The following is a 48,300-nucleotide window of genomic DNA, read 5'->3' on the forward strand; positions in this document are numbered from 1 at the left end:
CCTGTCCGTGGTCGTTAAAAACATTTTAACACTCTTTGCCTTGTGCCTGTTGCCTGTTCCCTAAAACACATAAATTAAATCTTATTCTGCATGACTACTTTCTTAAATATGATACTTCGCTAAAAGCACTTGAAATTTTAAATTATGCAAAAATACTATATATTAGGCGTTATTCTCTCATAAAAATAAGCAAATGACGACTTGTGGTCTACTTGTATACGTTTCTGAAAAATACCATTAAAGATAATACAAATGCTTGAAAAACTCTTTGTATTATCTTAAGATGTTTTAGAGAAAATATCCTTAGCAGAATTTTATTACCGAATCTGGGTTAAGATTCGTTCAATGCATTCCACAATATTTCGATGGGATGCAAGGCTATACGACCCGTGCCATCCTTAATTTGATGACGGCAACTAGTACCTGGGGCAGCTATTAGTACGTCTTGCGGCTGCTGGCGCACAGTTGGGAAAAGGACGAGTTCGCCAATTTTCATGGATGTTTCATAATGTTCTTCTTCATAGCCAAAAGAGCCAGCCATTCCGCAGCATCCAGAAGGAATTAACTGTACCTCAAAGTTTTTGGGTAGAGAAAGGAGCTTTTTGGTTGGAATCATTGAAGAAAGCGCCTTTTGATGACAGTGTCCATGAAGTTTTATCAAGCGTTTTTCTTTAGTAAACCAATCTGATGAAATACGTTTTTTGTCGATTTCTTGTGCTAAAAATTCGTCGATAAGATAGGTATTATCAGCAACTAGTTCTGCTTCTGCACGGTATTCTGGTGGTACCAAATCTAAGTATTCATCCCGTAAAGTTAAAATTGCCGAAGGTTCAATACCGATAATGGGACTCTGATCTTCGAGTGCTTTTGCTAATAATTTTACATTTTGAATCGCAATTTTCTGAGCTTCTTTTACCATTCCCTTCGAAAGATAAGTGCGACCACTCTCGATATGCTCAGGAATATGAACCTCGTATCCTAAGGCGGTTAGTAATTTGATGGTAGTTTTGCCAAGTTCTACATCATTATAATTGGTAAACTCATCGCAGAAAAGGTATACCTTTCCTTGTTTTCTGATTTTGCTAGCTTTGAAGTTTAATGGCTTAATACTATTTTTTTGACGTTTAGCCTGTGTTTTCAAGCGCTTTAGTTGCCATTCGCGCAAGGTAATGTCTCCTAAGGTAGGTAGACTACGTTCCTGAGCAAAGCCCAACGTCTTTTTAATAAGTCGACTTGTAAAGGTATTTTGGGCAAAAAAGTTATAAATTTTTGGAAAATTCATTCCCAAAGCTTGCGATTTGGTAAAGTTTCCAATCATTTTTGTACGTAGAGGAATACCATTTTCATCGTAGAAATGCTGTAAGAACTCTGCCTTCATTTTGGCAATATCTACTTGAGATGGGCATTCTGCTTTGCAGCCTTTACAAGACAAGCACAAATCCATAACCTCCTTGATTTCGGGATGATTGAATGGGTTGTTTTGTGTGGAGTTTGTTAAGAATTGTCGAAGAATATTGGCTCTCGCTCGTGTTGTGTCTTTTTCTTGACGAGTGGCCATATAACTTGGACACATGGTGCCGCCAGTTACCTCTGTTTTGCGGCAATCGCCAGAACCCGAACATTTTTCTGCTAAGCGTAGGATACTCTCTTGTTTACTAAAGTCAAAAATCGTTTCAACTTTATTGGGTACTTTTCCTGCTTCATAACGCAAGAATTCGTTCATTGGAGGGGTATCTACAATTTTGTTAGCATTGAAAACTTTTTTCCTATCAAAAATATTTTTGATTTCTCTAAACAAATCGTAAACTTCCTTACCCATCATAAATGGTATGAACTCACCACGCAAACGACCATCGCCGTGCTCGCCGCTCAAAGAACCATCATATTTCTTAACCAAAGCGGCAGTCTCAGCCAATACCGTTCTGAAAAGCTGTTTACCCTCTTCGGTTTTGAGATTAATCATAGGCTCGACATGCAGTTCGCCTGCTCCAGCATGAGCGTAGTATGAAGCATTGAGGCCATGTTTTTCTAATAGTAAACCTAATTCATCTATGTAGGCTGGTAAATGTTCGGGAGCAACTGCGCAGTCTTCGATAAGATTAACAGGCTGAGTGTCGCCCGGAAGGTTTCGGATAAGCCCTAAGCCAGCTTTTCTGACATCCCAAGCGGGCTTGGTATCGGCACCTCTAATAATTGGATAAGCATAACCCAAATGAGCCTCTTTCAAATCCTGAATCATGGCATTACACATTTGAGTGAGTTGCTCTTGTGTGTCTGCCATAAACTCTACCATTAAGATGGCCTGAGGGTCGCCCTCTATAAAAAACCTGTTTTTATGATATTCATGATGTCCTTTGGTAAAATCAAGAATATATTTATCAACCAGTTCGGAAGCCATGGGATGGTGCTTGAGGGCAATAAGATTGGCATGAAGCGATTCGCCAATAGAATTACAATGAATACAAACCAAAGCTGTCTCAGTAGGAGGAAGGGGAAGAAGCTTAAGTTTTGCTTCAGTCACAAACGCCAGTGTTCCTTCCGACCCTGCAAGTAATTTACAAAAGTTGAAAGACAGATGAGAAGCTGGTTGAAAAATCTCATTGTCGCTCAGCATATCTAAAGCGTACCCTGTATTGCGTCGAGTAAGATTTTTATTGGGAAAGGCATTTTCAATGGACTCTTGAATAAGAGGGTTGTTGAGGGCTCGATGTACCTCTCGATAGATGTGCCCTTCAAGGGTGGAGAGTCTTGCTTTTTCATAAAAACTTTTTTTATCCAAAGCCTTAAATTCTGTTTCGGAGCCATCACTCAACAAAACCTTTGCTTCGAGTAGATGAGTTCGGGTATCGCCCCATACTATCGAATGAAGTCCACAAGAGTTATTTCCAATCATTCCCCCAATCATAGCACGGCTCGACGTGGAGGTCTCAGGGCCAAAAAGTAATCCGTAGGGTTTTAAAAAAGCATTCAAATCGTCACGAATAACCCCAGGCTGAACTCTCACCCATCGTTCTTCGGGGTTGACTTCCAATATTTGATTAAAATATTTCGAAATATCAACAATGATTCCTTTTCCTACTACCTGCCCAGCTAAGGAAGTTCCTGCCGAACGAGGAATCAAGGTTACCTGATATTCATTCGCCAGCTGAATGAGTGCTTGGATGTCTGTACTTGTTTTGGGTACAGCTACAGCGATAGGTTTTTCTTGATAAACCGAAGCATCTGTTGAGTAAATCAACTTTTGGGCTTGATGTTCTGCCGAATTATCATAGAATAACTCACCTGCAAAATTGACTTGCAAGTCTTTGAAATTAGAAATCGTAAGCTTTTTTGACATGCTATTGAGCCATTAGGATTAGCAACACTAATCTTTCATGTCATTTGACCATTAATGAAAGAATCGGTTAGTGAGTAGGTAAAACCGACCGTAAATTTAGGATTTGCCTTTGCAATAATGAACAAAGTTTTCAACTTTATTTCCAGTCTTAAACTTATATTACCACTCATGTTGTCAGAAAGTGCTATTGGTCATTTCTTAATTTGATTTCGAAACACTCTCTCGTAATTTTAAATTACCATTTATGAGAAAACTATAAAGGGTGTCTTCATACGTTTATTCATCTTACAGCATATATGAAGTTTCTTCGACAAATTTTTGAAAGCTTTCGCTTTGCGTGGCAAGCTTTACGCACCAACTTACTCAGAACTACCTTGTCGTTGCTTGGTGTAACGGTGGGTATCTTCTCTATTGTAGCAGTGTTCACAGTAGTTGACTCTATGAACATGAATATCAGGAGCCAGATTGACTCATTTGGAAAAGGGGTTGTGTATGTGGGCAAATGGCCTTGGATTATGAGTAATAGTTATCCTTGGTGGAAATACATCAACCGACCCAACATGAAGTATGCCGAGTACCAATATTTGAAGGAAAATTTAGAAAATGCTCAAGCCATTTCGATTATGGATGGCCGAATGACTACCATTAAGCGTAAAAGTAATAGTATGGAGGTGCGTTTGGCTGGGGTAAGTTATGATTATAACCAAATCTCCGACGTACCAGTTGGAGAAGGACGTTATTTTATGCCAAATGAAACAGACAATTCGGCCTTCTCCATTATTCTTGGCGCCAAGGTTAAGGCAGCTTTATTTCCAAATCAAAACGATGTAATTGGCGAAGAAATAAAAGTAAATGGAATCAAATTTAGGGTTATTGGTACCATGCCATTGAAGGGTGAAGACCTGATTAGTTTGGGTGGTTCGCCTGATGATAGAGCGTATATTCCTTACACCACCTATGCCAATGTTTTTCAAAAAGACCAACCTGAGCCTGATATTGCTATTAAGGCTTTTGACTGGGACAATGGGCAAGAAACCCTAGAAGGGGAAGTTACTGGCTTGATGAGAGGTAGACGCGGTTTGAAACCAACTCAAGAAGAAAACTTTTCGATTAATAGATTAGATGGCGCAGTCAAGTTTTTTGACTCTATTTTTGCTCAACTAAATATTGGCGGTTTCTTTATTGCGTTGTTCTCGTTATTGGTTGGTGGCTTTGGGATTGCCAATATCATGTTTGTTTCTGTAAAAGAAAGAACCAATATTATTGGTATTCAAAAATCATTAGGAGCTAAAAATTATTTTATCCTTTTTCAGTTTCTCTTCGAGTCAGTATTATTAAGCTTGATTGGTGGATTGGTAGGGATTGGTATTGTTTGGCTATTATCTTTTGTGCCATTAGGCTCGTTGACCTTGATTTTAAGTTTTAAAAATATTTTCTGGGGCTTATTTACCTCTACCATTATCGGGGTTTTATCTGGAATTATCCCAGCGTGGTCTGCTGCCAGAATGGACCCAGTTATTGCCATTCGTTCAAAATAGTATTCTTTTGAATTTATCTCGTCTGATGTATTGTAAAGCTTCCTAAAGTTTCGCAAATTTGGAAAGGCTATCATATTGGTCTTTTCGAAAAATAAGAACGAAATACGAAGTTTAAAGATGAAGCTTTTTGCATAAAACAAAGCTTCATCTTACTAAACAGCAAGATAATTTTAACATAAAACTTCCAAACAAGTATGGCATTCAACGAACAATTCGACGCCGCAAAAAAAGCAACAAGTGCCTTTTTTAGAAAAGTAGTTATCAGTATAATAAGTATCGGACTCATGGCGGTTGTCGGGTCTTTTTTACTCACTAAAGTTTCTTATTCTGAGGGCGAAAGAGCTGGTGTGGTTTCAAAATTCTCTAAAAAAGGGGTGTTGTTCAAAACCTTTGAGGGCGAGCTCAATGTAGGTGCACAAGGGCAAGTCGGAAATATGGTAAATAATATGTGGGCATTTACAGTCGACAACAACGATGCGAAAATTGTCCAGCAGTTAGAAGATGCGATGCTTACAGGTAAGCGTGTTCGTTTGCATTATGAACAGAGATATATGAAATTTTCGTGGATGGGAGATACAGAGTATTTTGTCACAAGGCTAGATTTTGCTCCCGATGCAAAATAAATTTTTGTACAAAAGCTCATTAAAAGGAAAGAGCATAGCAACAAAAAGCGGTCAGAAATTGTTTTCTGACCGCTTTTTTGGTATCAAGTAACAGAAGATTGTCTGATTTCAGACAACCTCTTTTTTCTAATATTTACTTACAAGCTAAGTGTTGAAAGTACATTATTCATATTACGAACTGCATCAGCTGATTTGCTGAATAAGGCTTGTTCTTCTTCGTTGAGGTTATAATCAATGATTTTTTCCCAACCTGTTTTCCCTAGAACTACTGGTACACCCAAACAAATATCTGATTGTCCATATTCGCCTTCTAGCAACACCGAGCAAGGAATAACACGTTTTTCGTCACGAATAATTGATTCAACCACTGCTGCCGATGCCGCACCAGGGGCATACCAAGCCGAAGTACCCAATAAACCCGTCAGCGTAGCACCACCTACCATTGTATCAGCCGCCACTTTATCAAGCGTCGCGCTGTCCAAGTAGTTGGCTACAGGCGTACCATTCCATGTGGCAAGGCGCTTCAATGGAATCATAGTAGTATCGCCATGACCGCCAATCACAGTAGCATGAAGGTCGTTTGGAGAAACATTCATGGCCAATGACAAATAGCATTTGAAGCGAGCTGAATCCAAAGCACCACCCATACCGATAATACGGTTTTTGGGAAGTCCAGAAGCTTTCAAAGCCAAATAAGTCATGGTATCCATTGGGTTTGATACGATTACAAAAATGGCATCAGGAGAATATTGCAAGATATTATCCACTACCGATTTTACAATGCCAGCGTTCACCCCGATGAGCTCTTCGCGTGTCATTCCTGGTTTACGTGGAAGCCCCGACGTAATCACAACTACGTCTGAATTAGCAGTTTTTGAGTAATCATTCGTAACACCAGTTAAAGTTGTGTCCCAGCCCAATAGCGCAGCTGTTTGGAACATATCTAAGGCTTTTCCTTCTGCAAACCCTTGCTTAATATCCAGCAAAACGACCTCGTCTGCTAATTCTTTACGAGCAATGTTATCGGCAGTAGTAGCACCCACGGCCCCTGCACCTACGACAGTTATTTTAGACATGATGATTTTTGATTAATTGTTTTGTTAAATAGAATGATTCAATCAATGCTTTCATAATGGAGAACAATGCCTTGAATTTTGCTCAAACCTATACATTTTTGCATTGGAAGTCTTTGTAGCAAGACCCTCACAAATGTAAAGCATTTAGGCATTCTGAAAACATAGATTTCTAAAATTATGTAAATTTTTTATAGGAAAGTTGCTAAATGGTATATTTGCCCGATTAAGACCTTAAATTCAGCTAAATCAAGGTGTGATATTAAGCAATATTTTGATTATCAATTGATTTCTGTCATTTTTAAATATGAATCTATACGTTTGTATATCAAAATGAGCAGTTCTTACGTTTTCAGTTTTACTACAGTTCGAAAATTACTAACTTTCGCTAAAAATTAAGGGGTATGTATTTCCTAGATTAGCTATACTATATTAAGCGAAATATAGATAAATTAGTGCCCAAGTTCTGTTAAATAAATAAAAAATATGGCACAAGAAGATTTGGCTTCGAAAGTTTTAAATTCAATATTTTTTAAGAGTGCTACCAAGAAGGCCAACAAATATGCCATGGGTAGCTTGGCGCTGTTGGAATTATTAAGAGAGGTACTTTCCAAAGCAAAAGAGGTTGCTGACAAAGAAAATAAAGGGGTTGGTCAGGTCCTAACCGACAAGCTTACTACTTTGTCGAGGATGGTAAAAGCGTATGTATCGGGACAATACCGTATAGTACCTTGGCCAACAATTCTCAAAATTGTAGCAGTTTTGATTTACTTTGTTTCGCCACTAGACGTAATTCCAGATATTTTGCCCATTATTGGCCTGACAGACGACCTTGCGATTGTATTATGGTTGTTTAGAGCATTGCAAGAGGATATCGAAAATTTTGAGGCATGGGAGCGAAATCAGCTCTTTCAAGACCTCAATCGTGAGTAGATAAACTAAAACTTATCAAGGGCTTAATTCCCAAAATATCGGGTAATTAAAGTCCATAATCCAAAATCATTAAGTATATTTACAAAAATTTTTAACTCAATACGGAAATGGAACTGACTTCAATCTTATTATTCTTGAACGGTTTAGGCGGCGGCGAATTATTGTTGATTGGCTTAGCTATGTTGTTATTCTTTGGTGGAAAAAAATTGCCTGAATTAATGAAAGGATTGGGTAAAGGTATCAAAGAATTCAAAGACGCTCAAAAAGACGTTCAAGATCAAATTACAAAAGGTTTGGACGATACAAAATAGCATTGGCTATTTTTGGAAAGCTTTAGCTCAAGTAGCGCTTTTCAAAATGCCGAAAATAGCGGTTAACTAGCTGTTTTCTTGTACTTATTACCTTACAAAATTGCATAGTCGAGACTGCATTGCTCTCTTGACTATGCTCTTGTTTTTTATAGTTATTACCATTATTTTACTTTCTGTTACCTTGAAAAACTATACATCACTACAGAGTATTCAAGCTGATTTATATGCAGGAACGCTTACCTGTCGCCAACTCGTTGAATTTTATCTTCAAAATATTACTGAAAAAAATAACCAGCTGAATGCGTTTTTGAAAGTGTTTGATCAAGAAGCCTTAACCAAGGCTGATATCATTGATCAAAAAATCAAAGCAGGAACCGCTGGGAAATTGGCAGGTATGGTAATAGGTATAAAAGACCTTTTATGCTACAAAGACCATCCATCAGCAGCAGGAAGTAAAATTTTAGAAGGTTTTGAATCTCAGTTTACCTCCACGGCTGTTCAGAGAGTGATAGAGGCAGATGCCATCATCATTGGTTCACAAAACTGTGATGAATTTGGGATGGGTTCTACCAACGAAAATTCAGCTTACGGAGCCTGTCTTAATGCTCTTGGCGAAAATCGTGTGGCGGGTGGTTCTTCTGGTGGTTCGGCGGTTGCGGTACAAGCTGATATGTGTCTCGCCTCTCTAGGTACTGATACAGGTGGGTCGGTACGAATGCCTGCTGGTTTTTGTGGTTTGGTTGGGTTGAAGCCAACTTACACAAGGGTCTCAAGATGGGGGCTGATTGCCTATGCTTCGTCTTTTGATTGCATAGGGCCAATCACAAAATCAGTGGAGGACGCTGCCATTTTATTAGAAATTATTGCTGGTAAAGACGAACAAGATAGTACAGTTTCGACTCTAGCGGTACCTGAATATTCGAAATTGAGCGCCTCAAGCACAAACCTAAAAATTGGTTATTTGAAAGATGCAGTGGATAGCCCTGGGCTTCAGCCAGAGGTTAGGGAAGCTACTTTGGCCAAATTAGAAGCTTTGAAAGCAGCAGGACACACCGTAGAAGCGGTAGAGTTTCCTCTAATAAAATATTTTTTGCCAACCTATTACATTTTGACTACGGCAGAGGCAAGCTCAAACTTGTCTCGATTTGATGGCGTCAAATACGGTCATCGTTCTAATCAAGCTACAGACTTGATGTCGATGTACAAAAAATCTCGAGCTGAGGGCTTTGGGAAAGAAGTAAAGAAACGAATCATGTTGGGAACTTTTGTTTTGAGTGCATCCTATTATGATGCCTATTATACAAAAGCTCAAAAAGTAAGAAGACTTATCAAAGATTATACTGACCAGTTGTTAGCTCAGTATGACTTTTTGGTATGTCCAACTACCCCAACTACTGCCTACAAAATTGGAGAAAAAACAGAAGATCCTATTCAAATGTATTTGGGTGATTTGTTTACCGTTCAAGCCAATGTTGTGGGCTTACCAGCCATATCTATTCCGAATGGTGTTGATGCAGAAGGTATGCCAATTGGATTTCAGATTATGGCAGGTGCTTTCCAAGAGGAGGCATTGTTAAGTTTTGCTAAAAGCCTTTATTAAGGACATATTTCTTAAGCGCAACACTACTCAAAAAGAGTATGTTATAACTCAACTTTAAGTCTAACATAAGTCTATAACTAGATTGATGTTAGACTTTTTGTTTCTTGAGATAGTTTGGTCTACACAATTTTCTATAACCCCACAGATACATACAGTGACAAGTTTAGAAATTCCTCTAAAATTGAAGTATTCTTAATGTTTCTTGTAATAATTCAATACTTTGTTTTTGAGGTACAATAAAAGTGTGGTTTACTTAGTTAAAAATCAGTAACTTTGTTTAATATCCAAAGATATAGATAGGTGAAAAGACTGGATAATTACGCTGCCAAAAGAAATTCAACATAGAAAAGTGTTTTAGATACTCCTCATTTTGTCCAAAAGTAGTGAGAAAATTAACACGCCAAAGAAATATATTCCTTAAATCTTTATTAATGAATTAGATGATATTGACTACATTCCGTTCGATTTTGGCAGGTTCTCTGTTGTTGGTTGGAGTCTCCAGCCAAGCACAAGTATCGGCAGCCTCATCGAATACCGAAAATCAAAGTACAGTAGACACGCTTTCGGCAAAGCCAGTCTATCCTCAGGCTACAACTCCGCCTGCAATTGTTGAACCAACGTGGTTGATAGACCCCAACATCGTAAAGCCTCGTTTGGAAGCTCTTCAAAAAGAAATTCCACTTACTTACAATAGCATTACACATCAGTTTGTAGAGTATTTTGCTTTTCGTAAACCTTCGTTTACAAAAACTATGCTCGAACGAAAAGATATGTATTTCCCACTTTATGAGAAATATCTTAAAAAATACGGATTGCCCGATGAGCTTAAGTACTTGTCCTTGATAGAGTCTGGACTAAATCCTAGGGCGATGTCACGCGTGGGTGCTGGTGGTTTATGGCAATTTATGCCAAAAACTGCGAGATTAGATTTTGGACTAAAGATAGATGACTATGTAGACGAGCGTTTTGATCCTGAAAAGGCTACAGAGGCAGCCTGCCGCTATATGCGTCAATTGTATAATATTTTTGGAGATTGGCATTTGGTTTTGGCAGCTTACAACACCGGGCCAGGTAATGTGCGCCGTGCCATCAGAAGATGTAATGGTGGACAAACTTTTTGGGATATTTATAACTGCCTACCAAAAGAAACTCGTGGATATGTACCGCAATATATTGGTATATTATATATGATGAATCACGCAGACTCACATGATATTGTTCCCGAAAATTATGAATTGGCAATTGAACACGATACGATTCAGATTAACTCTTACTTGGATTTAGATAAATTAGCCACCATGGCAAATATCAATTTGGAAAGTATCCAAAAGTTAAATCCTCATATACTTACTCATATTTTACCTAACAATACTCGCAATTTTTCGCTTAGGCTTCCCAAAAACGAATTAGCTTATTTCAAATCTAATCGTTCTATGATTATGGACTCGGCTTCCAAAATACCCAATAACCTGATTACAGTAGGGGTAGAGCTAGCTAATCAGTCGCAAACACAGGAAGACTCGGTTCCAATAGCTACGATACCCAACAAGGCTAAAGAACAACTCATAGAAGACGATGTTGAAGATGTAATCAAACGTAAACCAAAGAAAATTACCTATAAAGTTCGTAAAGGTGATAATCTATTTGCGATTGCAGACAAATACAATGTAGAGGTTTATGATTTGAAAATTTGGAATAAACTTCGTAAATCAGGAATTCAGACAGGTCAAACTTTGGTGATTTTCAAAGAGAATGCTGTTACAAGCTCAGAGAAATACGCTAGTTCTAATACGAAGGATAGAGAGAATATTCGAAAAGGGAAAATCAAGTTTCATACTGTAGAAGAAGGCGATACCCTCTGGAATATTTCTCAGCGCTATGGAGGTATTTCGGTAGAAAAATTGAAAAAAATGAATGGGATAAAAGGAAATATTGTGAAAGCAGGGATGAAGCTAAGGGTATCCTAAAAAGATTATTTTCCCCAAAAGTATTTTACAAAAGTCCGTATCTAAGCAAATTTGGCTTATGCGGACTTTTTCTGTATTTTTGAAAGATGTAAATACTCAGGGCTTATTCAACCTTATTGCTTTATTGGTACAAAAAATGCTCCTTCGTACGCAATAAACTGGTATGATTTTGTATAGTATTATTAGAGATTTGGTTAAAGATTCAGCAAACTTGAGTAGTTCATTTCACAATTCTGCATAAAATAACCCTATTGAGTTGAATAGGAGTATTTCTTTGGCTATACATCAAACTTTATTATTCAAACAATTAGAATTATGATTGCCTATATAGATGGTAAGCTCGCTCACAAAGATCCTGCTTTTGTTATTATTGATGTTCAAGGAGTAGGATACGAAATCAAGATATCTCTACAAACTTACAGCGCACTTCAAGATGGCACAGAACGCTGTAAACTCTATACATACCTCAATATTCGAGAAGATGCTCATGTTTTGTATGGTTTTAAAGAGTTTGATGAAAAAACATTATTCTTAGATTTGATTAGTGTATCGGGTATAGGTCCCAATACTGCGCTAATCATGCTGTCGTCCTTATCATCAGGCGAAATACGACAGGCATTAGTAAATGAAGACGTCAAAACGATTCAAAGTATCAAAGGAATAGGCGCCAAAACCGCACAAAGAGCCATTATTGAGTTGAAGGATAAATTGAAGAAAGAAGCACTTATAGGAGGAACCCAAACCACCTTATTGGTTCCTTCGGGCAATAAAGTTCGTGCAGAGGCATTGGCAGCTTTAGTAACATTGGGTATTCCTAAAAACGTCGCCGAGAAGAGTTTGGATACTATCATCAAGAAAGAGGGCGAGGGCTTATCGGTTGAGCAACTTATTAAGCTTGCCCTTCGATAATTTGATAGACAATTTAGCCACAATTATAGCATGGGCTTCTAAAAAAATCCCATGCGCCAAAATATAAGAGCTTGTTGGACGTTTTGGCTTTGTTGTGCCATTTTCAATTCACCAAGATTATTGACATTTAAGCAATCAACTGTGCATAGGAAAAAGTTTTACATACTTTCTGGAAGTTTAGTTTTATCGGTATTCGCTTCGTTGGCATGGGAGTTCCCATTGCGAAGTCCAAAGTCTCTTTGGACAGTGAGTTCATTTGTGAATGTTGTAGTACCTCAAGATACGGTACAAAAATCAGGGCGTCGTCCGAAATATAAAATTAAAGACCGATATACCAATAGATTCACAGATCGATCTCCTTCCTCTCCATTTATCATCAAGGATACTAAGTCTACTTCTACCGAGTTCAAGTTGGATTCGGCAGGACGTGTTACAGTTTATGAAAAACTAACAGGTTCGGATGCCCATTATCGTCCTCCTCAACAAATGAGCTTTGAGGAATATCAGAAAGTACAACAAAATCGCTTTGTGAGAGATTATTGGAAAAAATATGCCGCCTCTCAAGATGGGAAAGACGAAACTAGAGGGAGGGGTATTTTACCAAAAATAGAATTACCACCAGCAATTGACCGAATTTTTGGAGGAAGTGAAATCGATTTTAAACCCAATGGTAACATCCTCCTCGATATCGGATACATTGGACAGTTTATTGATAACCCTGCCATTCCTGTTCAACAACGCTACATTGGAAACCTGAATTTTAATGAACAAGCACAAATTAATTTTCAAGGTAAAATCGGAAATAAGTTTAATCTGAATACCAATTTTGATACTAAAGCAAGTTTTAATTTTCAAAATCAACTTAAACTTAACTGGCGTTCAAATGAAGAAGATATACTACAAAACATCGAAGTTGGAAATACATCTTGGACACTCAATAGTCAGCTAATTCCAGGCGTTCAAAATCTTTTTGGTCTCAAGACTTTAATGCGTTTTGGTAAAGTGGACGTTACGCTTGTGGCTGCTCAACAGCGCTCCAAACAAGATTGTATTACCTTGAGAGGTGGGTCTCAGGGTAAAACCTTTGAAATTCGTGCTGATAATTACGATGAAAACCGTCACTTTTTCCTCTCTACCTTTTTCCGTAACAAGTATGAAAGCTCATTGAAAAGCGTCTCGGTTATGTCTTCGGGCGTTTCGACTAGCTCTTTGAATGGCACAGGCTCTTCAACTGATATTACTCAAAGCTCTCGTTCAAATACTAGTACCGAAACTGCCTATATCGCCTCGGGTATTACTATTACTCGTTTGGAAGTATATGTTACTAACCGTTCTCAGAATACCGAAACACTACGTAATATTGTAGGTTTTTCGGACTTAGGTGAGGGAGCGCCCACCAACCCTTACAATCCAAACAACGGGGTGACTGCCGCCTCTGGTGCCACTGGAAGCACCCCTGTGAACAATAAAAATAATACCCTTTATACCAAATACCTCGACCCTAATACGGCGAATGCAGAAATTAGAAAAGCAGACCAAACAACAAGTTTGTTGACCTCTGATGGACTAGATAAAGGCACTGACTTTGACGTGTTGAGAGGAGCAAAGAAGCTAACAGAAAGAGAATATCGCTTTAGTCCAGAGCTGGGATATATTTCTTTGGTAACTCCCCTACGAAATGATGAAGTGCTTGCGGTGGCCTATGAGTATACCATGAATGGACAAAAATACAAAGTAGGAGAGTTGACAGAAGACTATCAGAATCGCCAAGATAATGAGGTGCTGGTTTTGAAGTTGTTGAAGTCATCTACCATTCGTAACGTATTGAATCACCCGATGTGGAACTTGATGATGAAAAACGTTTATTCTTTAAATGGTTCTCAAATCTCCAAAACAGGCTTCCAATTACGGGTAATTTATAAAGACGATAATACTGGTATTGATAATCCTAGTTTGCTAGAAGGTCGTAATGTCAAAGATATTCCTTTGGTGCAGGTGCTGGGCTTAGATAAATTGAACCAAAATGGCGACCGACAAGTAGATGGTAATTTTGACTTTATTGAAGGCGTAACCATCGATAGTAAAAATGGGAAGATTATCTTTCCCGTATTGGAGCCATTTGGCGGTACTCTCCGAAAGAAATTTGATTCGGACGAGTCACAGTTTGTAGATAAATATGTTTTTGACAAACTATACACATCTACATTAGCGGATGCACAACAAATAGCTAGCAAAAATAAATTTTTCTTAAAAGGTAGTTATCAATCGTCTCTTGGAGGTGATGTAACATTACCATTGGGTGTTGATGGAAATTCGGTTCAAGTAACAGCTGGGGGAGTTTCTCTTACACCTGGTGTAGATTTTATCGTAGAACCACAGGTAGGTCGTGTCAAAATTCTGAACAGTGGTATCTCAAACTCGGGTCGTGAAATCAGAATTTGTTATGAGAAACCCGACCTTTTCAATAACCAAATTAGAACTTTACTAGGAACGCATATAGACTATACCCTCGGAAAGGATATTCACCTTGGTGGAACACTTCAACATTTGTCAGAAACACCTCCAGCGTTTTTGACAAGGGTACAAATTGGCAATGAACCTATCAACAATACCATGTTTGGGTTGGATGCGGCTATTCAAAAAAAATCGTTATTGCTGACACGATTGGTGGATGCACTTCCTCTAATCTCTACAAAAGAAACCTCTGCGATTGATTTTCAAGGCGAATTTGCCAGATTAATACCCGGAGTGAATAGCGCAGTAAACAGCAATGCCTTTATCGATGACTTTGAATCTGCTCGAAATATTTTTAGTCTCAATACTCAAGCAAACGCTTGGCGACCTGGCTCCGTTCCCAAAACGCTGGTTCCAATTATTTCACCAAACTCTACCGAAAGTAATTTTAATAGAGCCAAAATCTCTGCTTATACCGTAGATTATAGTTTGTATGGAACGAGTAGTCTAGAGACTGGCGATTTGGGAATCAATTCTCAGGATGTTGCCAATTATGCTTACGAACGGGTGGTTTCTTCACAAGCCTTATTTCCCAATCGTTCTATTGCCAACAATATCAATATACCTGTGGGTATTTTGGATGTTTCGTACTTTCCTAATGAAAGAGGTTTATATAACTATAATCCGAGGTTAGACCAGTTTATTGCCAATCCCAAAAAGAACTTCGGTGCGATCACTAGGGCAATTTCTTCTGATACAGATTTTGATAATGCCAATATCGAAACTTTAGAATTTTGGATGATGGACCCATTTGCCGATGTGGATGCAGGAGCTACTCCTAGTTCTGGAAATAGAACAGGTATTGTTAGAGCCACGGGCGAATTTGAAAAAGATAAAGAGGCTAGTTTGATTAGGAATCGAACAGGGGGTAAACTTGTATTCAACCTTGGCGATATTTCGGAGGATTTTATTCCAGATAGTCGTTACAACTTTGAAAATGGTATTCCTGTGGGTCAAAAAATCACACAAGGGGCATTGGCCAATGTAGATTCTACCGTCTGGGGATTAGCGCCTACCAGACAATTTGTAACAAATGCCTTCGACTTGCAAAATGGTCGAGAACAGCAGGATGTTGGCTTGGATGGTTTACCAAATAATCCGACTAGTTTTGATAATGTCTGGAATGAAAAAGCAAAGTTTGCAGATTATGTCAGAACAATACAAGGACTTAATATTGATGCCAACACAAAAGCTGAAGTAGAAGAAGACCCTTCTGGAGATGATTTTATCCATTATCTTAATGAACGCTTTAGTAATACCTCTAGTTTGGTAAAGCGATACAAAAGTTATATGGGTTTGGAAAATAACTCACCTCCATCGTCCACAAGTACAGCATCGGGATATACTGAAGCAAGTAATCAACAACCAGATCGAGAGGACTTAAACAATGATAATACGATTACAGACACTGATGCCTATTACGAGTATGAGCTCGAGATGAAAAAAGAAAAAATGGCAGTTGGTCAAAATTACATCGTAGACCAAATAACCGAAGGTGGTGTCAATTGGTATTTGTTTAGAATTCCAATCAAAAATTATACTAACAAAGTCGGGAATATCAACGGATTCAAATCTATGCGCTTTATCCGAATGTTCATGACCGATTGGGAAGCTCCTGTGGTATTCCGTTTTGCATCATTTCAGCTTTCGGGATATCAATATCGTACCTACACAGGGGATTTGAATCCGAGAGGATTACAAGAAGTGCCAGAGCCTTATGATGCCAATTTTAGAGTATCGACAGTAAATATCGATGAAAATGGCCCTGCCAATAAATCTGGCAAGACTGTTCCTTATACAGTACCTCCTGGGTTTCAGCGCGACCGAGATGTAACTACTGTCAACAACGTAGCCTTAAATGAGCAATCGATGTCCCTATGTGTGGATGGTTTGAGAGACGGTGATTCAAGAGCAGTTTTCAAAAATACTGTTTTTGACTTTTTGAATTATAAAAATTTGAAAATGTTTATTCATACCGAAACCGATGATGCTAACACTAGAAGCGGAGACATTTCGGCATTTGTAAGAATTGGTACAGATCAGACAGATAACTACTATGAAGTAGAAACTCGTGGCTTAACGATTACACCAAAAGGAAAAAGTTCATATTTGGATACAGAGGTTTGGCCTGCCGAAAATGAAATCGATATACCATTTGATGCGCTTCGTGCCGCAAAACTACAAAGAGATAAGGCTCAGGTGGCATTGACAACACCTTATTTGGTGGATAGTGTTGTAGGAAATAATGGACAACTGTACAGAATACGAGTGGTGGGTCGACCAGATTTGAGCGCCGTCATGTCTCTTATGATTGGGGTTCGTAATCCAAAAACCCCAGATGAACTACCCAAATCTTTCTGTATCTGGGTAGATGAGCTTCGTTCAAATGGTTTTGACCAAACTGCTGGAAACGCTGCTGTTGGGAAGCTGGGCATTAGGTTGGCTGATTTTGCCAATGTGACTTTAAATGCATCCTACAAGGGCTATGGCTTTGGAGGTGTTCAATCTAAAATCTCCGAACGCTCGCGCGAAACTTCTTATGCTTATGGTATTGCGGCCACGGTAAATTTAGATAAACTTTTTCCTGACAAATGGGGGCTTCGAATTCCTCTTTATATCAGTTATGATAAAAGTAACTCGACGCCTCATTTTAATCCTCTAGATCCAGACATTCCGCTTGAGCAGTCCTTAAATAATATTTCGGACCCTGCTAAAAGAGCTATGCTTCAAAAAATTGTAGAGGATAATTCAGAACGCCGAGCAATTAATTTAACTAACGTTCGAAAAATTAAAACAGCAGGAGGAAAAGCCCATTTATGGGATATCGAGAATATTGCAATTTCTTATTCCTTTGCCGAACTAACTCGTAGTAATACTTTGATTGATGCATACCGTCAGGTATCGCACCGAGGTGGTATCATGTATGCTTATGCAGGTACATCCAAGCCTATTGAGCCATTTAAAGGGATAAAATCCAATTATCCTTTATTAAGATGGATCAAAGAAATTAATATTTCTCCTTTGCCAAGTTCTATTACAGTCCGCGCCGATATGGATCGCAATTTCGTAAAAACCCAATTGCGAAACGCTGATTTGACCACCGATGGGGTTGCCCCAATGTTTGAAAAATATTGGATGTTTAATCGCCAATATAATGTAGGTTGGAACTTGACCAAATCTGTGATTATCAACTATGCCGCCAATGCCCGAGCCATTATCGACGAGCCACAGGGTGATATCGATACACAAGCCAAAAAAGATTCGGTTTGGAGAAGTCTAAAAAGCTTAGGGCGTACCAAAAATTTTGAACAAAACTTTGGTGCTGTTTGGCGATTACCATTGAATAAATCTCCTTTGACAGACTGGATGTCGGCAGATTATAGTCATAAGTTTGGTTATCAATATGTGGCAAGCTCATACGATAGTCGTGACTCGTTGGATGTTCCTTTAGGCAATTTGATAAAAAACACCAGAGAGCGAGGCATTAATGGAAAGATAGATTTTGTGGCTTTGTATAATAGAGTAAGGGCTTTACGATTGGCCAACCAGCCACGAGTAGAGCGCAAAAATGTAGCAAGAAGCCCCGGCGATGATGAAGATATTATAAAGCCTCAGCCTACTTTTGTTAGAAGTGTAACTCGTCTGCTCATGGCCATACGAGGTATCAACTTTAAATACACCATAAATGAATCTACCACTTTACCGGGCTTTATGCCTGGTTCGGGGATTCTGGGGATGAGTTCGGCAGATGGTTCAGCTCCAGGCTTTGGTTTTGTGACTGGTAGTCAAGATTATGATATACTTACAAGAGCTGCCTCTAATGGATGGTTATCCAAGAGTATAGTTCAGAATGTACCTTTTGTTCAAACAAAAACACAAAACTTTACCTACGGAAGTTCAATAGAGCCTTTTAGAGATTTTAGAATACAGTTGGAAGGAAAATGGAGCAGAACAGATAATTATCAAGAGTTTTATCGTCCTACCGAAATGGGAGGGGCATACAAACATCAAAGTCCAGTGCGTTCGGGTAATTATCAAATGACATTTTTGTCATTCTTAACTGCATTTGACAGTAATGCTCCCGACGAAACTTCGGCGATTTTTAATCGATTTAAGGCATACAGAAATATCATCAAAGAAAGATTGGAGGCTTCGAGGGTTTTCAATGGAAATGAGTCGTATGATATCAATTCGCAAGATGTGTTGATTCCAGCATTTTTTGCAGCTTATAGTGGTATTTCACCCAACAAGGTTAGCTTCTCTCCATTCGTGAATATCCCGCTACCAAACTGGCAGTTGGATTATAATGGTTTGAGCAATGTAGGTTGGTTCAAACAACGTTTTTCGAATATCTCGATTACGCATAGATATAGCTCGACTTATTCGGTAGGGAATTTTGTATCATCTTTAGAATACGACAATCCATTTGAATTGAAAATCGATAATATGCTATATCCACTTTCTAGTAGAGTAAATGAGCAAGGGTTTTTGATTCCTGTGTATGTGATGAGTACCATTAAATTTGAAGAAAAATTTGCCCCATTCGTAGGATTTAATGCAACCACTAAGAACAAAATATCTCTTAGATTGGAGTACGCTCAGGACAGAAGTGTAGGGCTAAATTTATCCAACTCTCAAGTGGCCGAATTAAGCAACAAAGACTTTACGTTCGGTATGGGCTTTACCAAGGCAAATATGCTTGTCCCTTTTAAAGTAAATGGTCGAAAAGTAAGATTACCTAACGACATGAAGTTTCAGATGAATTTGACGGTAAGAGATACCAGAACAATTCAACGTAAATTAGATGCAGAAACTGTAGTAACCAATGGCTTTGTGAACTTTCAGTTTAGACCACAAGTAAGCTACAACGTAAATAAAAAGCTAAACGTAAGTATGTATTTCGATAAGATGTTTAATAATCCTTGGGTTTCAACTTTATACTATCGTTCGACAATTGCCGCTGGGTTCCAAGTACGCTTCAGCTTATCAGATTAGCCTTAATAACTTGTTAATCAGAGGTATATTTCAAGGATAAGGAGTTGTGTTGCATAACATACAGGTAAGCTTGATTAAATCATTGTTTGAAAGATTGTCATTTTGATGTTTTTCCAGTAAATTGCGTCATAATTCTTCAACAAAATTATCAAATTTCAAACTGTAAACGCATAAGAGATGAATTTCCCAGAAGAACTTCGCTATACGAGAGAGCATGAATGGATTAAGGTAGATGGTGACGTTGCCATCGTTGGTATTACTGATTTCGCGCAAAGCGAGTTGGGTGATATAGTTTATGTTGAAATCGAGACATTAGGTCAGACTTTAGCTGAAGGTGACATATTTGGAACAGTCGAAGCAGTAAAAACTGTATCTGATTTGTTCTTGCCAATCGCTGGAGAAATCGTTGAGGTAAATGAAACTGTGACTGACTCACCAGAAATTATCAATTCTGATGCTTACGGTGAAGGTTGGTTAGTAAAAATCAAACCATCAAATATTGCCGAAGTAGAAGGATTGATGGATTTTGATACTTACAAAAGATTTTGTGGACTTTAATTTAGATTACTATTTTGTATAAAGCCCTGTTTTTCAGGGCTTTTTTTTGACCATATATCGAAGTACGATGCGAGTAAATAGCACAATGAAAATTCTGATTCGTTCCGCAAAAATTATCCAAAAAGGTGCTGATCTAAATGGACAGGTAAGAGATATTTTTATCGAAAACGGTGTGATTCGTCAAATTGGCGAGGGCCTGTCTGCCGAGGCCGATGAAATTATTGAAGGTGAAAATTTATGTGTTTCTTTGGGGTGGTTTGACATGCGTGTACACGCCAAAGACCCCGGCTACGAACATAAAGAAAGTTTATATTCACTAGAAAAAGCAGCACTAGCAGGTGGTTTTTCTGAAATAGCGTTGTTGCCTAATACCAAGCCAACCGTTCAAACACGTGAAAGTGTCCACTATCTTCGTAAATCTGGTGATATTATCAAATTTCATCCCTTGGCCGCAGTAACTCTCAAATGCGAAGGAAAAGATTTTACCGAAATGATCGACCTACATCATGCAGGTGCGGTAGGTTTTACAGATGGCGAACATCCTATTCAAAATCCAGATATTTTCCTCAAAACGCTTCAATACCTTTCGCCAATCGGTAGTCTTCTGATTAACAGACCTGAGGATACCAATCTCACTCATTTTGGACAAATGCACGAAGGGGCAGTGAGTACCCTTCTTGGGATGAAAGGAATGCCACAAATGGCCGAGGAAATTATGGTCATGCGCGATTTGAAATTACTAGAGTATGTTGTAAATACACCGTTTGCCGAGGTAGATACAACATTACCTCTACTACATTTTTCTTGTATTTCGAGTGCCGAATCGGTTGATTTGATTCGTCAGGCAAAAGCCAAAGGATTACCAATTTCTGCCGATGTAGCTGCTCATCAACTCTGTTTTACAGAGGATGATGTAATGGGTTTTGATACAAATTTCAAGGTAAATCCTCCTTTGCGTACCAAGGCCGACGTGGAGGCCTTATGGGCAGGTTTAGCTGATGGAACTATCGATACGATTGTTTCAGATCATAATCCACACGATGACGAATCCAAAAATCTAGAGTTTGATATGGCAGATTTTGGAATTATTGGCCTCGAAACCCTCTTTGGCGCGGTGAATACTTATAATCATACCCTTTCTTTAGAGGAATTGATTGATAAAATAACACTACAACCCCGTAAAATATTGAGATTGCCAGTTCCTCAGTTGGTCGAAGGAACCAAAGCTAATTTAACGGTATTTACTACGGATGAGGAATGGACTTATACCGAAATTTTATCAAATTCTAGAAATACGCCATTCTTGGGGAAAACTTTTAAAGGTAAAGCTTTAGTAGTAATTGCCTAGTTATATCGTCCTAAAGGATGATTTCAAGGATATAGAATCGCTTATTTTAAAGTTTATAGAAATATTTTTTCATTGATTCGCTTATCGATCTATGTTTAATAAAACATTCTGGAAAAACGCTCTTAAGTTTGGTGTAATAGCAGGATTTGTGTGTCTTGTATATTGCTTTGTTTTAGATTTGCTCGGGATAATTCCTATATCTGGGAAATTGTTCCCAAGCAATATCTTTATATTGATTGCTTCTATATTCGCGGTAAAGGCATATCGTAAAAATAATCCTGACGAAACGCTTCACTTTTGGGAGGGCTTGTCTGTATGTTTTATAACAGCGCTTACGGCATCTGTGCTTGTTGGGGGAGGATTGTATCTTTTTTATTCTACCGAGCATGGACAAATGCTTTTATCTCAATTTGTTGTAGAGGCAGTAAAAGAATATTCAATGGCCAAGCAGCAGATTGTTAAAGAAACCAACCCCGAATATTATAACAGCTTGATTGCTGGAATAAAGGCGATAGATCGAACCTCGATTGCATTTACGGAGGTAAAACAGCGCCCTCTTATTGCTATTTTACCATCCATCATGATTTCTTTGTATTATCGTAGACAGTATGTTAAATAGCATCAGCAAATCGCTAGTTTGCTATTAAACCAAAGTCTAAACTTTCACAAATCAATCATGGAAAATCAAACTACTACTACAAAAGTGGCTCTTAAATGGGGCGTTATTATTGGTATATTAAGTGTTATTTATAGTACACTTATCATGGTAATGGGGCTTCTAGGCAATCCAGCGCTAGGGTGGGTAGCCTACGTCGTTATAGCTGTTGGTGCATTTTTGGCGATGAAATCGTTCCGAAAAGAGAACAATGACTTTATGACTTATGGTCAAGGTCTTGGGATTGGCGCCATGACGTCTGCAGTTTCAGGAATTATTTCGAGTACCTATAGCTTTGTTTATATGAAGTTCATAGACCCTACTGCGATGGATCCAATCATGAAAAAAGCTGAGGAGGATATGGAGAAAAAGGGACTTTCTCCTGAACAAATTGACCAAGCCTTAGAGATGTCAAAAGTATTTATGAGTCCTGGTGCAATGTTTGTGTGGGGAGTATTAGGAAGTATAATTCTGGGTTTTTTGTTCTCATTGCTCATTTCGGCTATTGTTAAAAAAGAAAAACCAATCTTTGTATAAGAAAATCTTGTTTAGCTTGATATAATGGGCTTTTGCTAGTGAAGAAATACTTCTTCACTAGCAAATTCGTTTAATAGGGGTAGTCAGTTGAACAACTGTAAATCAAAAATTCAACTATGTTTCAAATTTTTCAGAAAGAAGTCAATTCATTTCTTAATTCACTTATTGGATACATTGTAATTGGCGTGTTTTTAATCACAACGGGACTGTTCGTTTGGTTTTTCAAAGACAGTGTACTCGACTATGGATTTGCTGATTTGAGCTCCTTTTTTCAGGTGGCTCCATTTATATTCCTTTTCTTGATTCCTGCTATCACTATGCGAGCTTTTGCCGAGGAGTTTAAGACAGGTACTATCGAATTACTATTTACAAAACCATTAGGTACTTGGGAAATTGTTCTTGGAAAATATCTGGCTAGTTGCTTCTTAATTCTATTATCATTATTACCCACACTTTTATATTATTATTCGATATATCAATTGGGTAATCCTCAAGGCAACGTTGATTCTGCCGCAGTCATTACTTCTTACATTGGATTATTTTTCCTAGGATGTGTATTTGCTGCCTTGGGAGTATTCTCCTCTTCTTTGACTGATAATCAAGTGGTGGCTTTTGTGATTGGCTTTGTGATGTGTTTAATTTTGTATTATGGTGTAGGAAAATTAGCAGAACTATCCTTAATGGGTTCTTTTGGTTATATACTGGCACAAATTGGCTTGGATTATCAATTTGAAGCCTTAAGCCGTGGATTAATTGACTCTCGAAATATTCTTTATTTCGTTTCTGTAATTGCTATTGCTTTGTGGGGAACTACCCTAAAGGTTACGCAAAAGTAAGAAGTTCGACATACCTACCTAATTGAGTGAATTACGACAGAGAGAATGATTATTCCTGAGCTGTTTCACCATTAGAGGGAAAAGTACTCAAATGTTAGGTTTTTATTGCCCATAAATGAAAAAGGCGATCGAAATTAGATTTTCGACCGCCTTTTTCATTTAATAGAATACATTAGAAAAGCCTGACTTTTCTTCTGATGAAAGGTGGATTTAAAGAATAATCAATTATTCACCAAATCACAATGTATTCAATGCTATTTCACAATTACTCCATTTGCCACAAATGTAATCGCTTTTTCTGGTTCAGTAATTTTTTCGATTTCCTCCTGTGTTTTGCCTGCATCTTGCGCATAATGCTTTAATTGACCAACTGAGGTGGTTTTTACTTGAGCAAGGCCTTCAAATACCACTGTTTTTCCATCAATATCTTTTGGTACAAAAAAGCCATAGTCTTTAAAAGTAACCCTCATACTTGAGCCATCCTCCAATTTTACTTTCATCCAGCATCCTTTTACCTTGCAAACCGACTCTACTACACCTGTTACTTTTGCCTTTACTTGTTCTTTACCATCCATTTTTTTAGCTAAATCTGTAGTAGAGATAGCCCCTTTTTCTGAAATTTTTTCGCCAAAATTGCTTTGGGCTTTAGTACTAATTTGTATTCCTAATACGATAGCAAAAATGATAGCTACTTTTTTCATAATCAAAAGTCGTTATTTTGTTGAGAATAATTTATAAATACAAAAATAGGTATTCTCTTCATATAGCCTTAGCTTACCGTCTATTTTTGACTTAAAAACTTATCAAAGGGCTATTTATAATCTTGAATATTATAGACATTAGGACAAAACTCGTATTCATTGGGTTGGTTTGAACAAATGAAGAGCATTCTGTTTTGAGCGTATTTTTGTACATTTTCGAGATACCAACCTGTGGCTTTGGCATCGAGATTAGAAGAAGGTTCGTCGAGCATAATAATAGGAGTATCAGACCAAAAGGCTAATCCTAGCTTAACACGCTGTTTCATTCCAGAAGAAAAATGTTTAATAGCTTTTTGTTTCGCTTTGGGAAGCTCAATAAATTCGATAAAGTCCTTTATTGAATACGATTGAATGAGGGGTTTGAATTGAATATGAAATTGAAGGAGTTCCTCTAAGGTAAATTCTTCAATGAGTTCCAGATATGGCGCTGCCATACTGATTTCCCTATAAAGATGTTCGAGTTCTAGGGTTTGTTGGTTTTTTGAAGCTAGGATTTTGCCTTCTGAAGCGGGAATGAAACCTGATAAAATTTGAAGAAAAGTTGATTTTCCGCTACCATTTGAACCTGTAAAAGTATATGACGCTCCGACTTGGAAGTGGAGATTTACAGATTTAAAAATCCATTCATTTCTAAATTTTTTTCCTAGATTTTCGGTAATAATTTCCATAAAAAAAGAAGTAAGACAGCGGGGCTGTCTTACCTAGTTGAATTGTACGAAAAGTCTTAACACTATGCTCAAATAGGGCCTTTGATAATGCCACGTTCGGCGCTACGGATAAACTCGACAATCTCATCGCGCTCAGGAGTAGCAGCAATATCTTGTTCAATATTTGCTAGTGCCTCAGAGGTATTAAAGCCTTTGAGGAAGATATATCGATAAACATCCTGAATCAAGTTTACTTGTTCATCACTAAAGCCACTACGACGTAAGCCAATCGAATTGACACCAACGTAAGAAAGAGGTTCACGAGCTGATTTAGTAAAAGGAGGTACATCTTTACGGATTAAAGAGCCACCAGAAATCATTACATGTTTACCAATTTTGACAAACTGATGAATGGCACAGGCGCCTCCTATACGTGCAAATTCGCCAATATGGACATGTCCCGCCACTTGTACACTATTGGCTATCACACAGTTATCCTCGACCATACAATCGTGGGCAATATGTACATAGGCCATCAGAAGGCAGTTTTTTCCTACTTCAGTTTTAAATTTATCTTTTGTGCCACGGTTGATGGTAACACATTCCCGAATAGTTGTGTTATCGCCAATGATGGTTACTGTTTCTTCTCCGTCAAACTTAAGGTCTTGAGGAATGGCAGAGATAACCGCTCCGGGGAAAATTCGGCAATTTTTACCAATTCTTGCACCAGGAAAGATTGTTACGTTGGGACCAATCCAAGTTCCTTCGCCAATTTCTACATCTTGATAAATTGTTGAAAAAGGCTCAACAACTACATTTTCAGCGATTTTGGCGTTTGGATGAATATATGCTAACGGTTGTGTCATGGTATTGTTTTCAGAATAATTACCTCGCTTTTGAGTTTTTTTACATTGCCAAAATTGGCTGCATCAATAGGCTTGGTAATTACGGTAATCTTTGCATTGAGATTTGAAAAGAATTAGTCAAAAGTAATAAATCTTTTCTGTATAAAATTGTACTATGACGGTTTATCATAGTCAATTTTTTATAATTAGCCAGAAAAAGTACATCATCATATACTTTGGGCTAAAAACTCAAATCTAGGATTTGTAAAGATAAATTCTCAATTGCTAATTGCGTTGATAAATACTAGCTCTTTCTAACCAAGCTGGCTGTCATATCTGCTTCGCAAACGACTTGCCCAGCAACATAAGCAGTACCGTGCATTTTGGCGATACCTCTACGAATAGGAGAAGATAGCGTACATTTAAAGATTACGGTATCACCTGGCGTTACATTTTTGCGGAAACGGCAATTTTCGATGGCTACGAGATAAGGCCAGTAGTTTTCAGGGTCTGGGACCGAGCTAAGTACGAGGATACCTCCTGTTTGTGCCATTGCTTCTACTTGCATCACCCCAGGCATTACGGGGTTATTTGGAAAATGACCCATGAAGTAGTTTTCATTCATGGTCACCTGCTTGATTCCTACTACGCTTTCGTCGTCCAAGTACATGATTTTATCAACCATTTGGAATGGATAACGGTGTGGAAGTAGTTGATATATACGCTCGTGAGTAAAAATTGGCGTTTGCTTCGGGTCGTATTTTGGTACTTGATTTTTGTCAGCCTCCAACATCAATTTCTTGATTTTTTTGGCCAAGGCAACATTTGCTGCATGACCCGGACGGGCTGCCAAAATTTGAGCTTTGATAGGACGCCCAACCAAGGCCAAATCTCCAACCATATCCAAAAGCTTATGACGAGCCATTTCGTTTTTGTAATGTAGACTAACATTATTCAAAACACCGATTTCTTTAGATACGCTTACTTTGGGTTTGCCCAAAACCATCGCTAGGTGTTCTAATTCTTCCTCCGAATAATCACGATCGGCAATTACAACAGCATTTGATAAATCTCCACCTTTGATAAGACCAGCTTTGTACAAGGCTTCTAACTCATGGACAAAGCAGAATGTACGACATCTTGCAAAATCTTCATTAAATTGGCTTATGTGGGTCAAGTTGGCATGTTGGCTACTCAAGAATTTAGAGTTGTAATCCACCATCACAGTCAAACGATAGTCAGAGTGTGGAAGTGCTGCCAATTCAACACCTCTTTCTAGGTCTTTGTATCTTACCTCTTCGGTTAATTCAAAGAACTTACGATGAGCGTCTTGTTCTTCAAGGCCTGCGTCCAAGATAGCCTCCACAAATTTAATAGAGCTACCATCCATAATAGGAGGTTCGGGGCCATCTAGTTGAATCAATACGTTATCTACCTGACAACCTACCATTGCTGCCAATACATGTTCAACAGTATTGATACGTGCGCCATTGTGTTCGATTGTTGTACCTCTAGAAATATCAACAACATGGTCTACATCTGCATCAGCAATTGGTTGACCAGGCAAATCGATTCTTTGGAACTTATAGCCATGATTGGGTGGAGCTGGTAAAAAAGTCATTGTAGATACAACGCCAGTGTGCAAGCCAACACCTGACAGCGTAACAGACTTTTTGATAGTGTGTTGTTTATTGTTCATTTCTCTAAATGGTTGAGCCTAATGCTCATTTGGGAGTTTAGGATAAACTCAAAATGTTATTTCAATTTGTTTTCTACCTCTCTTAAGCGTAAATCTATACTTGGAAGCTTACGATACAATACTTGAGAACGAAGATTTTCTGAATTTTCTATTGCTGGCGAACCACTCAAAACTAGTCCTTCCTTTTTAAGAGTTTTGGAGATACCACTTTGAGCTGTAATAATGGTTTTATTGGCAATTTGAAGATGTCCTGCTATGCCTACCTGACCTCCAATCATACAATTTTCACCCACCTTACTAGAGCCTGATATACCTGTTTGTGCTGCTATGACTGTATTTTTACCAACTTCCACATTATGTGCTACTTGTACCAAATTATCAATTTTAGCACCTTGTTTTACTACAGTACTGCCCATTGTGGCTCTATCGATGCAGGTATTGGCTCCGATACTCACGTAATCTTCGAGCACCACATTTCCTAACTGAGGAATAGTTTGGTAGGTACCATCGCTTTGAGGAGCAAAACCAAATCCATCCGCTCCGATTACAGCGTTGGCATGCACAGTGCAATGTGAACCAATCACACAACCCTCATAGATTTTGACACCAGCATACAGGGTTGTATTATCACCAATTTTCACGTTATCACCTACATAAGCATGAGGATAAATCTTTACATTGTCGCCAAGCCTTACATTATTGCCAATATAGGCAAACGCACCAATATAATGATTGTTACCTAGCGTTGAGTTTTCGGATATAAAACAAGGTTGTTCTACTCCTTTTTTACTACCAGCTACCAGCTTTTGGTATTCTTGAAGAAGCGTTGTAAAGGCCGAGTAGGCACTATCAACTAAGATTAGGGTAGTGGAATAGTCTTTTTTAGGCTCAAAAGCTCTATCTACTATTACAGCTGTAGCCTTAGTAGTGTATAGATACTGTTCGTATTTGAGGTTCGCTAAAAATGAGATTGTTCCTTCTGTGCCTTCTTCTATCTTTGCTAATTGGCTTATTTTGAGGGATTTATCTCCCTTTATTTCGCCATTTAGCATAAAAGCAATTTGTTCAACGGTAAATTCCATGTAATCGATTATGAGTGGTAAGTCGTTTACCAATGCTTTGGGTTTTTAAATTAAAATTAAGGAAACCTAATTATTGCATTAATGGTTTTGGACTATTTAGTTTGCAAATATACATTCTTTGCCCAACATATATAATATTTTTTGACGATGTTACTCAAGGCTTTAATGGTGGGCAAGTCTGATGCCTCGGCAATATCCTTTACTTCTTTGTCTTTTGTTAAAATATTAATACTTTGTTTTTCAGAAAGGTATGCTGCATTTGTAATATGCCCTTGTACCATCAAATAGGGGAGGTCTTCTTGATTCACATTTTCTTGGCTTAATAAATCGATTTGAATTTTTTCAAGAAATGATTCAGAAATTGGCTCGTCTCGTAGAATGATTTTGAATAATTTTCTATTTAAAAGCATTTGGCTGATATTCGAGAGAAGTTTGTCGGGATGCGTGGCCCAAACTTTTATACAGCCCCATACATCTGTATCATCCATTTGAGTAAAAGCCTCGATATACTTCGGATTTGATTTAAAATCATACAGCGAGATAGACTCCTTCAAGAAAATACCAAATGCAGGAGTCACAAAAACTTCTTCACCCGACTTAATTAGCTCTTTTGCTCTTCTAATGATTTGGATGAGCATAGTTTCGGCACAAATGCAAGTTTTGTGAAGATAAACCTGCCAATACATTAATCGTCTTGCGGTCAGAAAATTTTCGATAGAGTAAATCCCTTTTTGTTCAACTACCAATTCATTATCTACTACATCGAGCATCTTCAGTATTCTGTCGGCTCCGATAAATCCTTCCCGAACGCCCGTAAAAAAACTATCTCTATTCAAATAGTCCATTCGGTCTACATCCAATTGACTAGAGATTAGCTGATGGAAGAATCTTCTAGGATAAGTATCTTGAAAAATTTCAACCGCCAGATTTAAGTCACCAGCAAATTGGCGATTTAGCTCATGCATCAGTAGTAATGAAATTTCCTCGTGTGGCACCTGATTGAGGATGGTATGTTCGAGCACATGAGAAAAGGGGCCGTGCCCAATATCGTGCAATAAAATTGCGATTTGTGCGGCCTCAAACTCCTCATCCGATATTTCGTGTCCTTTATAGCGAATGGCATTGAGTGCCTCCTGCATCAAGTGCATAGCACCCAAAGCATGATGAAAACGGGTGTGAAGTGCACCTGGATATACATAGTCGGCGGTACCTAATTGTTTGATACGTCTAAGCCGTTGATAAAAAGGGTGCTCGATTAGGTCAAAAATAAGTGGTGAAGTTATATTAATAAAACCATAAACGGGATCATTTACAATTTTGCGTTTGTTCATATAATTTTAAGCTTGAAGAGAATTAATTAAAAAAAATCTCAGAATCTTAGCCATTGAAAATGACTGAATTATCACTTTTATGTTACAAAAGTAGGAGATAAATTGGTTAATTCTTGAAATAAGGTCTTGCAATATTATGAGTATTTCACTAATTTTGCATCATTACAAAAAAGCAGAACATGCAACTTTGTAGGGACTTGTAGCTCAGCTGGTTAGAGCACCTGACTCATAATCAGGGGGTCCATGGTTCGAGCCCATGCTGGTCCACGTTACAAAAATCTAATTTTCAAGGATTTACAAAGATTAATCGAAAACCGTCAGCAATGGCGGTTTTTTTTATTTCTCTCGTCTCTGTACTTTTTATTTCCCTTCCTAACTCCCTAACTGTCAAACGTTTATTTCGATGTACTAAACAGTGTACTAATTTCGCCATAAATTATTATTTTTCTAGTTCACTAAATAACGTTTCTACAATGCAAAAAAAGAATTATGTACTCAATTAACTTTTGGTTGAGACACCAAAACCACACAATTAACGGCACGCCTATCTATTGCCGAATTAAAATCAACTCAAAAGCTTCTGACTTTTTTACTGGTCTAAGTGTTTTACCTAACCACTTTGACAAACAGAAACAAAGATTTATTACAAAAAAAAACCGCAACTACGTCGTAGATAATGAACACCTTGAAAATATCTACGAAGATGTGAAACTACTAATTGTGAGAAATCCTGAATTGTCAGCCGCCGAAATCAAAAACCTTTATTGCAAAAGAGACAATCCCCCAACCCTTCACGAAATTTTTTCTTTGTATCTCAAAGAAGTTGTACTCCCAAAAAATCTTGCAGATGGTACAGTAAAAAAATGGAAAAGTACTTACAACCACATCAAAGAATGCTTCAATTCAAAAACCGAACTAAAAGAATCATGCTCTATTGATTTGTACAATTTTGTAATTACAAATCGAAAATCTAAAAACAACCATGCTGTTAGAACCGTAAAGTATTTTGAATCTGCTATGGTTTGGGCAAAAAAGAAAAATCTAATCACTGGTACAATTGATACCTCAAATCTGAAAAGAGACTCCAAACAGGATTTTAACTTTCTGGAAGAACACCAGACTAGGAAACTTTGTGAATATGATTTGGATGGGACAATGGATGAAATAAGAGACCTATTTATTTTTATCTGTTTTACGGGTTTTGACTATTGCGATTTTAAAGACTTTGACCCCAACACGGATGTTGACTTTAAGCAGAAAAGAATTTATTGGAATAGAGGCAAAAACGAAAATGCTAGAATCCTACCTCTTTTCCCAGAGGCAAAAAGAATACTAGAAAAGTATGACATGAATTTACCACAGGTTACAAATGCCTTATTCAATAAGACCTTAAAAGTGTTTGGTAGTTGGTTAGGTTTGAGATTTCCACTAACAACAAAGATTGGAAGAAAGACGGCGGGAATGTGGTTACTAAACGAAGGTGTCCCGCTGGAAGTCGTGCAGGTTATTTTGGGGCATAAGGATATTAGAACTACGCAAAGATACTATGCTAGGATTTTGCCCAAATCAGTTTTTAGGGCAACGGCACACTTGGTTTGATTAGGTTTTTTTACGTTGGCGTGTCGGGTGCAAGGGTCGTGCCAAAATTGATTTGTTAACAAAATTGCGTCCTTGGTTTGTGGATATCGCGCTGAGCAGTGAGCTGCAGTGAAAATTTTGTTAACAATTTCAAACGCCTGGCATTTGGCTGCCTTCTTTTTTGTTAACAAAAACCCCCTGTACAAAAATCTGTACAGGGGGTTTTTAGATTAGCTTGGAAATACTGTCAAATCGTTGAAATTCCCATCTTGGTCATTTCTCTGAATCATAAAACCTATTAGTTGTAACATCATGTCACCAACCGAAACGCCATACTGTTCTTTCCCAAAATTATACAGAAATTCAAATTCAGGAATTGACCCCTCAGGATACACACCATTTTCATCTGGTTCTACTCGATTTCCTTGCACATCAACATACTTTTCATTTGAGGTAAACATGTTAATATGTCTTGAATTGATATAGTTCTCCGAAACTTCACCATTTTCATAGTGCTTTAGAGTAGCGTGACAACTAATTTCTTTCTTAGAAAAATCAATAAAAGGCCCTATTAAATGAATTTTTCTATCGTAACCTTGAGCTTTTGGATTCTTTGAGATCTCAAATATTGTATTCATGGTTTGATTTATTTAGTAGTTCGAAATGAAAAATATAATGTTCCTGCTGTGGGTGCTGTTTGGTACTTTAGATACAAATTTGTTGCATCGGCATAACAACAATAAATACCCATAGCAGAGGTAGATTGTGGATTACCTGTAATTACACTTGGAGTGTACCCTAATCCGTGAGGAACACTAAAAATAGTATTTACTCCATCGGCGTTAAAAGTTGTAACAAATGCCTTTTCTAAAACACAATAATACATTTGAAGACTTTCTAATAAACCATTTGTTGGTGTATAAACCTTATTTTTAATGGTTGTTGGATTAGTAGAAAGAGTTGTAAAGTCTAAATCAGCAACACAAGGAATACCCTTGAAAATCTTTAATGTATCTAAATATGCAACTCCTGCCATATCACTACTAAAATTCCCTCCAAAATCACCTACCGTCTGTTTTGCAAATTGTAATGTTGGGGCTTTTGCTGTAATTAATCTACCGTTTTTTTCAAGGTAGATAACATACTTTTTGTACTGTGTTCCAATTGGTTGACAATAAGTAATATCTCCATGAAAAATTACGGCTAGGTCTGCCATGTCAGATTTAGCGTAAAATGTTAGCCTTGCAGATTCATTGATACTAAGATTGAGTGGTAACTTATTATTTTGTCCATAATCAATTTTGATACAATCATCATTTAGCACTCCACCTGTTGCTTGAGTAACTGCAATAGCATTGTTTTGACTTGAAAAGATATTCGTACCTGATATAGAATCTAATAATTTTGTATTCTGGCTTACGTTTTTTTCTAATAGCTTCCCACAAAACAGAGTATAAATTTCTTTTTCTGTCAGGCAATCATTAAAACATCTAAACCTTTCTATACTCCATTTTGAAGCATTTGTAGTCCCTAAATAGCTATACACTCCTGCCGATACAGGAGTAGGCAAAGCTATCTCTTGTGTTCTCTGAACCAATTCTCCATCAATATAAATACTGTAAAATCCAGCAATATCTTTACACACCAATACATCGTAAGTCCTTTTATTCACAATTGTGTTAACACTTGAGACAACAACTACTGTTGTATTCACGGTAACAATAATACTGTTACTAGAACCAAATCTTTTTATGTTGATTCGTCCATTACTACCACCTCCATCTTGTTTAAACAATACTGTATCTCCATCGTTATCGTCAAAATAAAGACCTTCAAAGAATACTGTCCATTCGTCTTGAGTGATGAGAGGACTACTTGATTTTACTTCACAAGAAACACCTTTCGGAAATACAAATCCTTTTGGACTTCTACTTTCACTAATAGGCTTCTTTCTATAGATAAACGCATTTTCAAGTACAACATTGGCATACTGATTTTGACAATCACTTGTACCTTCAAAGTTATCTTGAATATCAATTTCTAGTGAATCTCCTATCTTATTGACCCCTACAGTGTTTTTACCAGAATATTTATCAAAGACAATTGATTTTGAAGTTTTATCTAATGCAGAGACTTCAAATCTTCTATTGATAATATTAGCATCAATAAGGTTTTTGGTTGCGCCTTTTGTAACATTAACAAGTGTACACCCATCTACAAAATTGCTTTTAGATATTTTGTTAGCTGTAATTGAATTGTTATAAGCACCCACAATCAAAATCCCAGTAGACTCTACATCCTCAATTTTATTAACAGAAAAAACATTGTCAGCACTTTGTTTTCCCAACATCGCAACAACCGCACTTGGTACACTGACCTTTAGCCCTACAGGAGTAATATTTCCAAAATTTATAAAAATGTTATTGGCAAAATCGTATGGCGTTTTAGCTAGTTTAAAATGAGTGGAATCAATGAATTTGATGTAATATGGCTCACTATGTGGTAATTTATTGATATTTTCAATTGATAATGAATTTGACAGATAATCAACAATTACAGGTGTTTCATCTAATTCTTTGTCTAAATTCCCCCGAATCACAAGATTTGATACCGTAAAATCATCGGTAACAATATTTGCTACTGATTCAAAAATCAATTTTAAAGGCCCCGTTTTTTTATAACCTGCTGGATTAAAAAAGAAATTTAGGTTTATATCAAAAGGGATACCCTTATAAATAGTATAAGTTGCATACGTCTGAGTCTCGTTACCACATGTTAATCTTACTACTCTGGAATCACTTGTACTTGTTGCATCCAATAGCAAAGTTCCTCTTAGATTATATTCAGAAAAAAGGGATAATACCCCTCTAGTTGTTACAACACGAGAACTATTTTTATTGACTCCCTTCAGGGTAAATCCTGTTTGATTGTCAACTAAAAAACCATTTGCACTACCTGAAATAAAATATTTAGGGTCATTTGTTAGCAAATTAATTTGATTAACAAATTCTATAAGTTCTCCATTAATATTTGATACTTCGAAGTTTCGAGCAGTTGAAAAGGCAGGAGAAAAATAGATTTTATTTTGTGTAATTATCCCATAAGCACTACGGTCAATCACTAAAGCAGCCAATGAAGACGTTCCAGAAATCTCATTACCATCTACATTATAATCAGCATTTGACGTGAATAGAAAGTTTCTTATTTCGCATTTAGAAATATAAAAATTGTTACAGTCAAAAACCTTTAGAGAATAACTAATTGCTTCGTGAAACTTACATCTGTAAAGCGCAAACCCCCATGATTCAGATATAGTAGCTACATGTTTAACTCGTCCATCTCCTTGAAATTGAATGTTACTCAGTAAACTTCTAGGTTGTGATTTTGCAAGATTCGTTTTTTCTCCTAACTGAACCTGAAAAGTATTATCAGGTATAAAAGAAACCATATTTTCTAGGAACTCTTCACTAATACAAGAGATGATAGTTCCAGATTCTGAAGTACTTGCAGAGTTCGGATACATATCTGAGCCAATCAAATTCACCCCTGAGCGAATTTGAATGTATTCAACATTATACTTAACAGGTCTGAACTTGACAGCGCCTTTACCATATTTGCTATAAACGAAATTAATAGCTCTATTAATAGCCAGAGTATCATCAGTTTCACCATCTCCCTTAGCTCCGAAAATTTCGGGGCGTATCTCGAAATCCTGTCTAACTAGGCTTTGTCCACTTTCAGTAACTATGCAAGTATATCCATCGTCTTCTTGTGGCACAACACTAGGGTATAGATAGGTTGCGAGTTCAGGAACAAAAATTGCCTCATTCTGCTCGATGTTTGAAGAAAATGAACGTAGTTCTTCTACAGTCATTAACTTGAAAATTTGATTAACAGGAATACCAGCCTTTTGTTTTCCGTTCTCTATTGTCAATAATCTGTTACTCATAGCTCTGTTTTTTGTCCAAAATCAATAATCAAACTCCCTAACTCATTTGTATAACCTACACTTCTAAGCATTCCCGATGTTGGCGCAACCTTGGTAATTGTACCATTTTGAAAAGCATAATATTTAGTATTCAATTCAAGCCCACTTAATCCACTAAATACACCCGAAATCTGAATCTTAACTTGTGCGCCTTGATAACCGTATTGTTTTGAAAATCCAATAGGCAAATCATTTAGGTCTGGATTCATTGGGTCATAAACTGTACAATGCCCGTTGTTTATGCAAACAAGTTGACCATAGTTTACGCTAGAATCTGCATATAGTGAAACCTCTAATTGGCTCTCTAAGTCGATAATTCGTTTGTTTGCCTGTTCTGCTATTTTTAGCAAGTCTTCATTCACCACGTTGTAAATAATGATTGTTTCTGGCTGGTTGCTAGTAGTTGATTTGGTTGCGATTTTCTTTTTGAAGTAATCATAAACCAAATACCCTACTAAGATTATTGTAAGGAAAAATGTTAGTCTTTTCATTGTCTTTGTCTCCTTCTTTTAATCAGTACGAAAATTAAAAATAGAACCACCGCCAAGGCTATCCAGTAAACCGTTTTGTTTGTAGGTGCTGAGTAATAACTTGATACTGGTGTATTGGCTATCTGGTCGATTATCTTTTGTAGTTCCTTTTCGTCTATTTGAGGTATGTAAATATTGCTGTAGTCTGCACTTTTATCACTTTGGATTTTTGCTTTTAGTGCCTCCATTGCATCCTCTATGTATTGCCTTTTTTGCGTTATGTACTCTTCCAGCTTTTTCTTTCCTTCTTCTGCATAGCTTTGTTCTATCATTGATAGACCTACAATTGCAAAACTTAGAATTGGCATAATAGTAGAAAAAACAGCCGTGAAACTAGCCGTAACCGCCGTACCTGCTGCACTTGCAACCGCTGCACTTGCACCACCTGCCAAGGCTGTACTTACTGCTTGCTGAGCCAAAAGAGGTACAACTACGGAACTTACAGAACTTACAATACCTAACGTCTTTCTCATGTCATTGGCAAGACTTGAATTTCCACCGTAGGTTGCAACATATCTTTTATACTCTCTGTCTAAATCATAAGCCTCTCTTAAAAGCATTGCAAGGAATTTATCATTCCATTGCATATCATAGGCTTTTCTTTTAAAAGCGTAATTTGGATCAGTGATTTCGAGTGTAAAGATTTTGCCTGTAATGTCAATCAACTCTAGTGCCTCCCAGTCCAAATTTGTAAATGTTGAACCTCCTGAAAAGCCAAAAGCTGTTTTGGTGTAAACAGGAAAATTCTTTTCCCATAAATCATCAATATTAATCTTTTCGTTTGATAGAGGTACATTCGCTTTGTCCCCAATCTCTCCAAAATTAATTATGTCATTTCCTTCAGGGTCTCCAATGTCCATTGTCAAAGTATAAGGAACACCGTTGAATGTGTATGTATAAGTTCTTACTGCCATTAGATTACTTTGATTTCAATATTTCCACTTACCTCTGAATACTTCGGTCTAAAATACTCGTATGCTCCGATGACAAAAATTAGACTGGCAATGATAAACTGACTTGCACGGACGTATTTTGTACCAACCCAAAACAGCAATAAAACCGATATTGCAATACTCCAAATTTCGCCACTGGTTAACTTTGCCAGCGACAACGGGAATAAATAGCCATTGTACAAGGCAACTCCAATTCCATTTGTAAATCTTTCATCTGCTACAAAAATTGCTTGAGGCATCACTAGCGATTTTCCAGAAAAGGATACAGGATAAAAGCTTGAATCTTGATCCTGCAAACTGCTGGTTAGATAAAACCTTACTCGTTTACCATCGTAGCTACTTAAACCTAGTTGTGTTGGGTGCGTATGGAATAGGATAGGGAGATAACCAGACTTTTCAATTTCTGCCAATGTTGTACGATAATCGTCTGGATGTGGTGAATATTTACTAGGGTCATTTTGTACATTTCGAAAGAATGTAATATCCTCCGAAATAAGTACTTTTTGGCTTAGTGGTTTGACCCAAATAACCCCACCGATTTCCGAGTTTTTGGGATACCTTTTTTTTACTGCTTCCAAAACCCCGTTACTCAAAATTATCTTTACAGGCTTTTCCAAAGTGTAAATTGCTTTACCACTTTCATTTCTTTGTTGTAAGAAACCTTGATTTTGATAGCTCTGTATTAAATCCATATCCGTATTGACTTTTAAAAAAATAGGGGTCAAAAACCCCCATTTTCACACCTCAACTATTTTTTAACCTTTCCAAATAATTTCAATATAAACTCTAAAATATCGTACAGGATTAAGCCGATTTGTTGCCTCTCTTCGCTATTCGCTTTAAAGTATCGACTATTCTTTTTTTTTGAGTTTCCAGCACCGTATTTAATGAATCTACACTTTTTTCAAGTTGAACAGCTTTCTGGTATTTATCATAAAGCTCTAAATTCTTATCGCTCAACTTTTGAGACATTTCCCGATTTTCACGGATAGCAGAAATGTAATTTGAGTAGCAGGTATCACACTGTGCATTTTGTGCGGTATCCAATCGGATAATTTCTTGTGTTACGCCTGTCACTTGGTCTACCTGTTCCAATACCATTACTGCGCTGTTTTGTTGTGCTGGTAAAAGGTTTTTGGTGACGTCGGCTTTGAGATGGAATGCTGTTAGCCCTACAGTAGCAATAAGGCAAAAGAATAATAATCTAAAGAAGTTTTTCATTTGTGTACATTGTTTTGAGAGTGATTAACCTATTTTTCCAACCCTTTAAAAACTTTCGTTGAGACGGGTTATTTTTGACTATTTGAGTGTAAAATTTAATCCTAAAGTCATAAAGCTTTTTGAATAGCTTTTGGGGGTCTTGCTTGTTGATTGCTTTGATTGTTACCGGGCCAAAATGACCATCTTGTTTAACGTTTAGCAATTTTTGTATAAGTCTTATGTTTCGCCCACTAGCACCCGAATTGATAAAGAAATCTACTATCATTTCTGCCACTGCTTGATTATTGATTTGGTCAGCTAGTGCAACATCCCAATAGTTGATTTTGTAAATTGGCTTCACATCTTCCAGCGTCACACGGTTGAGGTCTTTTGCTGTAATTTTGCCGTCTCCATCTTTATCACAAACTACCACTGTAATTTTCTTACCATTGCACCAATAGGTATAAGTAAGAATTGTAATTCCGTATTTTGTGGCACCTCCTTTGTCGAGATGAATCCTTGTAAATGTTTCTCCTTCTACTCTGATTGTGTGAGGAAAAGAAATATTGAAATCTGCACAAAATGAACTGACTGAAATAAGTAGAAGTAAGCAAATTAGTCTCATGGTGTATTTAGTTTATACAACTAGCAACCATGCAGAATTGAACTCTGAGACACTAATTGTGTATGTGGATTCAAATTGACCCATTGCTACAACTAGCTTATGAATCATTGATTTATTAAACTCTAATTTTTGGTTTCTGGAATAACCTGTTTGATTGACTAGGTATGTAATGTACGGCTCTCTGTTTCCCATTGCCCACACGTAGATTAGTTCTTGTATGGTATCTATTCCACGACCAATCTTTCCTTTGATGTCCTTAATGGCTGCTCTAATTCCGTACACAAAACTTGAAAATATTGCGTGACCTTGTGAATCATAACCTACAGTTCCCAGCCAGTCGCTCGTACCGCCTTTTTTGATGTTTAGCGGGTTTTTGTTTTTGACTCCTAATGTTAGGGTTTTGTATGTTCCTGCTGTTACGGTGCTGGTAGGAAAAACCAGCAATAACACAAATACTATCACAAAAATTATAATTACGTTTTTCATCCTTTTTTGCAGAAATCAATTGCCACTAAACCATTTTGCCCAAAGCTAAAATTCTGTTTGCTCCAAGGAATATCTACAATTGCGCCTCTGTAATTAATTCCATTGATATAGAAGTTTTTGAAGCCTATAAAATCTCCCACATACCCACTACCTGAAACACCTAAGTATGTATCACTCATGTAAGCCATATAGAGTACTGTACCTGTGTTATCGGGGTCTCTTACGTTTAATTTAGTGGTTAGGTTAGGGTCTAAGTAAACAGCGTCGCCAGCCTTCCAATTAATCACTTTTTTAGTTGGTATACTCGTATTATCTGTACCGTTCTGGTTTTCTAGTACCTGTGGGTTATTCTTTGCAATGATGGCGTTTTGCTGTACAATCTGGTTGAACTTCTGATACTCTGTTCCGCTTAGAACCTTTTCCAAATCTGCAAATAGGTCAGCACTGTACAGATTTTTGTAGAATGAACTAACTGTGCTAATATCAAATATTCTAGTAGCAATTTGCATTATCGCATCTTCATCGGCATTGCCTAGATGGTATCCCCAGAGGTCAACCGCTTGCGCATATACTGCGTTGTGTAACTCAACGGCCAGCCCGCCCGACACGTCGGCCAAAGCTTTCTTTTTGTTGGTTTCAGTCTGAATAAGTTTGAACAACTTGTACAGGCCAAACGCTAAAATCGCATAGCGTATATATCGTTTCGTATCCTCACCGATATTGATTGAGTTCCAAAGGTCTTTTACAGCCCCTAGGATTAACAATATTGCTACTAAATATACTTGTGGCATAATCGAATATTTTAAAGGCTAAAAAGCCCTTGTAAAGACATTAAATCACCAAATCCAACCTTTTCACCTTTTCCCATCTTTTCGATTATGGGAGCTAAAAATGACAGGTCTTTTCCTGTTTTCTCTCCAATGTGGTTAATTACAGATTTGAAGTTGTAACTACCATCTTCAAAGAACACATCGTCACGGCTGGCATATTCGCCGATAAATTCCGTCAGTTCCTTATTACTAAAAGTCACTAGAACGTTTGGACTTTTGGCGAACAAATTACCTAGGTTATTGATTACTTCGATTGCTGTTTCGTCGTAAAATTCGCCTTGAATAGTTGCCGCTTCCTGTAATTTTTGTGCAAACTCTTGTACTGCTAATTGAAACTTTTCCATGGTATTAGTTAAATTTTAGTTGAGTGTTTGTAATTGAATTTTACTGGTACTTTTTACTAGCTTGATTTTTTGAATAGGTTTACGATACCTTGACCATTTTTAGCCATGTCAGCACCTTCTTTAATCAAATTGCCAAGTGTGTTTTTTGCCTTTGAATCGTTCGAAGTATCGCCATCGTGTAACTCTTCTACTACGTCGAGCAACTCGTTAAAACGCTTTTCTAAATCCTTTACTTTCTCTTTTAAAGAATCTATGTCCTTTTGAAGAAATTCAATAAGCATAGTCTTTCTAGCGTTTTCTACCTCTAAGGCTATTCTTTCTTTAATTTCTGCCTCTGTAGCCATTTTCTTTGCTGGTTGTATGTTTTGACTTGAAACAGTAAAATCAATCTGTTTATACGCTGAATTTGGGGCTTTAAACTTTCTTGCTCGTATCTTGTACTCACCAGATGGTAGTTCGTCCAAAACTTCTTCAAGCTTTGCCAGACTTTCGTCTAAATCATTCTTTTCATCGTACCCGAATAAAGCGTCCTTTCCTTTCAAAATATCCCAGTCTGGACGGCTATTGATTTTAAACCATTTTACAACTTCGGTGACTGGTATCTTTTCCATTTTGATTTGAAGTTTAGCCCCTGACTACGGGGCTATGACTATTTCTTTTTTGAGGTTGCCTTGAAATCTTTTGATTGAATTTTCTTCTTTTCTGCTTCTGCTTTCAAGATACAATCATTCATTTTTTTGACTTCATTACACTTGCCTTCCCATTTCTTCCATGCTTCAAGGCTTGCAGATTGTTTAGGGCGTTTTGGTAATTTTTTGAGCTTTGCCATAGTGATGTAAAATTTTGTTTGTGGTAAGGGCTTGTCCTAGTCAAGCCCTTAAAACCTTGAATCAATGACTATTTATTTTGAGAGATACTTACCTAGCTACGGAGTCTTTTCAATGACTTGCCTTTACGCTTCATTTGCTCACCGCCACCAAACCATTGTTGCATTCCTAGTGCAGGCAATACAACGTAATTGATTAGCAACAAGGCAACCAAAACAATACCCGCGAATAGCAGAGGGTTTTCTTGAATCCAAGTCAATGGATTAGAAAAGAATGATGTTGCCGTGATCGTAACGGTTACGCCTGTACCCGCTGGTGAATAGTTGGTGCCATCGAAGAAAAACGGATAGTAAGTACCCGCACCTACTGAACCTGCATCAGCTACTTTGTTTGAAGCCGTTGGAATCATGCTGGTGTGCCATTCGAGCGATGCACCCGATGGTGCCGAATTGGTCACAATACCCGACAAACTTGCTGTGGTTTGACCTGCTACGTTTTCAACTGCTGACTTGCTTACAGATGGAACTATGGTAATTCCTGTACCTGTTCCCGTGCCTGTTGTTGTTGCTGCTGTGTACGGATAAGTAGTAGGGTTGATTGAGCCTAATTCCTCCGTTGAATGAGTTTCTGGCAAGTTACGGGGTACGTTGCTGAAATAGTTTTCTACGCCTCTGTACGCCTCCCAGTCCATCGCACGCCCGTCAGGTGCTTCAACAAGCGTGTTGATGTCGAGCGTTTTATCCAAGTAGATGTCAATTACCACCATACCACCAAGGATTTTTACACCTGCGTATTTTTTCAACGTTGGCTTGTCTACTGGTTCGGTAACGGTTACGGTACTTGCGATTAAGATTGATTTTTGAATGTAACGCACGTTACGTGACGCTGATTCTGTTGAAAACATACCCAACCACTTTGCGCCTGCGTTGTCTTCGTTAAGATATACGATGAGTCCATTACTGGCATACCCAACGTTTTTTACGAACTTAAAAGCCATAATTTTTTATTATTTTGAGAGTGAATGTTACTTATAAAAATTGTGTTTTTACTTCCTTGCTGGTTGTGGGATGTAAACTTGTTGTGGTTTGCTGGATGAATTGAACGCAAAAATCAAAACCACAATCCCGATTATAATTAGCCAAACAATAGGACTTGAAAAATCAATACCAAAATAAGTAGAGTTGCTTGGTGGGGTGTTGGTGCTTGCTGTTGACTTATTTGCAACTGCTTGTTTTGATAATGCTACATTTTGGTCATAAGCATCTACATCAACCGTATCAGGTGAAATTCTTGAAGCAGTTTTAATAATTCCCGTGCTTACAAGTATATCCAATGCTGTTTTACCATACTTAAAAACCTCATCCATGATTTTAGCAAGCTTGGTATTACCTGTTGCTTTTGCACTGTCGTAAGTAGCTTTGATTTGATACTTTTGGTCTGTGGTTAGACTATTGTCATAATCTGCAAGTTTTTGAGCTTCTTCCAGAAAAGCATTGTTAAAATCAAATCCATTATCTAACAAAGAGTAATAGATTTGTTCACCGCTTAATCCTGTTTTTTGCTCTGTATCATACACCTTGCTAAAAAACAAATCGGTTGCGTCGGGTGTCCATGCCATATCTAAAATAGTTTTAAAATCCACTGTGGGATTTCTAGTGATGTTGTTTGATTGACTGGTGCGGTAAAACCATAAGCTCCTACAGTACCTTGAAAGGATAGTTTCAATTTGTTTTTTGAAATCAAATCACTGATTGTATATCCTACAGCTTGCAAAATATCGGTTATGCTACAGGTCACTTTGGCAACTATTACACTGGTTCCGTTAGCAGCAATTGTTTGAGATTGTGGCAAGCTTGCTTTACCTACAAAATATCCAGCCGAATAAACGTCAAGGTTTACCGTAGAAATGTCTAAATCTACCGTGCTGGCATTGTTTACCATAAGCCTTTGTGTAAAGACTATAAAGCCGTTTTCCTTTCTAAACTCGCTAGGTAAATCAACATTGATTTGAAGCCTTTGCACCGCCAAAATTCGTCTATAAAAGAAATATGCAATCCATAGTAAAATGCCACCACCAACGAAAAAGAATACTGTTTTTTTATTCATTGCTGTAATGGTTTTGTTCCTGCTATTTTGATGTTTCAAACTTACTACTATTAAAAATAAGCTAATCCAAACTTGTACATAGTTTGACATATTTTGACTATAATTGGACGTATTTTGTACATAAAATGACTAAAAACAGCCATATTTTTAGTAAATTTATATATCTAAAAATGAGGGTATTGTTATGAAAAATAGTAGGATAAAACGCCAAAAAGTATTTTTTTCGAAGACTGATATAATGAGTTCTATTGGAGGCTTAGGTAAAGAGCTTGAATTTTTGATTTCTCAGGAAGTCAAACAGAAAGTTGGATTTAGGAAAGGACGCCAAAAATTTAGAGATGTAGATGTTTTTCTAATTTACAAAGATATGTATCCATTAAAATCTGATTCAGAAATCAAACAAATGATACAATACTAACACTAAAACAGCTTAATTGAGCTGTTTTTTTTGTTTAAAATATGTCTAAAACGATTCTTAAAAATTTCTCAAATACTTCTGAATATTTTCTAATTGTTTAATATTTCTTCATTCAATGATTATTTTTTATCTAAAATCATCCTAAATATTACTTAATTTACCGCTCAATAAAATTTATTTTGTTCTTATTACTATTTAATTAACCTTTGATTTTCTTTTAAAAAACCTAAAATTCAAATGAAAAAGTACACTACTCTATTATTACTATTCGCTGTAATTATATTTGGATGCGAAAAAGACGAACCCGTAATTGCTGATTTTAGCTATGTTCCTGATTGGTATTTAAAAGGAGCTTACAATTTTACAAACAACTCAATTAATGCAACTTCTGTTGAATGGGATGATGGTATGGGTAATAGAATCTATAATCAAAACCCAACTATTGTTTTTCCTAAAAATGGCACTTATTATGTTACATTAAACGCCAAAGGCAAATCAGGTCAAAATAGTAAAACGCAAAGCATTACAGTTACTAATTTACCTACAACTGGTAACTATTTAATTTTTACAAGATTACCAAGTGATGGATATATTACTGTTTATATCAATGGTATAAATGCTGGTGATATTTCTAAATATCAAATTAGTAGTAATACTCCTGATTGTGGAACTGCTGGATTTGTGAACCTTACAAGAGAACAAGGCACTTACACTTTAACTGCTAGAAGCCAAACTGGAAAAACTTGGAATACATCAATTACTTTTGAAGCTGGTACTTGTAAAAGGTTACAATTGAATTAATATTTTTTGTTAACAAAATAACAGGCAGCCAAACGCCAGGCTTTTTAATTTGTTAACAAAATTATTCCTTGGTTTGCCTGATCGTGTAGATATCCGAGCTGTCGACACAAAATATTGTTAACAAAACTTAAATATCATGAAAAGGAAAAACAGTAAATCTATTATCAATATTTTTTTGAAAAAGCATAAAGGTTATTCCAAATACACAAATGTAAACTACTACAATCAATCTTTTTTTAAGGATTGGCATTATCCAGAAAATGATATTTGGGATACCTACTAACAAAAAAGGGTACGCTATTTTAAAGCGTACCCTTTTACATTTCATTTACATACTGAAACACTTCTTTAATTTTATTGAGCGTATCAGTGTGATTTGATAAATCTCTCTGTATTTGTCTAATTTTTGATTCTCTATTACTTAATTGCTCTTTGAGATTTTCGTTTTGATATTTTAGTATCTCATACTGTCTAATAATCTCAAATATCGCATTCTGTCCCGTCTTGATTCCAAAGTCATTCATGACCTTGTTTATCGTATTTACGAGGTCTTGATTATATTCAAGACCCCGTAGCATGATAGTCGTAAATTCTTTTCTATCGTCCATCGAGTTTGTCCGTTGCGTTTTTCCAGACTGTTGGAATGTCCTTTGTGAAAACATTCCACACTGCTACAATGAGAAACAATGGCGTAAAAAATATAACAACCGTACTTGCCATTAAATAGCCTAAATATTTATCCATGTTTAAAATATTTCTTCTGGTTCTGGTTGCGTCTGATTTGGCAAGCTTAGTGAAGTCAAAGCAGTACGGAAAATATTCAATACATTTAGATTTGTGATTGTTCTGTTTTCTCCATCCTTTGTATAATTTCTTGCCTCAATCACATACTCTAATTTGATTTCATCGCCCGTCCTTAACTGGTCACCAAAAGCACAACGGTCACCGATTAATTGAAATACTGGACAGTTGGGATACTGTGGGTTTTCGGTAATGTCTACGGTAATGGTTCTTACTTTTGTGTTCTTTTCACCGATTAATTGAACTGGAGTTGCCGATACGAATTTTGCGTTAAGTGTTTGCTTTTGCATGATATTGGATTTGGGGTTAAAATGGAACTTCGTTAAATGATGAATCTATTGGTAAATCTTTAAAATTGTAAACCTCTGGAAACTGTTCTATTTCCTCTAATTGCTGTTTTGCCTTTTTGGCTATAGTGTTTTTGTTGGTTGCCTTTTTGAGTCCTTCCTGCCATTTATAATCTACCATCATACGGAACGATATTTCCGTGATTGATAATCCCATCAAATCGAGCCTAATTACTTGTTTTAGGGTCAATTCATCGGGTGCAATAAGAAGTACCTTTTTAGTGATGACATACGCTTGTAAAGCTCGTTTTGAGTCCTTTTCTCTATACTTCAAACTAAGAGGGTTCGAAATACAGATTTTGTATTCTGTACGGCTGGCAAGTTTTTCGGTAAATGGATTTACTACTCTTTCTTGTACGCCTTCTACTGTAGTATTTAGTTCTGGTTGTTCGGTCAACTCGTTTTCTTCTAATACTATATCGTCTTCCTCTTTTTCGATGTTATTAAAATTCAACTCCGTAACGTTGTAGAATTTTCCAAAACGGCTATACAATCTTTTTCCTTTTGTGTTATTCAAAATATCCTCAATGAGTTCTATATCATAACCTCCGTCGATTTTCTCCAAACAGTCAGGTTTAAAATGATATTTGATACATTCCATTACACCAGACAAATAATGGTCGATACTTGAACTTTTTGGGCTTATGTAATTTTTCTCAGTTTTGCCAGCATCATTCTTTTCGATGGTGTAAAGAGTTTCGTAGTGGATACCTGAATAATCGGTATAGTTATCGACCTGATTGCGCCAAAGTGTTTCAATTACCTCTCTGGTTTGGTCTACTGTGTATTCTGGATATTGTAGCAAAAAACTATGTATGTGAATATGTAGTCCGTTCGATTTTGATTTCTTTACTTCTACACCATATTCACCAGCATATACATATTGAGAAAATAAAGGGTTCTTTCTCATGTCACGGAACGCCTCAATTAATTCTTTCACGTAGAATCTTTTCGAACGAAAAAGACCGCCTTGGTGTGGAACTGTCAAAACCATGTGGATAGGCTGGTAGTGATTAATCAATTTGTTACCCGACGTATCGCGTGCATCTTCCAAAAAGTCTTTGTAACGTTTTCTAATGATTTGGCTTTTTCTCCAATTCCACAAGGCGCAAAGTCTGTGCTTAGAATACCAGAATGCCAGCGGCTGCAAAACGTTTTGACCTTTGTTTTCGAATAGTGCGTAATAACCTTTAGTGTTTTGGATAGCATATCTAAACTTTACGATTTCTATCAACTTTGACTCTAAGGCGTCGCCATAAGCATCATAATCGAAAATTGTAGAACGCATTTTCTCAAAGGTTGCTTTATCGTCTGGAAGTTCTACGCCAAAGCCTAAAAGGTACTGGTCAATAGCTTGTTTGATTTTCTTATTCTCAAAACTTTTATTACGAACAGTGAAGCCAAATTTGCTTTGCTTTTTGATAATATCGGAGCTGGTATTCATATATGGTTTGTGGGTAAAAAATCTCAGTTTCTGAAAGATGTTTCTATATTTATCTAGGGAGGGTTCGGAAACCGAATTTCCCTGTTTTGGTTAGCTGAATAGAGTAGGGGATTCAATAGGTTTTATCAGTGGGATTAACTCTTTGTCATGCACTCCAAACTCAATGATATTTTTCATTCTCATCATGATTCTTTCTACGTGTGCTTGCTTTTTTAGTAGTTCTTGGTTTGGCTCAACACTCGTATTATTATGTTTTGCAATTGCACCACAAACAGCGTTATGAAGGGATTTCAAATACTCATAATCTTCTTTGAGTACCGATTTTGAATTTATGTCCTTTGCCATCGTTTTAATAGTTTAGTGAAAAGTGCCGCCTTATTTTTCCTTCTGAGTGTGCGACGTACAGAACTTCATTCCTTGCTCCCGCTTACGCACCCGTTACGTTACGTCGTTGCTCCTCAGCATTGCGACGATATCCTACGGGGTATCTTTATTGTACAATATCTATTTGTTGGTATGGTACAATTCTTTTATTTTTCTTGCTTAAATCATCCTCCAAAATCAACTTACCGCAAAATGGTAATAGCCTAACTGTTTCACCTTTTTGGTGTTCGTGGATATCATTTTTTAGCCTTGCTGTAATGACTTCCATTGTAATAATTTGAGCTGTCATTTGTCTATTGAGTTTATGATTTCTGCAATTTCTTCTACTACCTTATCTTCTTTATACATTTTGGGATAATGCTTTTTGATACATTTTTGGCAAGCCCAAACTCTATTAGTCTTACCAATCGCAACCGTACGGCTCACGTATGGTACTAGCTTATTACATTTATCACATTTTATCATTTTATTTCTGTATTAGTTGACAAGTATCATTTACATAAAAAATCCAATCAGTATTTCTGCAATCGGTATAATAA

General features: G+C 37.1%; 45 protein-coding genes and 1 tRNA gene. 19 read left to right on the top strand and 27 right to left on the bottom strand.

Features of this window, described 5'->3' with window-relative positions; genetic code table 11:
* Positions 1 to 331: 331 nt before the first annotated feature.
* Positions 332 to 3,337, bottom strand: a complete 3,006-nt coding sequence (locus tag ACOVQ4_RS13855) for an FAD-binding and (Fe-S)-binding domain-containing protein (RefSeq protein WP_421821222.1) — start codon at positions 3,335 to 3,337, stop codon at positions 332 to 334.
* A 296-nt stretch (positions 3,338 to 3,633) separates the two neighbouring features.
* On the opposite strand from ACOVQ4_RS13855, the gene ACOVQ4_RS13860 reads away from it, so the two are divergent.
* Entirely contained in the window at positions 3,634 to 4,875 is a 1,242-nt protein-coding gene (locus tag ACOVQ4_RS13860; RefSeq protein WP_421821223.1) for an ABC transporter permease, read from the top strand.
* Positions 4,876 to 5,069: 194 nt separating this feature from the next.
* Complete coding sequence (locus ACOVQ4_RS13865; protein ID WP_421821224.1) at positions 5,070 to 5,498, top strand: hypothetical protein; 429 nt, start codon at positions 5,070 to 5,072, stop codon at positions 5,496 to 5,498.
* A 137-nt stretch (positions 5,499 to 5,635) separates the two neighbouring features.
* Here the strand turns inward: ACOVQ4_RS13865 and mdh are convergent, their stop codons facing one another.
* Positions 5,636 to 6,574, bottom strand: coding sequence for a malate dehydrogenase (gene mdh, locus ACOVQ4_RS13870; protein ID WP_421821225.1), 939 nt, complete (start codon positions 6,572 to 6,574; stop codon positions 5,636 to 5,638).
* A gap of 483 nt (positions 6,575 to 7,057) precedes the next feature.
* Here mdh and ACOVQ4_RS13875 point away from each other — a divergent pair, with 483 nt between their 5' ends.
* The 11 genes from ACOVQ4_RS13875 to gldF all read left to right on the top strand — a co-directional run bounded on the left by ACOVQ4_RS13875 (position 7,058) and on the right by gldF (position 23,734).
* The gene (locus ACOVQ4_RS13875) at positions 7,058 to 7,504 is read left to right on the top strand and encodes a YkvA family protein (protein WP_421821226.1); all 447 of its coding nucleotides are present in this window, start codon (positions 7,058 to 7,060) and stop codon (positions 7,502 to 7,504) included.
* 107 nt (positions 7,505 to 7,611) lie between these two features.
* Positions 7,612 to 7,815, top strand: coding sequence for a Sec-independent protein translocase subunit TatA/TatB (locus ACOVQ4_RS13880; RefSeq protein ID WP_421821227.1), 204 nt, complete (start codon positions 7,612 to 7,614; stop codon positions 7,813 to 7,815).
* Between the two features lie 181 nt (positions 7,816 to 7,996).
* On the top strand, positions 7,997 to 9,415 hold the full coding sequence (gene gatA / locus ACOVQ4_RS13885) for an Asp-tRNA(Asn)/Glu-tRNA(Gln) amidotransferase subunit GatA (RefSeq protein WP_421821265.1): 1,419 nt from the start codon (positions 7,997 to 7,999) through the stop codon (positions 9,413 to 9,415).
* A 440-nt stretch (positions 9,416 to 9,855) separates the two neighbouring features.
* Positions 9,856 to 11,382, top strand: a complete 1,527-nt coding sequence (locus tag ACOVQ4_RS13890; protein WP_421821228.1) for a LysM peptidoglycan-binding domain-containing protein — start codon at positions 9,856 to 9,858, stop codon at positions 11,380 to 11,382.
* Positions 11,383 to 11,697: 315 nt separating this feature from the next.
* Entirely contained in the window at positions 11,698 to 12,291 is a 594-nt protein-coding gene (gene ruvA / locus ACOVQ4_RS13895) for a Holliday junction branch migration protein RuvA (RefSeq protein WP_421821229.1), read from the top strand.
* Between the two features lie 51 nt (positions 12,292 to 12,342).
* Complete coding sequence (gene sprA, locus ACOVQ4_RS13900) at positions 12,343 to 19,800, top strand: cell surface protein SprA (protein WP_421821230.1); 7,458 nt, start codon at positions 12,343 to 12,345, stop codon at positions 19,798 to 19,800.
* 177 nt (positions 19,801 to 19,977) lie between these two features.
* The gene (gene gcvH, locus ACOVQ4_RS13905; protein ID WP_421821231.1) at positions 19,978 to 20,358 is read left to right on the top strand and encodes a glycine cleavage system protein GcvH; all 381 of its coding nucleotides are present in this window, start codon (positions 19,978 to 19,980) and stop codon (positions 20,356 to 20,358) included.
* 85 nt (positions 20,359 to 20,443) lie between these two features.
* Positions 20,444 to 21,706: a dihydroorotase gene (locus tag ACOVQ4_RS13910; protein WP_421821232.1), complete on the top strand. Its 1,263-nt coding sequence runs from the start codon at positions 20,444 to 20,446 to the stop codon at positions 21,704 to 21,706.
* Between the two features lie 91 nt (positions 21,707 to 21,797).
* The gene (locus ACOVQ4_RS13915; RefSeq protein ID WP_421821233.1) at positions 21,798 to 22,325 is read left to right on the top strand and encodes a DUF4199 domain-containing protein; all 528 of its coding nucleotides are present in this window, start codon (positions 21,798 to 21,800) and stop codon (positions 22,323 to 22,325) included.
* A gap of 57 nt (positions 22,326 to 22,382) precedes the next feature.
* Positions 22,383 to 22,898 carry a DUF4199 domain-containing protein gene (locus ACOVQ4_RS13920; protein WP_421821234.1) on the top strand — a complete coding sequence of 172 codons (516 nt, stop codon included), beginning with the start codon at positions 22,383 to 22,385 and terminating at the stop codon, positions 22,896 to 22,898.
* A 116-nt stretch (positions 22,899 to 23,014) separates the two neighbouring features.
* Positions 23,015 to 23,734, top strand: a complete 720-nt coding sequence (gene gldF / locus ACOVQ4_RS13925) for a gliding motility-associated ABC transporter permease subunit GldF (RefSeq protein ID WP_421821235.1) — start codon at positions 23,015 to 23,017, stop codon at positions 23,732 to 23,734.
* 254 nt (positions 23,735 to 23,988) lie between these two features.
* Here gldF and ACOVQ4_RS13930 read toward each other — a convergent pair whose 3' ends face one another.
* The 6 genes from ACOVQ4_RS13930 to ACOVQ4_RS13955 all read right to left on the bottom strand — a co-directional run bounded on the left by ACOVQ4_RS13930 (position 23,989) and on the right by ACOVQ4_RS13955 (position 30,099).
* Entirely contained in the window at positions 23,989 to 24,435 is a 447-nt protein-coding gene (locus tag ACOVQ4_RS13930) for a DUF4920 domain-containing protein (protein ID WP_421821236.1), read from the bottom strand.
* A gap of 110 nt (positions 24,436 to 24,545) precedes the next feature.
* Positions 24,546 to 25,163: an ABC transporter ATP-binding protein gene (locus tag ACOVQ4_RS13935; protein ID WP_421821237.1), complete on the bottom strand. Its 618-nt coding sequence runs from the start codon at positions 25,161 to 25,163 to the stop codon at positions 24,546 to 24,548.
* A gap of 68 nt (positions 25,164 to 25,231) precedes the next feature.
* Positions 25,232 to 26,008 (bottom strand): acyl-ACP--UDP-N-acetylglucosamine O-acyltransferase, encoded by a 777-nt coding sequence (gene lpxA, locus ACOVQ4_RS13940; protein ID WP_421821238.1) that lies wholly within the window; start codon positions 26,006 to 26,008, stop codon positions 25,232 to 25,234.
* 283 nt (positions 26,009 to 26,291) lie between these two features.
* The gene (locus tag ACOVQ4_RS13945) at positions 26,292 to 27,686 is read right to left on the bottom strand and encodes a bifunctional UDP-3-O-[3-hydroxymyristoyl] N-acetylglucosamine deacetylase/3-hydroxyacyl-ACP dehydratase (protein WP_421821239.1); all 1,395 of its coding nucleotides are present in this window, start codon (positions 27,684 to 27,686) and stop codon (positions 26,292 to 26,294) included.
* A 56-nt stretch (positions 27,687 to 27,742) separates the two neighbouring features.
* Complete coding sequence (lpxD, locus tag ACOVQ4_RS13950; protein WP_421821240.1) at positions 27,743 to 28,768, bottom strand: UDP-3-O-(3-hydroxymyristoyl)glucosamine N-acyltransferase; 1,026 nt, start codon at positions 28,766 to 28,768, stop codon at positions 27,743 to 27,745.
* A 92-nt stretch (positions 28,769 to 28,860) separates the two neighbouring features.
* A complete protein-coding gene (locus ACOVQ4_RS13955) occupies positions 28,861 to 30,099 on the bottom strand; it encodes an HD domain-containing protein (protein ID WP_421821241.1) in 1,239 nt (412 codons plus the stop codon).
* Positions 30,100 to 30,292: 193 nt separating this feature from the next.
* Between ACOVQ4_RS13955 and ACOVQ4_RS13960 the strand changes: the two genes are divergently transcribed.
* Both ACOVQ4_RS13960 and ACOVQ4_RS13965 read left to right on the top strand, forming a co-directional pair.
* Positions 30,293 to 30,366, top strand: a tRNA-Ile gene (locus ACOVQ4_RS13960).
* Positions 30,367 to 30,588: 222 nt separating this feature from the next.
* Positions 30,589 to 31,698 carry a site-specific integrase gene (locus ACOVQ4_RS13965; protein WP_421821242.1) on the top strand — a complete coding sequence of 370 codons (1,110 nt, stop codon included), beginning with the start codon at positions 30,589 to 30,591 and terminating at the stop codon, positions 31,696 to 31,698.
* Positions 31,699 to 31,907: 209 nt separating this feature from the next.
* Here the strand turns inward: ACOVQ4_RS13965 and ACOVQ4_RS13970 are convergent, their stop codons facing one another.
* The 10 genes from ACOVQ4_RS13970 to ACOVQ4_RS14015 all read right to left on the bottom strand — a co-directional run bounded on the left by ACOVQ4_RS13970 (position 31,908) and on the right by ACOVQ4_RS14015 (position 40,633).
* Positions 31,908 to 32,315, bottom strand: a complete 408-nt coding sequence (locus tag ACOVQ4_RS13970; RefSeq protein WP_421821243.1) for a hypothetical protein — start codon at positions 32,313 to 32,315, stop codon at positions 31,908 to 31,910.
* Positions 32,316 to 32,323: 8 nt separating this feature from the next.
* Positions 32,324 to 35,626 (bottom strand): glycosyl hydrolase family 28-related protein, encoded by a 3,303-nt coding sequence (locus ACOVQ4_RS13975; RefSeq protein WP_421821244.1) that lies wholly within the window; start codon positions 35,624 to 35,626, stop codon positions 32,324 to 32,326.
* A complete protein-coding gene (locus ACOVQ4_RS13980; RefSeq protein WP_421821245.1) occupies positions 35,623 to 36,156 on the bottom strand; it encodes a hypothetical protein in 534 nt (177 codons plus the stop codon). The genes ACOVQ4_RS13975 and ACOVQ4_RS13980 overlap by 4 nt, the downstream gene beginning before the upstream one ends.
* Positions 36,153 to 37,109 carry a hypothetical protein gene (locus ACOVQ4_RS13985; protein ID WP_421821246.1) on the bottom strand — a complete coding sequence of 319 codons (957 nt, stop codon included), beginning with the start codon at positions 37,107 to 37,109 and terminating at the stop codon, positions 36,153 to 36,155. The genes ACOVQ4_RS13980 and ACOVQ4_RS13985 overlap by 4 nt, the downstream gene beginning before the upstream one ends.
* A complete protein-coding gene (locus ACOVQ4_RS13990) occupies positions 37,109 to 37,840 on the bottom strand; it encodes a hypothetical protein (protein ID WP_421821247.1) in 732 nt (243 codons plus the stop codon). The genes ACOVQ4_RS13985 and ACOVQ4_RS13990 overlap by 1 nt, the downstream gene beginning before the upstream one ends.
* A gap of 112 nt (positions 37,841 to 37,952) precedes the next feature.
* A complete protein-coding gene (locus tag ACOVQ4_RS13995; RefSeq protein ID WP_421821248.1) occupies positions 37,953 to 38,369 on the bottom strand; it encodes a hypothetical protein in 417 nt (138 codons plus the stop codon).
* Positions 38,353 to 38,973, bottom strand: coding sequence for a glycoside hydrolase family 108 protein (locus ACOVQ4_RS14000; RefSeq protein WP_421821249.1), 621 nt, complete (start codon positions 38,971 to 38,973; stop codon positions 38,353 to 38,355). The genes ACOVQ4_RS13995 and ACOVQ4_RS14000 overlap by 17 nt, the downstream gene beginning before the upstream one ends.
* Positions 38,974 to 38,985: 12 nt before the next feature.
* A complete protein-coding gene (locus tag ACOVQ4_RS14005; protein ID WP_421821250.1) occupies positions 38,986 to 39,459 on the bottom strand; it encodes a hypothetical protein in 474 nt (157 codons plus the stop codon).
* Positions 39,456 to 40,250 carry a hypothetical protein gene (locus tag ACOVQ4_RS14010; RefSeq protein ID WP_421821251.1) on the bottom strand — a complete coding sequence of 265 codons (795 nt, stop codon included), beginning with the start codon at positions 40,248 to 40,250 and terminating at the stop codon, positions 39,456 to 39,458. The genes ACOVQ4_RS14005 and ACOVQ4_RS14010 overlap by 4 nt, the downstream gene beginning before the upstream one ends.
* An 11-nt stretch (positions 40,251 to 40,261) precedes the next feature.
* Positions 40,262 to 40,633, bottom strand: coding sequence for a hypothetical protein (locus tag ACOVQ4_RS14015; protein WP_421821252.1), 372 nt, complete (start codon positions 40,631 to 40,633; stop codon positions 40,262 to 40,264).
* A gap of 563 nt (positions 40,634 to 41,196) precedes the next feature.
* Between ACOVQ4_RS14015 and ACOVQ4_RS14020 the strand changes: the two genes are divergently transcribed.
* Complete coding sequence (locus tag ACOVQ4_RS14020) at positions 41,197 to 41,268, top strand: hypothetical protein (protein ID WP_421821266.1); 72 nt, start codon at positions 41,197 to 41,199, stop codon at positions 41,266 to 41,268.
* Positions 41,269 to 41,282: 14 nt separating this feature from the next.
* Here the strand turns inward: ACOVQ4_RS14020 and ACOVQ4_RS14025 are convergent, their stop codons facing one another.
* From ACOVQ4_RS14025 to ACOVQ4_RS14040, 4 genes are all read right to left on the bottom strand, one after another.
* Positions 41,283 to 41,462, bottom strand: a complete 180-nt coding sequence (locus ACOVQ4_RS14025; RefSeq protein WP_421821253.1) for a hypothetical protein — start codon at positions 41,460 to 41,462, stop codon at positions 41,283 to 41,285.
* A gap of 92 nt (positions 41,463 to 41,554) precedes the next feature.
* Positions 41,555 to 42,457: a hypothetical protein gene (locus ACOVQ4_RS14030; protein ID WP_421821254.1), complete on the bottom strand. Its 903-nt coding sequence runs from the start codon at positions 42,455 to 42,457 to the stop codon at positions 41,555 to 41,557.
* A gap of 48 nt (positions 42,458 to 42,505) precedes the next feature.
* Entirely contained in the window at positions 42,506 to 43,078 is a 573-nt protein-coding gene (locus ACOVQ4_RS14035) for a hypothetical protein (protein ID WP_421821255.1), read from the bottom strand.
* A 2-nt stretch (positions 43,079 to 43,080) separates the two neighbouring features.
* Positions 43,081 to 43,566 carry an LEA type 2 family protein gene (locus tag ACOVQ4_RS14040; protein ID WP_421821256.1) on the bottom strand — a complete coding sequence of 162 codons (486 nt, stop codon included), beginning with the start codon at positions 43,564 to 43,566 and terminating at the stop codon, positions 43,081 to 43,083.
* A gap of 184 nt (positions 43,567 to 43,750) precedes the next feature.
* Between ACOVQ4_RS14040 and ACOVQ4_RS14045 the strand changes: the two genes are divergently transcribed.
* From ACOVQ4_RS14045 to ACOVQ4_RS14055, 3 genes are all read left to right on the top strand, one after another.
* Positions 43,751 to 43,984: a hypothetical protein gene (locus tag ACOVQ4_RS14045; RefSeq protein WP_421821257.1), complete on the top strand. Its 234-nt coding sequence runs from the start codon at positions 43,751 to 43,753 to the stop codon at positions 43,982 to 43,984.
* A 237-nt stretch (positions 43,985 to 44,221) separates the two neighbouring features.
* Positions 44,222 to 44,785, top strand: coding sequence for a PKD domain-containing protein (locus ACOVQ4_RS14050; protein WP_421821258.1), 564 nt, complete (start codon positions 44,222 to 44,224; stop codon positions 44,783 to 44,785).
* Positions 44,786 to 44,921: 136 nt separating this feature from the next.
* On the top strand, positions 44,922 to 45,068 hold the full coding sequence (locus ACOVQ4_RS14055) for a hypothetical protein (protein ID WP_421821259.1): 147 nt from the start codon (positions 44,922 to 44,924) through the stop codon (positions 45,066 to 45,068).
* Positions 45,069 to 45,102: 34 nt separating this feature from the next.
* On the opposite strand, the gene ACOVQ4_RS14060 is transcribed toward ACOVQ4_RS14055, so the two are convergent.
* From ACOVQ4_RS14060 to ACOVQ4_RS14080, 5 genes are all read right to left on the bottom strand, one after another.
* Complete coding sequence (locus ACOVQ4_RS14060) at positions 45,103 to 45,447, bottom strand: hypothetical protein (protein WP_421821260.1); 345 nt, start codon at positions 45,445 to 45,447, stop codon at positions 45,103 to 45,105.
* 84 nt (positions 45,448 to 45,531) lie between these two features.
* Positions 45,532 to 45,876, bottom strand: a complete 345-nt coding sequence (locus ACOVQ4_RS14065; protein ID WP_421821261.1) for a DUF3127 domain-containing protein — start codon at positions 45,874 to 45,876, stop codon at positions 45,532 to 45,534.
* A 16-nt stretch (positions 45,877 to 45,892) separates the two neighbouring features.
* On the bottom strand, positions 45,893 to 47,377 hold the full coding sequence (locus ACOVQ4_RS14070) for a protein rep (RefSeq protein WP_421821262.1): 1,485 nt from the start codon (positions 47,375 to 47,377) through the stop codon (positions 45,893 to 45,895).
* Positions 47,378 to 47,467: 90 nt separating this feature from the next.
* Complete coding sequence (locus ACOVQ4_RS14075) at positions 47,468 to 47,722, bottom strand: hypothetical protein (RefSeq protein WP_421821263.1); 255 nt, start codon at positions 47,720 to 47,722, stop codon at positions 47,468 to 47,470.
* Positions 47,723 to 47,867: 145 nt separating this feature from the next.
* Entirely contained in the window at positions 47,868 to 48,050 is a 183-nt protein-coding gene (locus ACOVQ4_RS14080) for a hypothetical protein (RefSeq protein ID WP_421821264.1), read from the bottom strand.
* Positions 48,051 to 48,300 lie beyond the last annotated feature (250 nt).

This window comes from Flectobacillus sp., assembly GCF_049240685.1.
Classification (GTDB): Bacteria; Bacteroidota; Bacteroidia; order Cytophagales; family Spirosomataceae; genus Flectobacillus.

Excerpts from the sequence above, each read along its gene's own strand:
- ACOVQ4_RS14035 (WP_421821255.1), bottom strand. The coding sequence starts at position 43,078 with ATGGCATGGACACCCGACGCAACCGATTTGTTTTTTAGCAAGGTGTAT.
- ruvA (WP_421821229.1), top strand. The coding sequence starts at position 11,698 with ATGATTGCCTATATAGATGGTAAGCTCGCTCACAAAGATCCTGCTTTT.
- mdh (WP_421821225.1), bottom strand. The coding sequence starts at position 6,574 with ATGTCTAAAATAACTGTCGTAGGTGCAGGGGCCGTGGGTGCTACTACT.
- sprA (WP_421821230.1), top strand. The coding sequence starts at position 12,343 with ATGCGCCAAAATATAAGAGCTTGTTGGACGTTTTGGCTTTGTTGTGCC.
- ACOVQ4_RS13855 (WP_421821222.1), bottom strand. The coding sequence starts at position 3,337 with ATGTCAAAAAAGCTTACGATTTCTAATTTCAAAGACTTGCAAGTCAAT.
- ACOVQ4_RS14080 (WP_421821264.1), bottom strand. The coding sequence starts at position 48,050 with ATGACAGCTCAAATTATTACAATGGAAGTCATTACAGCAAGGCTAAAA.
- ACOVQ4_RS14045 (WP_421821257.1), top strand. The coding sequence starts at position 43,751 with ATGAAAAATAGTAGGATAAAACGCCAAAAAGTATTTTTTTCGAAGACT.
- ACOVQ4_RS13920 (WP_421821234.1), top strand. The coding sequence starts at position 22,383 with ATGGAAAATCAAACTACTACTACAAAAGTGGCTCTTAAATGGGGCGTT.
- ACOVQ4_RS14025 (WP_421821253.1), bottom strand. The coding sequence starts at position 41,462 with ATGGCAAAGCTCAAAAAATTACCAAAACGCCCTAAACAATCTGCAAGC.
- ACOVQ4_RS14065 (WP_421821261.1), bottom strand. The coding sequence starts at position 45,876 with ATGCAAAAGCAAACACTTAACGCAAAATTCGTATCGGCAACTCCAGTT.
- ACOVQ4_RS13935 (WP_421821237.1), bottom strand. The coding sequence starts at position 25,163 with ATGGAAATTATTACCGAAAATCTAGGAAAAAAATTTAGAAATGAATGG.
- lpxD (WP_421821240.1), bottom strand. The coding sequence starts at position 28,768 with ATGGAATTTACCGTTGAACAAATTGCTTTTATGCTAAATGGCGAAATA.
- ACOVQ4_RS14010 (WP_421821251.1), bottom strand. The coding sequence starts at position 40,250 with ATGCCACAAGTATATTTAGTAGCAATATTGTTAATCCTAGGGGCTGTA.
- ACOVQ4_RS13865 (WP_421821224.1), top strand. The coding sequence starts at position 5,070 with ATGGCATTCAACGAACAATTCGACGCCGCAAAAAAAGCAACAAGTGCC.
- ACOVQ4_RS13880 (WP_421821227.1), top strand. The coding sequence starts at position 7,612 with ATGGAACTGACTTCAATCTTATTATTCTTGAACGGTTTAGGCGGCGGC.
- ACOVQ4_RS13945 (WP_421821239.1), bottom strand. The coding sequence starts at position 27,686 with ATGAACAATAAACAACACACTATCAAAAAGTCTGTTACGCTGTCAGGT.
- ACOVQ4_RS13990 (WP_421821247.1), bottom strand. The coding sequence starts at position 37,840 with ATGGATTTAATACAGAGCTATCAAAATCAAGGTTTCTTACAACAAAGA.
- ACOVQ4_RS14000 (WP_421821249.1), bottom strand. The coding sequence starts at position 38,973 with ATGAGACTAATTTGCTTACTTCTACTTATTTCAGTCAGTTCATTTTGT.
- ACOVQ4_RS13965 (WP_421821242.1), top strand. The coding sequence starts at position 30,589 with ATGTACTCAATTAACTTTTGGTTGAGACACCAAAACCACACAATTAAC.
- ACOVQ4_RS14015 (WP_421821252.1), bottom strand. The coding sequence starts at position 40,633 with ATGGAAAAGTTTCAATTAGCAGTACAAGAGTTTGCACAAAAATTACAG.
- lpxA (WP_421821238.1), bottom strand. The coding sequence starts at position 26,008 with ATGACACAACCGTTAGCATATATTCATCCAAACGCCAAAATCGCTGAA.
- ACOVQ4_RS13890 (WP_421821228.1), top strand. The coding sequence starts at position 9,856 with ATGATATTGACTACATTCCGTTCGATTTTGGCAGGTTCTCTGTTGTTG.
- ACOVQ4_RS14050 (WP_421821258.1), top strand. The coding sequence starts at position 44,222 with ATGAAAAAGTACACTACTCTATTATTACTATTCGCTGTAATTATATTT.
- ACOVQ4_RS13995 (WP_421821248.1), bottom strand. The coding sequence starts at position 38,369 with ATGAAAAACTTCTTTAGATTATTATTCTTTTGCCTTATTGCTACTGTA.
- ACOVQ4_RS13875 (WP_421821226.1), top strand. The coding sequence starts at position 7,058 with ATGGCACAAGAAGATTTGGCTTCGAAAGTTTTAAATTCAATATTTTTT.
- ACOVQ4_RS13955 (WP_421821241.1), bottom strand. The coding sequence starts at position 30,099 with ATGAACAAACGCAAAATTGTAAATGATCCCGTTTATGGTTTTATTAAT.
- ACOVQ4_RS14070 (WP_421821262.1), bottom strand. The coding sequence starts at position 47,377 with ATGAATACCAGCTCCGATATTATCAAAAAGCAAAGCAAATTTGGCTTC.
- gcvH (WP_421821231.1), top strand. The coding sequence starts at position 19,978 with ATGAATTTCCCAGAAGAACTTCGCTATACGAGAGAGCATGAATGGATT.
- ACOVQ4_RS13930 (WP_421821236.1), bottom strand. The coding sequence starts at position 24,435 with ATGAAAAAAGTAGCTATCATTTTTGCTATCGTATTAGGAATACAAATT.
- ACOVQ4_RS13860 (WP_421821223.1), top strand. The coding sequence starts at position 3,634 with ATGAAGTTTCTTCGACAAATTTTTGAAAGCTTTCGCTTTGCGTGGCAA.
- ACOVQ4_RS14060 (WP_421821260.1), bottom strand. The coding sequence starts at position 45,447 with ATGTTTTCACAAAGGACATTCCAACAGTCTGGAAAAACGCAACGGACA.
- ACOVQ4_RS13910 (WP_421821232.1), top strand. The coding sequence starts at position 20,444 with ATGAAAATTCTGATTCGTTCCGCAAAAATTATCCAAAAAGGTGCTGAT.
- ACOVQ4_RS14055 (WP_421821259.1), top strand. The coding sequence starts at position 44,922 with ATGAAAAGGAAAAACAGTAAATCTATTATCAATATTTTTTTGAAAAAG.
- ACOVQ4_RS13980 (WP_421821245.1), bottom strand. The coding sequence starts at position 36,156 with ATGAAAAGACTAACATTTTTCCTTACAATAATCTTAGTAGGGTATTTG.
- ACOVQ4_RS14030 (WP_421821254.1), bottom strand. The coding sequence starts at position 42,457 with ATGGCTTTTAAGTTCGTAAAAAACGTTGGGTATGCCAGTAATGGACTC.
- ACOVQ4_RS14075 (WP_421821263.1), bottom strand. The coding sequence starts at position 47,722 with ATGGCAAAGGACATAAATTCAAAATCGGTACTCAAAGAAGATTATGAG.
- ACOVQ4_RS13970 (WP_421821243.1), bottom strand. The coding sequence starts at position 32,315 with ATGAATACAATATTTGAGATCTCAAAGAATCCAAAAGCTCAAGGTTAC.
- gldF (WP_421821235.1), top strand. The coding sequence starts at position 23,015 with ATGTTTCAAATTTTTCAGAAAGAAGTCAATTCATTTCTTAATTCACTT.
- ACOVQ4_RS14005 (WP_421821250.1), bottom strand. The coding sequence starts at position 39,459 with ATGAAAAACGTAATTATAATTTTTGTGATAGTATTTGTGTTATTGCTG.
- ACOVQ4_RS13915 (WP_421821233.1), top strand. The coding sequence starts at position 21,798 with ATGTTTAATAAAACATTCTGGAAAAACGCTCTTAAGTTTGGTGTAATA.
- ACOVQ4_RS14040 (WP_421821256.1), bottom strand. The coding sequence starts at position 43,566 with ATGAATAAAAAAACAGTATTCTTTTTCGTTGGTGGTGGCATTTTACTA.
- ACOVQ4_RS13985 (WP_421821246.1), bottom strand. The coding sequence starts at position 37,109 with ATGGCAGTAAGAACTTATACATACACATTCAACGGTGTTCCTTATACT.
- ACOVQ4_RS13975 (WP_421821244.1), bottom strand. The coding sequence starts at position 35,626 with ATGAGTAACAGATTATTGACAATAGAGAACGGAAAACAAAAGGCTGGT.